The following is a 57,671-nucleotide window of genomic DNA, read 5'->3' on the forward strand; positions in this document are numbered from 1 at the left end:
TAGGACGTGCCATGCCTAAGCTTGAAAAGCCAGAAAATATCTTAGGTATGCAAGGGCAAGTGTGGAGCGAAACCATTCGAACTGAAGAGCAGGTATTAGCGATGATTTTCCCGCGTATTTTATCTGTAGCAGAGCGCGCTTGGCATAAAGCTAAATGGGAAGGGGATGAAATTGCAATTAAACCTTTTTCAAACGATTGGCAAAGTTTTTCCGCAGCATTGGCTATAAAGGAATTGCCTAAGTTGGTTGCGTCTGGTGTAAATGTGAATTTACCAGTACCAGGGGCAGTTAAAAAAGGAGCACTTGTTTATGCCAACAGCGCTTTCCCTTATTTAGATATCGAATATAGCTTAGACCGAGGACAAACTTGGCAGCTTTATTCAGATCCGATCAGTCATAATGACGGTCAAGTCGTTCAACTAAGGACGCGTGTAGGAGATAAAAATACGAGCCGTATCACAGAGTTAAAGTAATATTTTTGATATGTTTGCTAAAAAGGGACTGTAAGGTCCTTTTTTAGTAAATTAACTGGTTAAATTCTAGCTAGTCAAAAGTTAAATTTTAACGTAAAGTTAAATGTCAGCGCTGTCATTTTTGAGTGATAGCCCTAACACTACATCAATACGCTTAAAAATGAGCGTGGGTGTCTAATAATTATACAGAAGTTATTCTGAATTTAGTCCTAGATCTGTGCAATCTACAGATCTTTAGTATATTAATTAGCAACAAGAAGAAACTTATGGAAGCGACAGTGGAAATTGAAGATAATGTAAAGCAGAGTATCTGGCTCCCTATGGTGCTCGCTGGGTCGATGTTTTTTATTTTAGGGTGTATTACTTGGCTCAACGGGGCTATTACACCTTTTTTACAACAAATGCTTGAATTAACGCCGTTGCAAGCGTCGTTCATCATATCCTCGTTTTATATTGCCGTGACAGTCGCAGGAATACCTTCGGCTATGCTAATTAAGCGTGTTGGCTATAAGAATGGCATGGCATTAGGGTGTGTCGTGATGGCAGCATCTGCGTTAATGTATATTCCCGCTGCAAAAATGCAGATGATTGAGATATTTTTGTTTGCGCAGCTAATGATAGGCGTTGGTCAAACGATATTACAAACAGCGGTTAACCCGTATGTTGTTAAAATGGGATCTGAAAAGTCAGCAGCGGTCCGTGTGTGTATTATGGGACTATTGAATAAGTCTGCGGGTGTGATTGTACCAATCATATTTGCAGCCGTCGTCGTCAGTGGTGTTGTAGAGCCTGGGTCACAATTATCACAAGAACAAAAAGATGCGATGGCGAATAGTCTAATTATGCCTTACATTGGGGTAGCTGGCCTTATTTTCTTGTTTGCTGTTTTCGCAAAAATCGCACCATTACCAGATCTGGTTTTTGAAGAGTCAGGTGGTAACGGTAAGGGTGAATTAAAAGAAGCATTGAGCCATCCTCATTTGGTACTTGGTGTTATTGGTATTGCATTGTATGTTGCCGTCGAGGTTATTGCAGCTGATACTATTGGTTCTTATGCATTACAGCTAGGCATAGCGGATTATTCCGTGATGACGTCTTACACTATGGCGTGTATGCTGATTGGCTATGCTATTGGTATTGCGTTGATCCCGCGTTTTATGTCTCAGCAAAACGCATTAGTGATGTCTGGTATTGCTGGTATCATTACAGTTTTAGCGGTTGTAATGGGTAGTAACGACTCATTTACGATATCTAACATTTTACTTGTTCCATTTGGTGGACCTCAATTACCAGATCCGCTATTGTGTATAGCATTGCTTGGTTTTGCTAACGCTATGGTATGGCCAGCTATTTGGCCATTGGCATTAAATGGCCTCGGTCGCTTGACTGGCACTGCTTCGGGACTACTTATTATGGGTATTGCGGGCGGTGCGTTGGGGCCCTTACTGATTGGCCTTGGAAATGTAGCTGGCCTTGGTGCTCAAGGGGCGTATAGCTTAATGATACCAAGTTACTTATTTATTTTGTTCTATGCTCTGAAAGGTCACAAGATGACGAGCTGGAAGTAACCGAATTTCTATCTGTAAATAGAAATAATCCCGTGTGTAATGCCACCTTCAAGGTGGCATTTTTTTGCCTGTAATAAAGCTATGAGATTGCGACGTATTGTAAAGTAAGATATTTGCTGAAAGGTATATTGAGATTATTGTAATCTATTTTAATTGAATGCAAGTAAGCGTCACAGTTGAAATTGCATAAGTGTTGTGTTTTTGTTGCGTGCAGCTGTATCAATATTGTGAATGCATTTATTGTTGATTAGTAGGCATTGCGCTTTGCTGTTGTTTATATTTGCTGTATTAAGTGTCACTTAACCTAGCTTATTTAGACCCGCTAGGCATAGCTAAACCTTTATTGCTAATTTGAGTGTAATAGCAGGGCTATAAATACTGAGTTACATAAAATAGCAAACTGATTACAGCACCGTTATATTTCAAGGATCTGCAAGTTTCCGTATAGGTGTGACAATATAAGTATGGGAAATAGATTAGTATAGAAGTTGGATATAAAATACTTTATTGAGAGAATGTTTTAGTATTAATAGCAACGTATCAAAATAAATCACATATGAGTATTTAGAATATGTATATAGGAAGAAAAGATGGGGCGACTGATGGGGCTCGAACCCACGACAACCGGAATCACAATCCAGGGCTCTACCAACTGAGCTACAGCCGCCACAACACACCTCGTTTGGTGTGGCGCGGATAATACATAATAATTCGCGTCTTGCAAAGTAAAAAATGCAATTTTTTCTAAAAAAGGAAAAAAGTAAAAAAGTCATCCCATACAGCAAATATTCATATAACCTATGTAAGATCCGACAAAACTATTATAAGCGCTCAATAGGAGGCTCTATGGAAACCATCATCAATTGGGTAAACGATAATTCAGATATGTTACTGCGTTATGGGATTCAAGTTATTCTGGCAGTTGTAATTCTGTTGTTAGGAATTAAGGTTGCTAAACTCTGTAGTGGATTGACCGAAAAAGCATTCTCAAAGCGAAAAATTGACAAAGCGGTTGGTGGGTTTGTTGCAAATATTATTTATGCACTTGTGTTTGCTGCAACGGTATTGATGGCGCTGTCACAAGTGGGTATTGAAACAACATCGTTCATCGCTATTCTCGGTGCAGCAGGTTTAGCTGTGGGATTAGCCTTACAGGGGTCATTATCAAACTTTGCATCAGGCGTGTTGATTATTATGCTAAGGCCTTTCAAGTCGGGTGATTTCATTGAAGCTGGCGGGAAGTCAGGTAGTGTTGAGAAGATAGAGATATTTTCTACAGAGTTACGTACGCCTGATAACAAAGTTATTATTATGCCTAATTCGGCTATTATGTCTGGTGCAATCGTCAATTACTCAAGAGAGAAAACCCGCCGTATCGATTTGGTGATTGGTGTAAGTTATGACGCAGATTTAAAGCAAGCGAAGCAAGTATTACAAAATGTATTAGACAAAGAAACACGACTTTTAACAGATCCAGCTTACACCGTTGCCGTATCTGAACTTGCTGACTCAAGTGTTAATTTTGTCGTGAGACCTTGGGTAAACACATCCGATTATTGGCCAACTTACTTTAGTTTGGTAGAAAATATAAAGATTTCTCTTGATGAAGCAGGAATTGGTATTCCATTTCCTCAAATGGATGTCCACCTTCATAAAGACTCTTAACAGAAAGGTTATAAAAGTAATGAAAGTTAAATTGTTATCTATGTGTGTATGTGCTGCTGTGATGTCAAATGCCTATGCTGAGGATATAAAAAGTGAACAAACATGGGAAGTGACCAGTGAAGTGGGTGCTATCATTACCAGCGGTAATACAGAAACAACGACTCTAAAAGGTAATTTGAAAGCAAAGCATCGGCTAGAAAATTGGCACAATGAATATAAAGTGAGTGGCATTTTCAAAGAAGATGAAATTGAAAATGACGATGGAAATAAAGTAAAAGAGCGTACTAACGAAAAATATTCTTTATCGATGCAAGGTAATTATAAGCTTGATAGCGATAGCAGTCATTTATTCGTGCTTGGTTCATATGTATCAGACTCTTTTGGCGCTTATCGTTCCGAAGCGGTTGCATCGGTTGGTTATGGTTTAAGGTTACTAGACCGTGATGATATGGAACTGAGTTTTGAAGTGGGTCCAGGTGTTAAGCGTTTTGAGTATCAAGATGACAGTACTGAATTAGATAATGGCACACCATTAGCGGGTACTTCTGAAAACGAATTTATCGGCGTTGCAAAAATGGATTACAGTTGGCAAATATCTGAAAATGCCAAGTTCACACAACTTTTTTCTGTCGAAACTGGTAGTACAAATACTAAGAGTACTTCAGAGTCTGCGTTGTTAACTAAAATTAACGGTTCTCTACAAATGAAAGTGGCTTATAACATCATAAACAACTCGGAAGTAGATGATGGAAAAGAAAGTACAGATACTGAAACGTCACTGACGTTAGTGTATAGCTTTTAGTTATTACAATTTTCAACAAAAATGGGGCTTTTAGTCCCATTTTTTTTATGTTGAAAATGCGATATAATACGCCGGTTAACTCACGCACTTAATTGATAAGGGTATATTTGTGAAGTTCAGTAAATTGGCTGTCATTGCGGCTTTATTATGTTTATTTTTCAGTGTGTTTATGGAAAGTGCTGTTGCAGCCTCCCCATCAGCTCAGCAGATGGAGCAATTCAAAAAGCTGCCGAAAGCTCAACAAGAAGCGCTTGCAAAAAAATATGGGTTGGACTTAGGTAGCTTAAAAACAAATTCAACTACGAGTAATGAACCAGAACTTCCAAAAGAAACGATTCAACCGCGAATACTTGATGAGGCCGATGAGATTGAAGAGAAGTTCAAGCCTCAATTAGAGAAATTAAAGCCCTTTGGGTACGAGTTGTTTGCGGGTAATCCAACCACATTTATGCCGACTGAGCTTGCAGCCATCCCGGACACTTATCTAGTCGGAGTCGGTGATGTAATCAAAATTAACTTTTACGGTAAAATGAATCAGGAACATGAGCTTAAGATTGACCGTGAAGGACGTTTATTAATACCTGAATTATCTCCGATAGGGGTTGTTGGGCTACAGTTTCAAGAGCTCAAAGAATTAGTGAAAGCTAAAGTCTCCAAAGAAATGATAGGTGTGCAAGCATTTATTAGCATGGGTACGTTAAACCCAATGCGTATTATGATTGTTGGTGAAGCATATAAACCAGGAAGCTATACGGTCTCACCATTAGCTACAGTGACACATGCATTGTTTGTAGCGGGTGGCGTAAATGAAACGGGGTCACTTCGAAGCATTCAAGTTAAACGCGCTGGAAAACTAGTTACTAAATTCGATTTATACGATTTGCTGCTGTTTGGTGATAGCTCTAATGACGTAGTACTCAAGCCTGGTGATGTTGTATTTATTCCTCCAGCGGCGAAAAGAATCACAGTAAAAGGTGAGGTGAATAGGCAAGCTATTTTTGAGTTGAAAGAGACCGACTCTATCGACAGCGTGATTGCTATGTCTGGTGGGTTTAAAGCAAGTGCGCAAACTTCAAAAGTGGCTGTTTCGCGCTATAACGGGGATGGAAAGCGCATTACGTTAAATTATGATTTTGCAAATAACACGAACTATAAGCCTAATAATGGTGATGAGATTAAAGTTAATGCGACGTCAAGCCGATTACAAAACACAATAACACTTGTTGGTGCTGTAACTAGCCCAGGTCACTATCAATGGCAGCCAAATAAGACCGTTAGGGATGTATTTTCTAGCCCAAGAGAGGATCTACTTTCTCTTGCTGATTACTCTTACTCTTTAGTTGTTAGGGAAGCTAATTTAGAAGGAGACATAGAGGTTATTCAGTTTTCTTTGGAAGATGTTGTTATAAAAAAGAATCACAATGTTGAGTTACGTAGTAATGACATTATCGTGGTTTTTAGCCGTTATGCTCTGATAGAAGATGAACAGTCATTACTATCGGACTTAGCCTACAATGAGGAGCAGTTGAAACTGCGAGAAAATATTCGATTATGGAAGAAGTATGAGAAAGACGAGTTCTTGAATTATATTGGCTTACAGGTAGAAGAAGATCTAGAAGAAAAAGAATCAATTAACAGTATATCTGCACTTTTTGAAGTAAATGATGAAATCAAAGATAACGAGCATGCTGTATTTAGTCGTCATAACTTATTGTCTCCGATTATTGCAAAATTGCAGAAACAATCATCTGCAACTGAACCTGCCAAATTGTTTGCCGTTAATGGCAAGGTGAAATTCCCTGGAGTTTATCCGCTCCCTAAATTAGCTAACTTTGAGAAAGTGGTAAATGCTTCAGGTGGTTTATTAGAATCAGCTTATCTTGAAAATGTAGAATTAACCCGTATTGATTTTGAGGGAAGTGATAAAGTTCAACACTTACAATTTAATGCGGTAGATGAGTTAGAAGCGCCAACACATGAAATTGTCAGTAAAGATACAATTAATATTTTTCCAAAGCCACATTGGCAAGAGCGGTTAGAAGTTGAAGTAATTGGAGAGGTTTCATTTCCAGGTACATATACCATTCGACGCGGAGAAACATTAGAAAGCTTACTTGAGCGAGCAGGAGGATTTAGTAAATTTGCCCATAAAAACGGTGCCATATTCACTAGAGAGTCGATTAAAATAAAGGAAGCATCACAATTACAAAAGCTTACGCAAGATCTGAGAAGAGATATAGTAACCAACAGTTTTCAAAAAAACTCAGCTACGAGCGCAAATTTATCATATAGTGACATGGATAAAATATTGAAAGACCTTTCAAAAGTAGAGGCGTTAGGTAGGTTACTTATAGATTTAGACAATGTATCTACACAAACTTTGCAGTTAGAAGATGGAGATGCACTATATGTTCCGCCAATGCAGGATTCAGTCAGTGTGATTGGAGAGGTGAATGTTGTTTCTACACATATTTATGATGCGAATAAAGATGTGAAAAGTTATTTAGCCGCAAGTGGTGGGTTAAAACAGAAGGCAGATGATGACCGCATTTATATTATTAAAGCGAATGGTTCAGTGGTCATCCCTCATGGTCATAATTCTTGGTTTGCAGTGAACAGTAAAAGTAACTTATTGTCCCCAGGAGATACCATTGTTGTTCCATTAGATACTCAACACCTTGATAGCCTAACACTATGGAGCACCGCAACTCAGATTATCTATCAACTCGGCTTAGCGGCGGCGTCGCTTAATTCATTAAGCAGTAAATAAGGCATTTTTGTGGAAATTAAAGAGTCGGATATAATTAAAAGTCATGAAATTGATTTGTCAGAAATCTTACGAGCGTTGTACCAAGGTAAAATAGTTATTATCCTCTGCTCGTTAGTTTTCTCTGTCTGTGGTGTTTATTACGCATTGTCTTTGCCCAATGTGTACAAAGCCACAGCGTTGCTATCTCCCGTTGAAGAAGCTCAAGGCGGAATGTTGAATGGATTAAAGTCGGATTTAGGCGGATTAGCATCTATAGCAGGGGTTAATTTAGGTGGAAGTGGTGGAAATAAATCAGCATTGGCATTGCAAATTTTACAAAGCCGAGGCTTTTTAAATCAATTTGTTGATAAATATGACTTGAAACCAATATTAATGGCTACGAATGGCTGGGAGCTTTCTGCTAATAAATTAACGTATAATTCTAATGTATATGATCTCAATACTGAGCAATGGATACGTGACGTTAGCCCTCCACGGAACTCTGTGCCAGGTATTCAAGAGGTTTATGAACATATTTTATCTCAGAATTTGACTGTGGTTGAGGATAAGAAAAAAGATCTTGTGTGGCTTTCCATTACACATTTTTCTCCTGTAGTTGCGAAAGATTTAGTGGACAAACTAGTGATTGAAATTAATGCTCGCATGCAAGATGATGATATAAAGCAAGCAACGACGAAGATCAACTACTTGAAAAAAACACTTAACGAAACATCAATAGCTGATATGCAGAAAATATTTTATCAATTAATAGAACAGCAAGAGCAAACAAAAATGTTGGCTCTAACGCAATCTCAATATGTATTCAGAACAATTGATCCAGCAATACTTCCTGACATAAAAGACGGACCGAAACGAGCACTGATTTGTATCGGCTTTTTTTTCTTAGGGTTTGTGCTGTCGTTGATGATTGTTTTATTCAGGTATTTTGTTATTTCTAAAAAGTCTTAGGACTAAACTGTTATTAAGTGTTATCGGCAATTTTTTTTATGTCGTAAATGCTATATAATACCGCGTTAATATTGATTAGTTGATGGAATTATGTGGATTTGTATGGTCATCTTTTTTGCTTTTTTAGCATCTTATTGCTCTATTTTTATGATCAAACCAGTGGCCGAAAAAGTAGGCCTCGTGGATACCCCATGTAATAGAAAGCGTCATGTTGGAGCTATCCCTCTTATAGGGGGGGTTTCAATCTTTTTCGCTGTGTTAATTTCCATTATTGTATTTTTACCAATGGAACGTCGTTTAGTTGTATATTTAATATGTGCGGCAGCCATTGTTCTCCTCGGTGTTATAGATGATTACCGACAATTAGGTGTTAAAGTTCGGTTGTGTGTTCAATCGATAGTTGCTCTTTTAATGATGTGGGGGTCAGAGACCTATATTCATAATTTGGGTAATGTATTTGGTTTTGGTGGTATTGAACTTGGCTATTGGGGCATACCTTTTACTGTTGTAGCAGTTATAGCGGCAATAAACGCATTTAATATGATCGATGGTATTGATGGTTTAGCGGGCGCTATGAGTATTATTACATTTGCGGCCATTTTGGTTTTAATGATTATCAATGGTGGTGAGCTGAGTGTGTTACCACTGATTATTATAGCCACAATAGTACCTTATTTAGCGTTTAATCTAGGTGTCTTGGGTCACAAAAATAGAAAGATATTTATGGGCGACGCTGGGTCAATGTTTATTGGGCTAAGTGTCATTTGGCTACTAATGATAGCAACTCAATCTAGTACAAGTAATGCGTTTAGTCCAGTCACGGCCTTATGGATAATCTCAATCCCTTTGATGGATATGATGGCCATAATTATTCGGCGCATAAAGAAACGACAATCTCCTTTTATGGCCGATAGAGATCATTTACATCATGTTTTTATGCGTATCGGTTTTAGTTCACGAAAGGCACTGGCCAGTATTAGTTTTTTTGCGATAATTTTTGCTGCTATCGGTGTTTTAGGGGAGCTAATAGGCGTTCCGGAATATCTGATGCTGGCGTTGTTTATTATTGTCTTTATTAGTTATTCGGCATGTATTCAACATGCTTGGAAAGTTGCTCGATTTCTTAGAAAATATATTTTTAAAAAACAGGTTGCTAGGATTAGGAAATATGAATAATAAAAAAAATGCCTATGGTAAGTATCATTCAGGTTTTACCATGATGGAATTGTTAATTGTTATTGTCATTTTAGGTCTATTGGCATCGCTGGTTGCTCCTAAGTTTTTTGATAAGTTGGGTACCGCTGAGAGAGGAGTTGCAGGAACTCAAATGGTTGCATTTGAGACTGCACTTGATACATATAGACTAGATGTTGGGAAATACCCAGACACGCTTTCTCAATTACGGCAAGACGATCATGTCCGCTGGGATGGTCCATATTTACCAAAGAATATTCCATTAGATCCATGGGGAAATGAATATAGTTACTCAAAACCAGGTAATGACGGGAACCCATACACATTGCGTTCATTTGGCGCGGATGGAAAAGTAGGTGGTACAGACAGTAATGCAGATATTGTTCACCTATGAATACCATAGAAAGCTTACTTATTGACTCATTTAATATTGCTCCATCTGAACTCAGTAAAGCAAAGGAATACCAAAAGAAGTATGGTGGTAAAGTAGAGCAAATATTGGTTAATATGGGGGCTTTACCTGATGATCAAGTTATTCATTTACAGTCAAAGTACTTAGAGCTACCAATATTAGATATCGAGCAATTTTTAGATTCAGAGCTGGTTGATTGTTCACAAGTTGAGATTAATTTATGGCATGCTAATAGGTGTGTTGTGTTACTCAGCTCAGAAAAAGAATTGACGGTGGCATGTGTTGAACCGCTAAACTCAGACTTTAATCATTGGGCATTTTCCACAGGCAAAACGGTTAATTGCTATTTAGCATCCGATTACGATGTAAAACAGCTATTAGCGAGATATAACCGCGATGAAATCAGTGATACTCACGCTAACTTAACTGGTGATGAAGAAGAGAAACTTAGAGAGTTAGCCTCCGAAGCTCCTACGGTAAATTTACTTAATTCACTTATATCTAAAGCATTGAGGCAAGGTGCTTCAGATATGCATTTGGAACCATTTGATAGTTTTTATCGAGTAAGGTACAGAATTGATGGTGTTTTGCATGAAGTCGAAAAGCTTCCAAAGAGTATGCAAATGCCACTTACAACCCGTCTTAAGATTCTTTCCGGTATGGATATTGCTGAAAAGCGCAGACCCCAAGATGGGAAGATCGAACTTAAAATCTCCAATCAAGAAGTTGATATAAGGGTATCGGCATTACCCCTTAATGATGGAGAGTCGATTGTAATGCGTTTTCTTAGAAAAGATAACGTGAAGTATGAGCTGTCTGTATTGGGGTTATCAGCAGATATAGAGCAGAAAATCAGGCAAGATATAAAAACAACTGCAGGAGTTGTTTTATTAACAGGGCCAACGGGATCCGGTAAAACAACGACTTTATACACATTCTTAAATGCGCTTAATAATAATGATGTAAAAATTATAACCCTAGAGGATCCAGTTGAATATCAACTCAGCGGAGTCAATCAAGTTCAAGTGCAAAGTGATATAGGTTTCGACTTTGCTGCGGGTTTGCGTTCAATCGTTAGACAAGATCCTGATGTAATAATGCTTGGTGAGATTCGAGATAAAGAAACAGCCCAAATTGCGTTACAATCAGCTTTAACAGGGCATTTAGTCTTTAGCACAGTACATACCAATGACGCTGCGAGTGCCTATACTCGATTACTTGATTTAGGTGTTGAAGAGTTTCTGCTTAATGCCGCTTTAGTCTCCATTGTGGCACAGAGGTTAGCGCGAAAGATATGCTCAAATTGCAGCGAGCCTGTAGAAAACCAGCCTGAGTTGATACAGCAATATGGACTTGACGAGTTTTGTCAAAAGTTTGAAATTGAGCAGTTGAATTTGAGGCATGGCAAAGGGTGTGAAAAATGTTCACATACAGGCTATAAAGGACGAATGGCTGTGACCGAATATTTAGCTTGTGATAACGAAATAAAAGCATTACCTAAAGATGCGAACTTTATTGGTTTAGCAAAAGCACATAATGCGAGTTTGCAGCGTCGAACGTTAATAGAGGATGGGCTATTTAAAGCAGTGCAAGGGTTAACCACATTGGAAGAAGTTATGAGAGTAGCTGGTTAATGCCAAATTATACTTACAAGGCTTATGATAAAACAGGTGGTAAAGTCGAAGGGATGATCGAAGCGCTGACATCAAATGAAGCGTTGATGCAGCTGGAGCAAGAAGGGCTATTGTCATTTGAGTTAAAAGAAGAAAAGAAGTCAATCGCGCTATTTAGTTCTAGAAGTGTTTCATTGGCGGATCTAGAATTTTTAACCGCTGAGCTTAGTCTTTTGTTAGAGTCCGGTGTTAAGATTGATAAAGGGCTAGATATAATAAGAAAAACGAAAGCCAAAGCAGCCCTTTCTGATTTACTAAATGATATAAGTAAACAAATTAAAGCTGGGGTCAGTTTGTCTACGGCGTTTAAGTCACATCCGGATGCTTTTGATAATTTATATTGTAATTTAATTGAATTGGGTGAAGCTTCAGGTAACCTGTCAGAAGTTTTTTCTGATCTGGCAAAAGATTTAAAATTTAAAAGAAGCTTACGTAGTAAAATTATAGGCTCATTGACTTACCCTGCTGTTATTTTTTCTGTTTGTCTTCTCAGTATTTTTTTCATATTTAACTTCATTATACCCAAAATGGCTACGATGTTTAATGAAGCAGAAAACTTACCCTGGTATACACAAATGATGCTGTCTATAAGTGAATGGATGGTTCAATACCAATCCTTTCTGTTTATCGGTATCGTGCTGTTCATTGTAAGTATCGTCGGGTTATTAAAAAATGAGCGCTTTTCGAATGGATTAGAGCGCTTGTATCTTAAGCTACCTCTGGTTTCGTTTATGGTACTTGCAGTGGAACGTATTCGCTTTAATAGTGGTTTAGCTATGATGTTACGCTCTGGTGTAGCGATTGACTCTGCTTTAAAACTTTCTACCGGAAACATTAAAAACCATGTACTGCGACATCAGTTAGAAGTTGCACAACAAAAAATTAGTCGGGGTAGTTTGTTGAGCCCCGCACTTAAGCAAACCGATCTTTACCCTGATTTCTTTGTGTCACTACTGGAGGTTGGTGAAGAGTCAGGTAATTTAGAGCGAGTGTTTAGTGAAATATCCTCGCGCTCAAGGCAAGATTTTGAGGATTGGACGCAAAAAATAACAACGTTAATTGAACCTTTAATGATTTTGTTCATGGGAGGGTTTGTTGGTGGCGTTGTTGTTGTAATGTTGATGAGCATGGTTTCACTAAATGATATTGGTATGTAAGTTAAGATGCAAAAGAGTTTCGGCTACACGCTAATAGAAATAATGATCGTAATGACGGTTGTCTCATTATTGATAGGCTTTGTGGGTCCATTTACTATTGATGCAATCGAAAGAACAGAGCGAAAGTCAGAGACGCTTCAGTTTAAAAGCCTCTTAAAGAAAGCAGGGTATGATGCATATATTCGTCAAATTGAATTGATTGTCACACTCACAGGAAGCAGTATCACCGTTGCAAGCCCTAATAATGAGACTCGGCTTTACCAGCATACGTTTGAGCACTTAAACTTTCCTGCGCAATCTCTGTATATTAATTCTAATGGTTTTATTTCCCCTGATAATGTCGATTTACAGTCTGGTGAAAAACAAGTGAAGGTTGAGTTAGGTGAGGCAGTCAATGGGGTTCATGAGGTGAGCAATGAGGAACCTTAAGCCGGCATCTAAAGGCTTTACGCTTATAGAGGTGCTTGTGGCGAGTATGATTTTGTTTGCAACCATTGCCTCAATAAGCTTATTGTACAGTGGCAGCCTGTTAGCTAGCGAAAAATCCAACCGTCATATAGAAATTAGCAATATATTACCCATTGCAATTAAACAGATTCGATATAATGTTAGGTCAAGGACGCAGGGGAATATTACTGATTTATCGGGGAAAAACTACTTCTGGGGTGTAGAAGTAAATTGGCAGGCAGTGAGAGTAAGCTATAAGCCCCCACCACCTCTCTATAGCTTTGATTTGGGAAAACATGAAAAGCAAAATAATAAGTACTTTTTGTGGAATATAACGGCTGTGTTCAAACTTGATAATTATTCTCGTGAATATCAATTTAAAGAAGTCAGTTGGAATGAAAATTAAACCCCAAGGTTTTACTTTAATTGAGCTGCTAATCGCCATTAGTATTTTGTCAGGTATTTTGTTGGTTGGTAACTATAGTTATCAGCTGTTGGCACAAAGGTGGCAAAATGAAATTGGTCAATTTAATAGCAATAGACACTTTGGGCGTCAGTTGACATTATTCGAAAATACGTTGACAGGTATTCAGCCTTTTATTGTGGTTAATGAGGCTCAGGGAAGGAAGCCGGGTTTTATATTTGAAGGCAGCGAGACTTCACTATTGAGTATTTCTAAAGTCGGGCTAATGCAACAAAGTTACCCTGAAATATTTAAACTCTCGGTTGAAAAGCAAAGCAATGGGTTATTACAACTAGTTTACCAAAGTAAGTCGACAGAGGCATTTTTACTTAAGTTTACCGAACAGGAAATTAGATTTGACAAAGAGTATGTAATATTTCGGGACTTGAGCGATATCAAGTTTAACTATTTAGGCTGGGATAGCATCTTACAAAAATCGGAAGAAAGACCGCGTGGTAAGTCTGCGAGTTGGCGCAGCTCATACTCGGGAATTGACACACAACAGTTACCTGAAGAGATAGCGGTATTAATGAAAAAAGAAGGTAAGGATCTGTTATTTACAATCGCGTTAGATAAAAATACATTGCGTTACCTAACGCCGTATTTGGATAACTCTCAGTGAAATATCGGGGTATCGCACTGATCCAGGTGCTGGTTTTGTGTGCAATACTCAGTACATTTGCACTCTATGTATCAAAAAGTACTCGTGACCAAGTTGAGATGGCATCGTGGGCTAATGACAAAGCGCAAGCAGAGTTACTATTACATAGTGGATATAGCGAATTGCTCTTTACATTGTTTACCTATGAGCGAGCTCGGCTTAGTGTAAGTGATGGTGGTAATGCTATTACAGCTCAGTGGAATTTCTTTGGTCACCCTTTTCAACTGTCTGAAAATATAACAGTGAAAATTCAAGATTTGGCTGGAAAAATTGGACTTCATTATTTAGATTCATCCAGATTAGAGCGGCTATTGCTTGCACAGGGGATTAGTTACCAGCGAGTTAGCTTAATTATAGCGCGCTTGTTAGACTGGCAGGATATTGATAATATCCCTCGTCCTAATGGCTTTGAGGGTAATGGCGTAATAAATGTTAGAAATGGATATATCACTGACCTGACAGATTTAGAAATGCTCATTGACTTAACGCCTATAGAAAAGGCAGTTTTGTATCGTAATTTGACTATCTATTACAACGGTTCTTTTAACCCGCTAACGGCAAGTAAGGAGTTACTTATTGCAGAGGTTGGCGAGGCAAGTACACAACAATTATTAGAATTACGATTAAGGCGAGATATCTCCCCCTTAGAGTATAGAAAAATTACAGGAACGAAAATTGATATTGACACACACCTTTACCCAAGCACCTCATTAAAAATTGAGTTAACCGCAAACGTAGGGCAATCCACAGTAACTAAGAGTTATATTATTAGTTTAAAGAGGTATGTCAAAGAACGCTTAGAGCCAATAAATACACTTTTTGAAAAAGGTTAAGTAGTGTGATTTCAAGAATTAAACTTTTTATCAAAGAAAAAATTGCATCTCATGTGCATTATTTTAATGGGCGCTTATACAAATTTAAAGTCGATAATGTTGGGAACGTAGTACTTGAACCCGCAGAATCCACTAAAGTAAAACTGCTGATTGTATCGCCTGATTTTGTTTTAAGTGAGTTACAGTCATATCCAATAGTGAATAAAAAAGAACTGAAAGGGCTCCTTGCATTAAAAAAAATGCCGTCTGATCACTATATGATCAATAGCATTACAAAAAAAGGTGCTGAAGTAACGCACTATCGCTTTCAAGCGGGTGTGCCTGAAGCTTGGTTTATGTTGCCAGAGCTTTTGATGTTAGATAAGTTTGTGGGTGAAGACAGCATTTTGACTGTTGAACACAAAAAAGACAGCCACTACTTTTACCTGACTAAGCTGGCTAAGCGACTTTATTATGCACCAAAGGTTGGTTTGATCAATTCGGTCGAGCGGTTTCAAGTGGCAATAGGGACTAGTGCTCCTAATGAACGGTCTTTATCATGGAGCAACAAAGCCAACGCAATATTACCATGTGTTAACCTTGAGCTTGTGAAATGGTTGATTTTATTTACCCCAAAACAAAAAGCTTTTAATTTAAAGGCCTTGCTTCAAAACGGCTTACTGCCTATTAGTTTAGTATTGGTGGTGTATATGTCCGTTGTATCAGGGATGTTATTATTTCAGGAACATTCTTTGAAACAACAATTAAGCCAGCAATCTGGCACAATAAAAAATACCTTTGCACTTCAAAGTGAGCTAAATGAGCAAGTAGCGCTTTATGGTTCATTAAAATCATTTGTCGAACAACGATACTCGATAGATAATTTATGGGAAGTTATGGCGCCATTTTTTGCAACGCTTGATGTTGATAGCATTAATCTCAACGGCAAGAGGTTTACCTTCAGAGCTGAGGCTAAGAGTGCGACACAAACACTTGAAAAGTTTAGTGCGTTGGCATTTGTAAGCGATGCAAAGTTTGATACACCTATCTCTAAGTCTCGCACGGGAGAGAGGTTTACAATCAGCTTTGTGCTTAGAGAAGGAAATAACGAAGAGGTACAAGTGCCATGAATGAATTACAAAAGCACAAATTACCTTTGTTATTTATTGCCTTACTGGTATTAATTAAGTTTGTATTGTTACCTTGGTATAGCTGGCAAGAGAGCTTATATGCAAGCAATACACTACTGGCAAATAAAGTCACAAAGTCAGCTTTATTATTAGATAATGAGTCTCCACTCGAAGAGTCAAGACAGCTTTATAATGATGCTATTAATCGCATCAAAACACATTTCTTCCAAGAGTCTACAAGTGAGAAATTAAAGTTAGAATTACAAAAAAAATTAGAATTGCTATTAAAAGAGCGGACGTTGAGTAGCAATAGTATAGGCTGGCAAAATTCTTATACTTTTCCAAACTCGCAAATAACTAAACATCAGTTGTCTTTACATTTTAGTGGTGATACGCAAAATGCGGTGGCATTCTTTTTAGATTTAGCCCAACTTCCTCAGGTATTGGAGTATGAAGCGTTTAACTTTAATTTAATGCGTCAGCGAGCAGGTGGTCTTGGCCGAGTCAGTGTATCAGTTCGAATTGCATTTTTTGAATTTAAGGAGCGTTCACAGTGATAAATTGGCGTTCACCCGTTGTTGTTTTGAGCGTTTCTGTCATGTCTTTGCTGTGTGTTATCGATGGCGTGTTAAGATTTTCGCATGAAGGCAAACAACAACATTTTAAAATGATTAGTGAGCCTGATCTGAATTACCGAGCTAGCGCTATTAGTGACGCGCACCGTCAGGCGGTTTATGCAAAGTATGATGCATATCTTGAAAGTGAAGCTGTCGAAGAAACTGATACAGTGAAATCGCTAAGTCAAGAAGAGCAAAGCGCGCAATCTGGGGTATTACAAGAGGTTTTTGTCGATGATAAGCGACTTACTTTAAAAGCGGTTATTAATAGGCAGGTTGCATCTCACCAACAAGTTTCCTTGTTAATAAACGTGCTAGATTTAAAAAATAATAATGAGGAAATTTTTAGGTTCAATGAATCGGATAAAATTTTTGGATATATCTGGACTTATATATCTAATACTCAAATTGAAATAAAAAAAGGTGATTCTCAGCAAAAGGTCGTGTTGACCATGTATAAGCCAGCGAATCGTGAAAAAGGTAAATAATTGTGCAGATGAAACTACATAACCGAACATTATTGATCAGTAGTGCGTTGACACTATTTTTAGTGGGATGTTCGAGTACTCAAAAAATTGACAGCAATTTTGAATCACCTTCGTCTTACCTTCGGAATACTTCTGAGCAGGTTGATGTGGTGAACGCTGAGCTTATCGCGACTGAAAGTCCAGAAGAAGAGCACGCTGTAAAGTATAAGTATATACCGCCTTTTAAGTTGAACCAGACGAACCTGAAGACAGCTGAGGATATTTTACACTCATTTGATGCTTCAAATTCTCTGACAATTTCGGCGGACGAATTACCTTTAGCTGACTATTTACATCAAGTTATGGGAGAGCAGCTCAAGGTTAGTTATGTTATTGATGATGACGTTAAACAAAGTAGCAACCCTGTCACGTTAAATTTGCAAGAAAAAATTAGCTCAAGAAAGCTATTTACGCTAACAGAAAAACTGTTATCAGAGCGTAATTACGTTATTCGCTACAATGATGGCATTTACTACATTCATAAAAAAGAAGAAGGACAGTCTAAAAACCTAGTTTATGGTTATGGGAAAAAGCCACAAGATGTGCCACAAACATCTTTAGATGTATACCAAATTGTGCCGTTTGATTATGGTTTGCAAGCTTCTTTGGCCAATACGTTACGTGTTTTAATGGGGATCAGTGCACAAGCGGATGTAGCGCGGGGTGTAATGACCATACAAGGAAAAAGGCAAGACATTCTAAGGGCGTTGGACCTCGTTGCATTGATGGATAGGCCTTCATTGTACGAAAGAGAGGTTGGTGCGTACAAGAGCTCTTTCATTGATACTAAGTCAGCGGTGAGTAAACTGAAAGACTTATTGGCTGAAGAAGGGATTGTTATTTCAACAAATGGTTCAGGGCGAGGGCGTTCAACCTTATCTGTTGTCGAAATTGAAAATCAAGGTGTATTAATCTTTTTTGCCACCCAACAAACGACGCTTGATAGGGCTATGTTTTGGTTGAGCCAAATAGATAAACCACTGCAAACAACAGAAATGCAGTACTTTTTATATCAGCCGCAATTTAGCCGAGCGGCAGATTTAGGGGTGAGTTTAGAGGCCTTAATTGGCTCCGATAGTGGTCGTAGTAGCGCGACCAGTATTGCCAATGAGAATACAGCAAACAGTCAACCTCGCGGTGTTGGAACGGTCAGGAGTGCATCATCAGATGGCTTGAAAATGGTCGTTGATGAACGCTCTAATACGATTATTTTTCACACCTCAGGAGAGCGCTATCAGCAAATAGTGCCGTTGATAAAAAAACTCGACGTCTTACCAAAACAAATAATGTTGGAAGTGATCATTGCTGAAGTAACATTGACAGACGAGTTTAAAAAGGGCGTCGAGTTTGCGCTTAATAATGGCAATTACGGACTTGGCACTTCAGGCGCATTTATGGGTGAAGGATTTGGCGGGTTGTCGTATTTAGTCAATGGCGCAGATGGCAATATTCAAGCGAACTTATTTAAGTCGAATAGTTTGGTCAATATACTTTCAAGACCAACCTTGGTGGTTCGTGATGGCGTTGCCGCATCTATCAGTGTCGGTACCGATATTCCGATCGTTGGTAAAACAACGTCAGATCCGTTAGGCACTGATAAGCAAACCACCGAAGTTGAGTATCGAAAAACAGGTGTTGAGCTTGGCGTAACACCAACAGTAAATGCTCAGGGGGTTGTGCTCATGGCGATTAATCAAAAAATATCTAACCAGGTTGAAGTCGGGACCACCAGCGCAATTAATCCAAGTGTATTTGAGCGAACGATCAATACCGAAGTCGTTGCGGAAAGTGGCCAAACCATCATATTGGGCGGGCTGATTAGTGATAATCGAACCAAGAAGGAAACTAAGGTGCCAATTTTGGGTGATTTGCCAATTTTAGGACACCTTTTCCGCGCGAACACTGACAGTGGAGATAAAACCGAGCTCGTGGTGTTGGTGACTCCCAGAGTGATCCATAATCAAAGTGAGTGGTCGGGATTAAAGCAACAATTTCAAAAAAGTCTTGAAAACTTAAGTTTTAACGAAAGCGAAAACTAACCGTGTTTTTCACTAAACTTTACTTATATAATCATTGAATTATTTAAGTAATCGAATTAGAATCGATATGTTTAGTGTTCGCTTGAAAGCTAATCAGCAATCACTAGACAAATCTAGATAAATGGTTGTTTAATGAACGGTTAGGTGCTTGGCAGGGTTGACTTTAGTAGTATGCTCTGCTTAAACTTGACTTGTTTGGTTGTTACTTAGGTGACGGCCTAAGTAAAAAAACAATGAAAAAAGACCGAAATAGAAATCTATTTCAGTTTCATGAAACTTGGAGAATGGAAAACATGTTTAAGAAAACTCTACTAGCGCTAGCTGTAGCGGGTACTTCACTAACTGCAACAGCAGGTATTTTATCTGTTGATGTTAAAGAAGCGGGTGCAACGGCTGCCGGTACAACTATTGGTGCTCTAGCAGCTGTAAATGGTTGTGCGACTGCTGCAACTACTTTAAGTGTGACTGCCGTAACTGGTGCATTCACTCCTAATAATGCTGCGGTAAACGATACAATTACTATCACAGGCGCTGATGGTGCGAACACTACAGCTAGCTCAGTAACGTACACTGGTACAGACGCATGTACAGTAGTAATTAAAGATGAACTAGTATCTTCTTCAACAGCTAAGTACTCTGCTGAATCTGCAGCGGCTAAAGGTGTTGTACTTTCAGCAACTCAGATTGCAGGTATTGGTGGTTTCACAGCAGAAGATACAATTACGTTCACGGTAACTGGTGGTACAGTTAATGCTCAATCGAGCTTAGGTGCGACACTTAAAAGCTACGGCCCAGATGGTAATATCGCAACTGATGGTGACCGTTTAGGTACATTTACTCTGTTGGGTGTAGTAGGTAACACAATTTTGTTCACTGTTGATACTGGTTACAATGGTAAAGCAAATGAATTCCTACGTTTAGAAGGTGTTAATGTAACGCCATCTGCTGGTGCAACTGAAATTTCAGTGTCTTCTGAAGTTCAAAATACAGCAAACGTTAAGTATGATGTAACACCTGCTGCTAAACTTGCAAACCTTGCAAAACAGTACAGTGCAAAAGTACATGTTAAAGGTGATGGTATTGTTGACGTTCAACAGCAACGTTTCCAGTTTGCTGCTAACACAAATGACTCTGCAAACACGTTCCTTGCGACTGACGATTCGTTAACGCAAGACACATTTGTTGTTGAAGCATCTGAAGATACAACGCTTGGTAACCTAACGCCAAAGTCAGGTACAATCTTAGTTAAAGGTAACTTCTCTTGGTTATCTGATTACGCAGGTACTGACGGTAAGCTTTCTTCAGCAGAAATTGCAACTGCACTAACATATGCACCATTTGACAGCATCAACACTGTTGCGCCAATTGGTCAGCATAACGCAGCTGGTGATGATACAATCGATGCAACAAAGCTTGCACTTAACACTGCAATGACTGAGTTAACGATTCCACTTAACAGTACTGGTGCGGATAACGACCTTGATAAGTATCACCAGATTTCATTCAAAGTGAAAGGTGCTTCTGCTACTCCAGCTGCAACTGTAGCGCTTGCTGAAACTACTTATACAGCAAGCATCAACCTTATCAATGATAAAACTGCTGATGCAACAACGGCTGACACAGCACTTAACGTTGTAACTGATGCAGCGGTTGCTGAGTGGACTCTAAACGGTTCAGTTGTAAACGTTCCTTACATCCCATTCGGTCCTAACACACAGCCTATCATCCGTCACACTAACAAAGGTGTTCAAACAGGTGATATCTCTGTACGTTATATGGTTGAAGGTAGTGCAGGTAACACTGAAACTAACACTTGGAAGTCTCTAGGTGTGGTTATTGAAAATGCTAAGCCAGGTGTACGTAACCTACTTGACGTTATCACTCAGAAGCTAACTGCTGAACTAGGTAAAGACCAGTTCAAAGTTGCACTTGAAATCACAACTAATGTACCAAAAGAAGACGTAACTGTATTCGCTGCTGCTAAAATCACAGCTGAAGGTCAAGACCGTCTAACTATCGGTGCTTTCTCTAGCAAGTAATTTTTAATTACACAGCTATAAAAAAGCGAGCTTATGCTCGCTTTTTTTATATCAATACGTTTATAGCAATGTCATCGCTAAACGATACTTTTGCATGTACACATATTAGCTAAAAATAATGTCATCACTTTGAAGAGGCTTAAGGAAACTCTTTATATTGAGAAGAGGCTATTCAAAACGAGTGACACAAATCTACAATCAAACCCACAGCCAGCCACAAGTTAACGATCTATTTTCACGGTGCTTAAAATGGTGGGCATTACTTCAGAAGGAATTGCGAGGTAGACTGCACAAAGCGGTAGGAGTAATTTATTACAAGGGGAGTGAATACGCTCTAGTCGCGTTTTAATCCTTAAGCGAGTGTTCACTAATAGATTAGAACACGCGGAAATAGCATTAAGAGATGCTTTTATTTTTGACATTAAGATACCCGTATTTTTAATAAGAAAAATTATGCTTGTATCAGCCGTTTAACCTCAGGTTTGGATAGGGGTTTTGGAATAGAAAATGTTTTGCAAACAAGCTTACGTACAATCCAATGATGATATTTGTTCAATATCACGGCGCTTTTATGCAGTAATAGCGGGCTATTACAAATGAAAGCAACGCCGAGAGTGAGAAAAATAGCTTAATTGGACAAATTCGCTTATTTAGAGCTGAGGTTGCTTACTTTATTTAAATTACTTTTTTGTTGCGAACGTATTGCTCAGTAGGTCCTTATAGGGTTCTGTTTGATCAATCATCAAAGTGATAGTTAAATTCTTTGATATCTTTTTCATAAAATTGTTCTACAAAATGGCGTGTCTCACGGGTGTAATAAGTTTGAAAAGGTTTTGCTGTATCTCGGTTAAATAGCTTGCTAATTAGGCTGCGGTTTTTGGTTTTATTCCGATACGGAAGAGCAATGGATTTACCGAATACTTTTTTTGATACTATATTAAAGTCGTGTTGAATATTTTCGAATTTCCCAATGAAATCAACTTGGCAGGTGCCACCGCCGTAAATAAAGTCAACCTGTGGCATAAGGTGTCGATGAATACCATTGTGCTGTTTATAATCATCATGTCGGCACTTAGGAAGAAAGTTGAGCGCAAACTGATCAAAGCTCATTTCAGGCTGTTTGTAATTATATTCAGAAACTAGCCGACTCCAAGGGTTACGAACGAATGAAAACTTAAAGTATGTATCGTAATCACGTTGAGTTATGTAGTTTAAGTTCAAGTATTCATCGCTAGTAAGGTGCGCCAAACGGGGCGGGCCTTTTTCTGGGTCGGAATTCTTTTTTAAGAGTAAACACTCTCTATCTTCCCAGTTTAGCTGTAATTCTGACAGAAAAGCGCTTTCAATGCTTTGCCCTGCGACTTTGGGGATATGGATAAAAAGACATTTATGTTGATGTGAAATCATGTTTAATATTTAAAACTCTTGTTTTTACGTATAAATAACTGAAGGTGTTTTGCAGGGTCATTGCTAAAGCTGTGGTAATTGCAGCCCCCAGTGGCCCATATTGAGTTACAAGCACAGCCCCTATAATAACAGTTAATAGGCCGGAAAGTATCGAAATGTTACGATGAATACGTTCATTTCCACTCATTGCTAAGAGTGTAATTGCGGGCCCTGTTATTAAATTAACCGATTGGCCGATAAGAATAATACAGAGCCATTCATAGCCTTCTCTAAAGTGTTCACCAAACAAGGCAAGAATATGTGAGCCAATACCATAACACAGTATATTCATTATTATTGCGATAATAATGAGTACACGCTGTGATTGTTCAAAGTGCTTTTGTAGCAAGGTATGCTGGTTGTTGTTATAAAAAGCTGCAAATTTTGGGGCTAGCACACTATTGAGTGCAAAGAGAAAAATACTTGGAAGAGAGGCTAATTTAATGACAATAATAAAAACCCCAAGTTGTTGCAAATTTGCATGCAGGCTTAGTAACAGACTGCCACTTTGTTGGATCACTAAAAAGACAATCGCAGCAACCCAAAATGATAATGTACTATGGGTAAACTCAGTGTATTTACTTACTGGCAATTGCTTATATTGGCTCGGTAGCTTTCTAGCTATAAAGCACAAACTTAAAAAAGCACTCATGCCTAACGAGATAGTGAGTATGGTAAACGTTTCGTGTATTGAACTCACTTTAAATAGTAATAAATATAAGGTAGCGATAGTGAGGCTTACGAAACCGTTGAAGCTTGCGAATAAAGATGCATGTTTTAGCCCTTTTAGAATACCAGCATTAATGGTAGTGACCGATGTTGCAAAGCAGCACAGTAGGAGGAAGTGACTATAAAGATCAAGAAACACAAGGTTATTAGTTAAGTGTGGAAATAGGCCAATCCCATATACGAGCATTTGTATTAGAAATAAAATGCCGAATAAGGTAATGGTGTAACACACAAGCACAAAGTATCTAATATTATAGACATTGCAATTGATCGCACAAAGCTTAACGAAAGCTTGATCTATGCCGAACTTGGATAGTGTGACGATAGCTAAGAGAGTGAGTTGATAAAGCGCCACGATACCAAAGTCAGAGCTTGTGAGCTGTTGAGTAAGTAACCAGTTGAAAACAAAGCCTAGCAAAGCGGTGAAAATCTTAATTAATAAAGGTGCACTCGCATTTTTTATCAGTGATTTATAAGACAATTTTTTTATACTCTTTGATAAGCTGTTCAGCAATGGCTTTTTTACCAAACTTTTGAGTGATGAACATGTGTTTTTGATCTGCAGACATAGCATTGTTATTAGGATCGCTAAGCAGCAACATCATCGTTCTCGCTAAGGCTTGTGAGGAGTTTGATTTACAGATAAGCTCCCCGCAATGCTCCAAACTTTCTTCAGGGCCTTGACAAGCGCTAGAGATAACTCGCAAGCCGCAAGAAATAGCTTCATGAACAGCGACAGAAAAAGTTTCGTATTTTGACCAGTTAATATAGCAATGTGACTCTTGTAGTAAGTTTGCTACGCGGGTTCTTGCAACTGAACCAAAAAATTGCACGTGATTAAGGGCCAGTGAGTGTGCTAGATTTTCAAGGGCTGGTTTATCAGGGCCATCACCTACAATAAATAATGCCGTTTCGGGGTGATCTTTTTGTACATCTGCGAAAGCATACAAAATCTTATTGATTTCTTTAATTGGTCGCAATTGAGCTACCGTAATGAATGTATACCTTGATTGAGAGAGTGGTACAGGTCTAAATAAGTGAGTGTCTATGACATTACCAATGACATGTGGTGCTTGGCTGAGAGCAAGCTTGTTATGCATTAAGAGTGACAGTGACTTGGAGACAGCAAGTACCTGCTGTGCATGAATACTCGCTGCTTTTATTGCTTTAAGTTCCTTAGGCTTTATATTATCCAATAACAAAGCTGACGCATGCTCAGTAACTACATATTTAACATTAAACTGTTGTGCTATTTCGTATGCAGCTAACCCAGCTGCTCCGCCAGGCCCATACATAAAACTGTGCGCATGAATTAAATCTGGTTTACCGTGTTCAGCGACATATTGAGCATAGAGCTTTTTATAATTCCTAATATGTAGACGTAAATTGGTGTCATAACAAAAGGGAATACATAAGTATTTTTTTCTTTTAAGTGTTAAGCAACTGTCTTTTTTATTATCGGTCTCAAAATACCTTGAGAAGCGTTTTATTGAAACAGGCTCAGAATATATAATGCCAATTTGACACCCTTGCTCTTGCAGTGCAATGGCTTGCTCTTTGAAAAACGAACCGAGGGTTTTGTTCTGCGGTGTTTCATACCATGATGGAATAACGAGGATATGCATTTATAGTAAATTAATGGAAGGCCGTTACATGTAATCTGTTATCATACCACCAACCTTTAGAATACGCTTTATAAATTTCATGTTGAAAAAATACCTTTCCCGCATAAAGTTCCATTTACCATTCGCGCACTACCCGTACAAAAAATTCATGATTAAAAATAAATGCTTATTTGTTCATATACCGAAAAATGCGGGAAGCAGCGTACTCAAGTTTTTTGATGATAAGGGCTATCGGTGGCATGCTAAATGGTTTGATTTTTTCGAGTCAAACCCTGTATTCTTTGAATCTTTTCATAAATTTGCAATTGTACGAGAACCATTACAACGGGTTTTTTCAGCGTACAACTATATTATAAATGGCGGTAATCATTCCCCATCAGACTTAGAGCTAAAGGCTTATATTGAAAATGGTTCCGAGAATTTTGAGCAGTTTGTGGAAAATGTTCTAGATCATGATTTTTTATTATTTCAGACATTGTTTCAGCCTCAGGTCTTTTATATTTATGATCGCCATTATAAATGTAGAGTTGATACTATTTTGCACTATGAGAATTTAGATAGTGAATGGTTGGCTTTTTCGAAATCTCAAAATTGGCATGCTCAACTGCCATGGGAAAATAAGGGGCACATAACTAAAGTAGCTGACATCTCGGCTAGTGCACAAGCCAAGATCAAAGCTTTGTATCAAAAAGATTATGAACTTTTAGGGTACCAATAATGTCAGGAAAACGGGTCGGCTCAATCATATTGTTAAGTAATGCATATTATCCAAATATAGGGGGGATAGAGAACTCACTCTACCACTTAGCTAAGTCTTATCAAAAAGATGGTTATCATGTTGACATTCTTGTTGGTGATATAAATTTAGTTAATGATAGGAGCCTTCCCTCATTTGAAGTTCTTGATGGTATTAATGTACATAGATTTGGGGTAAGGCAGTGGTGGTGCAGGTTCCCTATTTTGCGAAGTTTTGCACGTTACATTGATATGAGAAAGAAGCTTAAAACCTTGATTCATTGTGATACGTTAGGAATAGTTAGTCGTTATCATGATACTACTGTGATAGCCAAAATTGTTTGTAAACTACCGGTAGTCTATTTAGTACCTGGTGTTGTACAAGAACAAGATAAGCCAATCAATACATCGATTGAACTGGGATATTTTTCGTATATAAAAAAGGTTGGCCGTTTATATGTACATAGTATGGTTCAACAACTTGCGTTTCGCATGGCTAATCAATTAGTTGTATTTAGTGAGAATATGAAAAAGCAGGTTGAACATAGTTTAAAGTGGTCCCCCCCCAAAATAACAATTACCAAACCAGGGGTTGACTGTCGGCGTTTTCAGCCTTTAGAGGTTATACAAAAGCACAATTTAAAATCAGAACTGGGCCTACCTTTAACGGGGACGTTGTTGCTAGGTGTCGGCCGATTAGTTAAAGCGAAAGGGTTTAATCTGTTAATTGAAGCTTTGTTACATTCTGATAGCTGTTACGCAATTATTATAGGGGACGGCCCGGAAAAAAACGCACTGACAGAGTTGGCTAAAGAGCTTCATGTGGAAGCTAGAGTGATGTTTATCGGAGCTACTAGTGAGCCGAGCATTTATTATCAAGCAGCTGATATATTTATGATGACCTCTACGTATGAGCCATTAGGGCAAATTGTATTAGAAGCATTAGCATCCGGTTTACCTATTGTTGCATTTTCAAATAAAGCAGCGCCACAAACTGCAACATCAGAATTAATAACGAATAGAGAGTGTTTGTTTGTTGATATGATCTGTGCAGCTGAGCTTGGCAATGCAATTGGTCGATTGGTAAGCAACCCAGTCTTAATTGACCAGTTAAGCGTAGCAGGGCGCAACCTGGCATTAGATATGTATGATTGGAGGAGTTTGGCCATGACACTCAAAGTCCAATTGCAAAGTCATCAATAACCAGTAAGATTGTTTGTTTTGTGAACTCGTGGTGTTTTTTGTGTTAACTTAAAGTGGAGAGGAGGCTATATTTGGTAGAGCATTCAAAAATAATAATTTTCAGTGGTTTCTGTTGCTACTAACAGGTAAAATGCTGACCGCTTATTTTTGAGCTTAGATTTGTTTTGACTAAACTGGTTTAGTTCAATTTTGTTGCTGTTCCTAGTTTAATATAGTTATGTATTTAAAAGGCTCATAGATGCATGTGATTTTACAAAAAGTAAAAAACTCTCCCGATATTTTCGAACAATTTAGTAAATTAAGATGTCAAACTGAGTGTCATAATACAGAGGTTATTACTTTTGTTAACCCGTTTTCGTATTTACAACTGAGGGAAGAATTACAAACAGTTGAACAGGTTGATGCAATTTATAGTGACGCAATTTCCTCAGCGAAGCTCTTTTCACGCTTTTTCAATAAAGAAGTCCCACGACTAAGCTTTGATCTAGGATCATTTGCGCGGCACTTTCTTGAAGAAGCTAATAAGCATGGCTTCCCTCTATATATTATCGGGGCTAAACCTGAGGAAATAGAGAAAACAGTCCATATTTTCCAAGAAAATTACCCTGGGATCAATATTGTTGGTTACAGAGATGGCTATTTTTCGAATGATAATGAGGTGGTTGATAGCATTTTAAGGTCAGGTGCCGAGTTTGTTATTTGTGGTTTAGGGAGCCCTAGACAAGATCAATTTTCCGTTTTATTAAAAGAAAAAGCGAAAGGTCAAATTAAGCAAATTTATACGTGTGGCGGGTTTTTACATCAAAGTAGTGAAAAGGTTCAGTATTACCCAACCTTTATTAATAAATATAACTTAAGGTGGTTATATCGAATTTTTGATAATGGATACGTATTGAAGCGTTTACTTAAAGATTACCCGATTTTTTTCTTCTTGATTTTCAAGGATTTAAAGGTTTTCAAAGAACATGAGTTCAGACGGTGATTGCAATAACTAGCGCCTGGCTGGCTCGTCTACGTAGTAATAGGTATGTGTACTCAATTGTGATGCTGGTTAGTGGTACGGGGTTAGGGCATTTACTAACCTTTTTATCATTGCCAATTTTAACAAGGCATTTCTCGCCTAATGATTTTGAGGTACTAGGTGTTTTTGTTGCAATTGTCGCTTTGCTGAGTAGTGCTGCGTGCTGCCGTTTTGAAATAGCGATTCCTTTGCCAAAAAGAGATAAAAATGCGTTAACTTTATTTCTCCTATCTTTAATATGTACGACAATTATCTCTTTATTAAGTTTGATATTGATTCTAATTTTTGAGAGTAAAATCCTTGAAGCGTCCTCTGTACCTGTGTTTATTTTATACCTTGTTCCTATCGGCGTGTTTTGTGCAGCGACATTTAATGCCTTACAATTTTGGGCAACTCGAGAAAAAGCATTTGATTTAGTCGCGAAAACGCGTGTATCTCAAGCAGTTGCGGGCAATGGAACTCAATTATTAGCCGCTTTTTTAAGTATCCCTTCCGGATTGGTTTTTGGGCAGCTGCTTAATTATGTATCAGGTATTTTCTCTACCTCTAAGTATTTATTAACTCACCATGGGCAGGTGTTAAAAACTATTAAGAAGAAACACCTGTACTTTATTGCTCGACGCTATCGTCAATACCCACAATTGTCTACATTTGAAGTTTTGGCAAATAATGGTGGCATCCAATTACCGATCGTTTTGATTGCATACTTTGTGGTTGGGCCTGAAGCAGGGTATTTGTTCTTGGCTTTAAAAATACTTCAAGTTCCTATGGCGTTGATAGGAGGCTCAATAGCACAAGTTTTTTACGCAGAAGTAGCTAAAGCCTCCAAAGATCAAGTTGCAATGATTACTGAAAAGAACCTTTTGTCATTACTGAAGCTAGGTGTAGGGCCTCTCATTTTCATAGGATGTACAGCCGAGGTTTTTTCTGGTTACATTTTTGGAGATGGTTGGCGTAGGACGGGAGAGATAATGATGATACTCACCCCTTGGTTTGCATTACAATTTCTTGCCTCACCAATCTCAATGATCATGCATGTAAACAATGCTCAGAAACAAATGTTGTGCCTAACCCTATTTGGGTTTGCTATCCGAATTGGAAGCCTCATTTTTGCGTACTTTGTATTTTCTGATCACTATACTGAATTTTTAGGCTTAGCGTGTGCGGTTTTTTATCTTATATGCTTAATTACATTTAGCTATAAATCAAACGTGAGCTATTACCGATTACTAGGTCAAGCGGCTATACCAATAGGTATCGTATTTTTGTGGGCCGTTTTGGCTGTGGCTGTTCGAGGAGTGTTTTTGTAAAAATGAAAATGTTGATAGCGAAATATATACTTTTGCCATTCCTTAAGTTGTTTTTTGATAAAAAATATCTAAAAGGTCGTTGGTTTGACAATAATATACAAGGGTATCGTTTTGCCTTTAGAGCTTTGGTTGCTAGAAATATTTTAAGGTTAAGTCACCCTTTACGGTGCCCTGTGAGTTTGCATTGCAACATATCAAATATGGAGAATATTACCTTCGACCCAGAGGACATAAATAATTTTAACTCGTCAGGCACCTACTTTCAAAATTTCAATGGGCACATTACTTTGGGGAAAGGTACTTATATCGCTCCTAATGTTGGTATAATCACCTCAAATCATGATCTAAAAGATTTATCGGTTCATTTACCGGGTGAAAATGTTGTTTTGGGTGAAAGTTGTTGGGTTGGAATGAATAGCGTTATTTTACCTGGAGTCACACTCGGTGCAAATACTGTAGTTGCGGCCGGAAGTGTCGTGACAAAGAGTTTTCCTGATGGTGGGGTTATTATAGGTGGTTCCCCTGCAAAAGTTATTAAACAGTTACCGCACTAAATACGACTCTCAGAAATGAAAGTGTATATTTTAACCATTTTAATTGATTTGTTATTGGAGATTGTTGTTTCGTGAAAGTGGCTTACTTACTTATTTTGAAAGGTGCAAAGTATCGAAGTGTATTTGATAAAGTGATTGCGCAAGTTGATAAGTGGAACGTGATAGGTGCAGATACTCGACTTTTTTTAGTGACGGATCAGCAGTATGATTTTCATCGCTCAGTAACTACGATTATTGAAGGCAGCAAGTTACAAGAAATAACAAAGCTTAACAAAGCAATAGATGAGTTTTCACCAGATATTGTTTATCATCGATTATGGGTTTTATCGCCTTTTCTAATCGGGCTGCTAAATAAATACAAGCTTGTTTCAGAAATAAATACAGACATAGATGAAGAGTTACTGATAGATAAATATAGCTCTAAGAAAGGCTTTATAACATACCTCTATAATGCAATAACTCGCCGTTATTATTACAAACGTATACATGGTTCTGTGGCTGTAACAAAAGAATTAGTCAATTATCGAGGTTTAGAAAATTGTCTTGTTCTACCTAATTCAATCGATGTTGAGTCTTTTGCATATCGAAAAAGAGAAATGGAACGGCAAATACCGAGCATATTATTTATTGGGACTCCAGGACTTAACTGGCATGGGGTTGATTTATTGGTTAAGTTTGCTAAATATGCAAAAAACCGAATACATTTTCATGTTGTTGGTTTTAATGATACGAGTACCACTGAGTCTTTATCAAATATTACATTTCATGGTTATCTCCCCATGGAAAAGTACTCAGAAATTGCTCGTCAATGCTCTATTGGCTTAGGCACTCTGGCTTTACATCGTAAAAATATGATGGAGGCGTGCCCTTTAAAGGTGAGAGAGTATTTATCAGCTGGATTACCAAGTGTATTACCCTACAAAGACACTGCATTTTTGGATGAACGGCCAGATTGGATATTAAATGTTAGTAGCAGTGAAGATGGGTTGAGTAAAGAAGCAATGGAAAAAGTGATTGAATTTGCTCAAGAGTATAAAGATTATATTATTCCCAAAGAAGACGTTCTAAAATATATTGATAGTAATGCTTTAGAGCAAAAACGAGTCGACTTTTTTAGCTGTATAGCAAAGTGAAAGATATCAAAATGAGTGAATTCAGAGACAGACTAGTTTCCATATTAATACCGGCTTATAATTGCGAGAATACAATTGAAGAGGCATTTAATTCAGCCTATAACCAAACATATCAAAACCTTGAAATTATTGTTCTTGATGATGCGAGTTCGGATGGAACAAATGAAAAACTGATGCAGCTAGCAAAGAATAAAAGCAATGTGTGTATCTATAAAAATGAAAAGAACTTAGGATATCTGAGAACGTTTAATAAGTTGTTTTCATATGCAAAAGGCGATTATATCACTTTTCTTGATTCGGATGATTGGATATCACTAGATAAAATAGAAAAGCAAGTTGAATTTTTAGATAATCAGCATGAATATGGCTTCTGTGGTACGGGTTTTAATCGTACAAATAGTAGAGGAAAAGTGTATCAGAGTGTCGTGCTGCCCCAAGATGACGCAGAAATTAAAGAGCAACTTCGCACGCAAAGTGAAGTGTGTTTTTGTGGTTCATCAGTAATGGTTAGGCGCGAGGTGATTGAAAGTACAGGTGTATATCGTGAGTATTTTAGCGGCTGTCCAGCAGAAGATTATGATTGGATAAGGCGGATGTCGAACAAATACAAAAGTTACAATTTACCAGAGCCATTATATAATTACCGCTTTGCTGTTGGGTCTTTAACAAGAAATGTATCTTATGACGTAAAAGCTCAATCTGCATCTGAAATTGCGTGGTTTTTTGATAAACAACGAGAAAAATATGATGGTGATGATGCATTAAGTCGTTATGAGTTGTTACCTGAATTAGAGCTATTCTTATCAGGGAAGCAGCGGGAACTTGATAGTAACCCCACTAAGCTATTGTTTAGAAAAGTGGTAAATGAAGCTGTTGGTGGGGAATATAAACCCATTTGGTCAACGTGCCAAGAAATATCAAAAATTAGCGTAGTAAAAGCGTTCGCAGCTTTAGTCGTTGCTTGTGGAATATTGATTATTCCAAATGACTTTTTACTGATTGTAAAGTCGAAGTTCAAGCGGTAGCCATTTGATGAATGTTGTTTGAAAAAACAGGTAATAGCACGTTTGGTTTAGAGTAATTACGGCCTTTAGGCTGCAACAATGACATCACTGCGAGAATGAATAGTATAGACATTAATGTGAATGTCAGTGCTCAGTATTAATGAAAGAGAGTAATGAATGTTTAACCCTTTGAAGAACATTAAAATTGGTGTGATAGGTTTAGGATACGTCGGTTTGCCGTTGGCTGTTGAGTTTGGTCAGAAGATTGATGTTATAGGCTTTGATATCAATACGGGGCGTGTTGATGAGTTACGCTCTGGAATTGACGCAACACTAGAAGTGACTACGGAGCAGCTTGCACAGGCAGACAAGTTGAAGTTTACAAGTGATAGTGCTGAATTAGCAGACTGTAATGTATATATCGTAACTGTTCCAACTCCTATCGATGATAATCATGTGCCAGATTTGACACCTTTGCGAAAGGCATCACAGTTACTAGGCAAGTATGTTGCGAAAAATGACATTGTGATTTATGAATCTACGGTATACCCAGGTGCAACGGAAGAAGTATGTATTCCGATCATTGAAAAAGTATCGGGTCTTAAGTTTAATCAAGACTTTTATGCTGGCTATTCACCTGAGCGTATTAATCCGGGTGACAAGGTAAACACACTAACGAAGATTGTAAAAATAACCTCGGGTTCGACTCCTGAAGTGGCGCAATTTGTTGATGACTTATATGGCTCAATTGTGGAAGTGGGTACACATAAAGCGTCATCAATTCGTGTTGCAGAAGCGGCAAAAGTGATTGAAAACACTCAACGAGATTTAAATATTGCAGTTATTAATGAGTTTGCCAAAATCTTCAATCGCTTAGATATTGATACTGAAGAAGTACTTAACGCAGCTGGCACTAAATGGAACTTTTTAAAGTTTAAGCCGGGCTTAGTGGGCGGTCACTGTATTAGTGTTGACCCATATTATTTAACCTATAAAGCTGAAGAGGTGGGCTACCGCCCTGAAGTGATATTAGCAGGCCGACGTATCAACGACGGCATGGGGGAATATGTAGCCACCCAGTTGGTTAAAAAGCTATCAAGCAAAAAAATACACATTGATGAAGCAAAAGTGTTGGTTTTAGGTTTTACCTTTAAAGGTGATTGCCCTGATGTTCGAAATACAAAAATTATTGATATTGTCAAAGAGCTTGCTGATTTTAATATGTCGGTTGATGTGTACGATAGCTGGGCAAGCCCAGAAGAAGTTAAACATGAATATGGCATAGAGTTAATAAACACCATAGAACAAGGTCAATATGATGGTATTGTGTTGGCTGTTGATCATCATGAATTTAAAGAATGGGGGGTTGATAAAATCCGCTCTTATGGAAAAGCACAGCACATTTTATATGATGTAAAGCATGTATTAGACCCAAACCAAGCTGACATTAGACTATAAAACTGAATTGGATTAAAAAATGAAAAACTTTGCACTGATCGGCGCAGCAGGATATATTGCACCACGTCATATGAAAGCCATTAAAGAAACGGGTAACTTGCTTTCTGTAGGGTACGATATAAATGACTCAGTAGGGATCATTGACAGCATTTCACCACAAAGCGAGTTCTTTACCCAATTTGAACGTTTTTATGATCATGCCTATAAACTTAAGCGCAATGAACACACCAAGCTTGATTACGTCTCAGTGTGTTCACCGAACTATTTGCACCACTCACACATCACTGCTGGGTTGCGTTTAGGGTGTGATGTTATTTGCGAAAAACCGCTGGTGCCTACTATTGCTGAGTTAGAAGACCTAATACTCGTTGAGCAAGAAACGGGTAAAAAAGTATTTAACATTCTGCAGTTACGCCACCACCAAGCCATATTAGACTTAAAATCGAAAGTTGAGTCTGCTAATTCAGATGACAAACATGAAGTTGAGCTAACTTATATTACCTCGCGTGGTAATTGGTATATGGAAAGCTGGAAGGGCGACCCACGTAAGTCGTTTGGCGTTGCTACCAACATTGGTGTACATTTTTTTGATATGTTGCACTTCATTTTTGGCAAGCTACAGCGCAATGATCTGCACTTTATGAACAATGATAAAGCGGCGGGTTATTTAGAATATGAAAATGCCCGTGTTAAGTGGTTTTTATCAATAGATGCTAATGACTTGCCTGAAAGTGTGCAAGGCAAGCAGCCAACATATCGCTCCATTACGTGTGATGGGGAAGCGCTTGAGTTTTCAAAAGGCTTTACCGACTTACATACCATTAGTTATCAAGAGATCCTCGCTGGCAGAGGGTATGGGTTAGAAGATGCACGTCATTGTATTGAAACCGTTAATGCAATACGTAATGGTAAAACCCATATTGAAAACGAGAATGAAGTCCACCGTTTTGTAAAAGGCGCTTAATGATGAGCTACCAAAAGCATGACAGTGCCATTATAGATGATGGCGCGGTGATTGGTGAAAATACCCGAGTTTGGCACTTTGCGCATGTTTGCGGTGGCGCTCAAATTGGCGAAGGTTGCTCGTTAGGCCAAAATGTGTTTGTGGGCAATAAAGTGACGGTAGGCGATAACGTTAAGATACAAAATAATGTCTCGGTTTACGATAACGTGCACCTTGAAAGTGATGTGTTTTGCGGACCAAGTATGGTGTTCACCAACGTTTATAATCCGCGCTCTTTTATTGAAAGAAAAACAGAGTACAAAGACACCTTAGTAAAAAAAGGGGCGACGCTTGGAGCCAACTGTACCATTGTATGTGGTGTAACCATTGGTGAATATGCTTTAGTGGGCGCTGGGGCGGTGATCAACAAAGATGTGAAAGCGTTTGCATTGATGGTTGGGGTGCCTGCAAGGCAAATAGGGTGGATCAGTAAATATGGCGAGCAGTTAGATATACCACTCACTGGTAATGCGACTACTTTATGCCCAAATACCAATGAACAATACCATCTTAATAATGATGTTTTAACATTAGAAAAAGCTTAAATGGAAAAAATATGCAATTTATTGACTTAGCAGCTCAGTATCAACACTTAAAAACAAAAATAGACAAGCGAATTCAAACTGTGTTGGAGCATGGTCAGTATATTATGGGGCCTGAAGTAAAAGAGCTTGAACAAAAGCTGGCAGACTTTGTTGGTGTGAAACACGCTATAACTTGTGCAAATGGTACAGATGCTTTAACGCTATCTTTAATGGCGTTAAATATTCAAGAAGGAGACGCTGTTTTTTGTCCAACTTTTACATTCTTTGCAACAGCCGAAGCGATTGCATATGAAAAGGCGACACCTATTTTTGTTGATTCAAACCCGGATACATTTAATATTTGTTCTAATGATTTAGAGCAACGAATTTTGGCTGTCCTTGATGAGGGAAAGTTAAAACCAAAAGCTATCATAGCCGTTGATTTATTTGGTTTGCCTGCTGACTATGAAAAACTTGAAGCATTATCCAAGAAGTATAATTTACATTTAATTGAGGATGCCGCTCAGGGATTTGGCGGATCGATTACGGACACCCGAGGTAATACTCGTAAAGCAGGTGCATTTGGAGACATAGCGACAACGAGTTTCTTCCCCGCAAAACCTTTGGGGTGCTATGGAGATGGGGGGGCTATTTTTACGGATAATGATGAATATGCAGAGCTTATTCGTTCATATCGAGTTCACGGTAAAGGAAAAGATAAATATGACAATGTTCGCATTGGCATGAATAGTCGGCTTGATACAATTCAAGCGGCTATATTACTTGAGAAATTGGCTGAATTCCCCGTTGAACTGGATAGCCGAAATCATGCAGCAAAGCAGTATACAGACACTTTGCAAGAACAATATAAAGTTCCCGTTGTGCCTAATGGCTATACTAGCTCGTGGGCGCAATATACTTTGCAATGTGATGATCGTGACAAAGCGATCGCAGAATACAAAGAAAAAGGCGTTCCGACAGTTATTTATTATGGAACTTGTATGCATGAACAAACTGCATTTGCGAGTTTAGGTTATAAATTAGGTGATTTTCCCATCGCAGAAAAGTTAGCTCGAAGTGTATTTAGTTTACCGATGCATGGCTATTTATAATGAGTAAATCTTGTTTCATAAGATGGGTCAGTAAAGTATAAAATGGATATTTCTGTTGTTATCCCCTTATTTAATAAAGCCGCTTTTATAGAAAGAGCAATTCACTCCGTACTAAATCAAACAGTATCAGTTAAAGAAATAATAGTTGTTGATGATGGGTCTAGTGATGGCGGAGCTGAATTAGTTAAATCTTTAACAAGCAGTAAGGTTGTTCTTCACTCACAGAGCAATCAAGGAGTGTCGTGTGCGCGTAATGTTGGAGTATCCCTATGCACATCACAATATATTGCGTTTCTTGATGCTGATGATTACTGGTATGATTGCTTTGTAGAAGAGATCATGAGTCTGCAGCGTGAATACCCTAGTGCAAAGTTGTTTTTTACAGGCTATGAATTCGGCTTTGAAGATACGAAAGAGCTCGCGCGTAATTCTTTTATATTAAGAAATAAAGGACTTTTAGGCGACTACTTTCAAGCTTGTTGTCATGAAGATTTACCTATTACCGCCTCATCTCTGTGTTTAGATAAAGAGGCATTACTTTCCGTAGGAGGGTTTCCTGAGTCTCTTTCTTTAGGTGAAGATCAGGTTGTCTGGGGGGCTATGGCATGCTTTTGGCCCATAGCTTACTCGGCTAGAACATGTGTTGTTTATGACTTGTCAGCTTCTAATACAACTGTGAAACAGCCGGAATTAATCGTCCCTTCTCCACATATATATGCATTTGATAAGTTGCTTGAACAAGGTTTTGTACCGCATGAAATGAAACGTAGTTTGTCATATTTAAAGCACTTAACAGTAATGAGCTGTGTAAAAAGTAATCTTATGCAGGGCCATAAAATTCAGGCATTTAAACTACTTTATAAGCATCCAATGTTATGGTGGGATAAGTATCGGATGTTTGCATACTTATTATTATTGCTTCCAAAGTCTATAAACGTTTTGATACTTAAATCAACGATTACTCGTAAATTTAGACGCGATAAATATTAGGGTGTGGTCGTTATATGGTTAGGCAACAATACCTATTACTTTTTTTAGTTCTTTCTTTGCTCAGCTTTTTATCGTTTGGGAGTTACCATGTATTGCCCGTTAATATTATTTTCGAACTGCTAGTTTTATTTGCTCTTTTTTGTGTAGTAAAAAGAATGGATTTAGTTGTTTGGGGGATTTTTTCTTTATCAGCAGGTTACTTTATTGTTTCATTTCTTTTAGGCCAGATTAGAGGTGTGCATCCGTCTGATTTTCTTTTGGCATATAAAGCTTTTTTCTACTTATCAATTCTATGCTTTTTTTCATCTAAAGTGCTATTCACTAGTGATATATTGAAAAAATTTTGGTATCTAATGTTGTCTTTATTTTTTCTTAAATATGTAGTTTGGATTGCTATTGGTGCAGGTTTTAGGCCAGGCATATTTACAGAGAATAATTTTGAAGTTATGTTCTTGCTTTTTGTTGGTGTAGCGGTTTGGGGACTGAGGAACTCTCTGTCCGCCAGTGAGTGGATATTGCTTGGAGTCATCATTTTCCTGTCAGGTTCGAGGTCTGGAATAATTTGTTTTTTGGCTATGTTTGTACTGTTGACGATTAAGGAGATGAACTGGAAAGTCATTTTTCAAATATTTGTTGCAGGCCTTATAGGTATTGGTGTTATTGCTATTTTTATTAGCCGACTATCTGGAGGGAGCGCTGAAGATATTGATAGAGTGGTGTTTTTTCAAGGGTTTTTAGTTGCGATATCTGACTGGGGGTGGTGGCAATTTTTATTTGGTTCACAGGTGTTGACACCTTTACCTGATGAAGTTTGTAACCGTTTGGTGTTTTATCAAACACTCTTCAGTGCAAAGTCTCCAGATATTTGCTATTCGGTGATATTACACTCTTATATTACAAGAACTATTTTTGATCACGGTTTTTTTGGTTTTTTCTTTATATTTTTTGTGATCAACGGTTTAATGAAATTAAGTCAAGTGACGCTAAAAGCTAGGCTCACAGTAATTGTAATCTTGTTTCTGAACGGCGCATCGGTGAGCTCTGTAAATAGTGTATATGCTGTAATGGGGATAATTTTAATTATGACAGCATTGTACCCGCATAGGTATGAATATGAAAAAAAGAAATTAAATTTGCGAAGAGAAGTGAGTAATGAACATGGGTAGCTGCGTTTTATTCGGGGAGTTTATAGGGCTACAAATGTTATGGTAAAGGTGGCAGTTGTTGGTACGGGCTACGTAGGTTTATCAAATGCATTGCTCTTATCGCAAAATAATGCAGTTGTTGCTTACGATATTGATAATGTGAAAATAGATCAATTGAATAAACGAATGTCGCCTATTGCTGATCCGAAAGTTTTCGAGTTTTTAGAGAACAAATTATTGAATTTTAAGGTGACTAAAGATAAGAGGGAAGCTTATGTAGATTGTGCTTTTATAGTCATTGCGACGCCTACAGACTATGATCACAAAAAAAATAATTTTAATACGACTTCTGTAGAAGCGGTATTACATGATATTCAAAATATATCCCCTAATAGCGTCGTAATTATTAAATCGACAGTGCCAGTTGGTTATACAGTTAATATACGAACTTACTTCCCTAAATTAACTATTTATTTTTCACCAGAATTCCTAAGAGAGGGGCGGGCGTTATACGATAGTTTATACCCGTCACGTATTGTGGTTGGTGGTACAACGGAAAAAGCAAAACAGTTTGCAAGTTTATTAGAGCAAGGTGCTAAAAAGGAAAGCATTCAAATACAGTTAACGGGGTCAACAGAAGCTGAAGCAATTAAGTTATTTTCAAATACTTACTTAGCAATGCGTGTTGCGTATTTTAATGAATTAGATAGTTATGCACAAACTCACAACCTTGATAGTCGGGAAATCATAGAGGGGGTAGGGTTAGATCAAAGAATAGGCAATCATTACAACAACCCTTCATTTGGCTATGGAGGGTACTGTCTGCCTAAAGATACAAAACAGCTACTAGCAAATTATCAAAATGTGCCAAATGACTTAATCAAAGCTATAGTGAATGCAAATAAGACTCGTAAAGATTTTATTGCTAGTTCAATTTTAGCAAGAAAACCAAAAGTGGTTGGTATTTACCGATTAGTCATGAAATCGGGCTCTGATAATTTTAGATCATCTGCAATTCAAGGGATCATGAAACGCTTAAGAGCGGAGGGCGTAACGTTACTTATTTATGAGCCAACTTTTAACGGTGTGTTTTTTTTAAACTCCAAGGTTGTGAAGTGCTTAAATGAACTAAAAGCGTATAGTGATATTATAATATCAAATAGGATGGTTGATGAGCTTATTGATGTGCAAGAAAAAGTATATACTCGGGATATATTTGGTAGTGATTGAGTTCATACCCACTGTCATTAGTCTGAAATAAGTCGTTTTATTATGCATCATGATGAAAAAATTCTACCAGTTATAATGGCGGGCGGCTCTGGTAAGCGATTGTGGCCATTATCTAGGGAAAACTATCCGAAGCAGTTTTTGTCGCTCGACAATAGCCAGAATTCAATGCTGCAACAAACTATATGCAGATTAAACGGCATTGCCCATGAACCGCCGCTAATTATATGCAATGAGGAACATCGCTTTATTGCAGCAGAACAGCTGCGTCAGTTGGATAAGAAGTTAGGAGGGATTTTTTTAGAACCTGAGGGGCGTAATACAGCACCTGCGATTGCATTAGCCGCATTTCAAGCCATAGAAAATAGTAACGATCCACTCCTTCTTATACTTGCAGCCGACCATGTTATTGGCGATATTGATGCGTTTCAGCACTCAATTCACGCTGGCATTGAGCATGCAGCATTAGGAAAACTTGTGGTTTTCGGAGTTGATGCCAATACGCCTGAAACGGGGTATGGATATATTAAAAGAGGTGCTCAATGTGGTAGTGGTTACATTGTTGAGCATTTTGTTGAAAAGCCAAGTAGAGAAGTCGCAGAGCAATACTTACTGTCAGGGGAATATTGCTGGAATAGTGGCATGTTTTTGTTTCGAGCTAGCCGTTACCTTGATGCGCTTAATGAATATAGACCGGATATATTTGAAGCATGCAAAAAGGCCACTGAAGTACAAGAGCTAGATTTGGATTTTATTCGCATCAATAAAAGCGCCTTTATGGCGTGTCCTAATGAATCTATAGACTATGCTGTTATGGAGCATACACCAGATGCCGTTATGGTACCAATGAATGCGAAATGGAATGATGTAGGCGGGTTTGAAGCGCTTTGGAAAATATCCGAAAAGGACAATAGTGGCAATGTATTTGCTGGCGATGTCTATCATGTAGACTGCGAAAACTCATTTATTCATACCGATAGTAAGCTTGTTGTGGCTGCCGGTGTTAAAGATCTAATAATTGTGTCAACAAAAGACTCGATTCTTGTTACCAATAAATCTTGCGTTCAAGAGATCGGGTCGATTGTGCAAGCATTGAAAAAAAATGCAAGAGAAGAGGTTAAATACCACCGAGAAGTATACCGGCCTTGGGGTAAATACGATTTAATCGATGTAGGTGAGCGCTTTCAAGTGAAGCGAATAACTGTAAAACCAGGTGCTAAGCTGAGCAAGCAAATGCATCATCATCGTGCGGAACATTGGATTGTTGTTTCAGGAACCGCAAAGGTAACTATTGATGGAAAAGAACGGTTTTTGACCGAAAATGAGTCGGTCTATATTCCAATTACCGCAGTCCATGTTTTAGAAAACCCGGGGAAAGTAGGCTTGGAGCTAATTGAAGTCCAATCTGGAAGTTATCTAAAAGAAGATGATATTGTGCGTTTTGAAGACAAATATGGCCGTAAGTAAACTAATATATTTACTGAAGGTTTAAAATATATGTTGGTTAGTTCTGATGTTATCAAACGAAGTGAAGTTTCGTTTGGCACAAGCGGTGTAAGAGGCTTAGTTACAAGGCTATCCAAAGATGTATGTGCCGCTTTTACGGTAAACTTTATCAATGCAATGCAAGCGTCTTTTGATTTTGATGAAGTTGCGATTGCAATTGATAACCGGCCAAGTAGCGTCAAAATGGCCCAAGCTTGCGCTGCGTCATTATCACAACTGAATATTAAAGTAATATACTTTGGTGTAGTTCCCACGCCAGCATTAGCATATAGCGCTATGTGTGATCGCATTCCAGCAATAATGGTTACAGGAAGTCATATTCCTTTTGATCGTAACGGCTTGAAGTTTTATCGTCCTGATGGGGAAATCACGAAAGACGATGAAGCCAGCATATTAAATGCGAGTGTTGAATTCAAATCAGTGTTCCTCCAAGATGAATTATTTATAAGTAAAGTTGCAGAAGAGCGCTACATAGAACGATATACTTCATTGTTTGATAAAAATATTTTTAAGGGATTGCGTGTTGGTGTTTATGAGCACTCAAGTGCTGGAAGGGATTTATATGCAAAAATATTTACTCGACTAGGTGCTCACGTTATACCTCTAGGAAGAAGTGACGAATTTGTTCCAATTGATACTGAAGCTGTATCCTCAGAAGATAAACAACGAGCACTCGTATGGGTAAAAAAGTATCAACTTGATATGTTATTTTCAACGGATGGAGATGGTGATAGACCTTTAGTTGCGGATGAAAAAGGTGATTGGTTTAGAGGTGATATATTGGGGCTATTATGCGCAAAAGCTCTAGGTATTGACGTACTCGCAGTTCCTGTTAGTTGTAACAGTGCAATAGAGTTGAGCCAAGCTTTTAAACAAGTTGTTCGTACTAAAATTGGTTCACCATATGTAATAAGTGCATTTGCTTCCCATTGTTATACAAAAATAAAAGAGGGCATTAATGATAAAAGAGCTCATGAATTAACGACAGTGTATTCTATTGCTGGTTTTGAAGCCAACGGCGGGTTTTTACTCGGCTCTGATATGCTATTTAACGGCGCAAAGCTTAATGCACTGGTAACCCGTGATGCACTATTACCTGCTTTAATTGTTTTTGCTGATGTTGTGTCAAAGAAAGAGGTATTATCATCAAGTTTGAAAGATCTACCAGAGCGTTTTACTGACAGCGATCGTGTTCAGAATACTCCACCTGCTAAAAGTCAATTATTATTAGAAAAAGCAGAGCAAACACCTGAAGCATTGTTAAAACAGTTGGGGGTTAATTCGAAGGGGGGCATAGCTATTAACAATATTGATGGAGTAAAGATGACATTCGACGGGCTGTCAGTGCATCTTAGGTCTTCAGGTAATGCGCCGGAGTTACGGTGTTATGTTGAAAGTAGCTCCAGTAAACATGCTACTGTTTTGTTAAACACAATCATGAACAACATAAAAGTGGTGTTATCAAAGTTGTCTTATCGTTCCATATGAATACAATAAAGAAGCAGGGATACGCATTATTACATGAATTTCTTTGTTGTTTTACAGGAGTAATCATATCAGGAAAGCTCCATTATCATTGTGAGGGTGTATCATTAGATTTTTGTAATTAATTTACGCTTTGCTGCTTTACAAAGAGAAATTTAAAACTATAATGTGCGTTGAATATTATAGACCCTTTTGGCAGGCTATGGATTGCTGTGACTTCAGAACTATTTATGATTGTAAATAGAACAGGGACATGCCCATTTAAGCGAGGTTGCTTTAAATTCCATATTTCTTCCATATTGTATTGTTTAAATTTACTGAATAAAAAGCGGCGTATAATCTAAAGCTTTTTTAATGCTCTGTTAACAATTAAGTGCATTGCACTTGCGGTCTTACTGTGCTCGTGTTCTAATTCGATAGATAACTGTCTTTAAAAAGCTATATGGAATAAAAATGGCTAAATGTTGTATTAAACTTCTTTCATCCCTTGCTCTTATTTCACTTTCTGGTTGTAATATTATTCCTGGTAGCCACTTTGAAGGGCTGAACGGTGGGCAAGATTATAATAATGCCCAACAAGAATTAGAGCACGTCAATGTTAAAATGATTGACTCTTATCTTATACGCGCACAAAAAGAAAACTTACAGCAGAGTGCGTTAGCAACTCAAAAGTTGCCTTCTCAAGGTGTTGATGTCACTGATTATGAATACAAACTAGGCATTGGCGATGTACTGAGTGTGGGGGTGTGGGATCATCCAGAACTAACCATTCCAGCAGCAGTACAAAGAACCGCAGAGTTTGATGGCTTTAGAGTTCAAGCCGATGGTAGCCTGAACTTTGCCTATGCGCCCGGTATTAAGGCAGCCGGTCAAACTGTTAATCAAGTACGTGCAGAATTAGTTAAGCGCCTAAGTCGCGTAATAGAAGACCCACAAGTTGATGTAAAAGTAGTTGGCTTTAAAAGTCAGCGTACGTATGTGACAGGCGAAGTAAATAAACCAGGTGTATATGCCATTACAGAGACACCGTTAACACTTATCGATGCGGTAAGTCAGGCTGGTGGCTTGACAGATAACGCTGATTGGCAACAAATTAGTTTCACGCGTGGTGATGTAACCGAAAATATAGAACTAAACGCGTTTTACGCATCGGGCGACATTTCACAAAACCGCTTATTACAACATGGTGATATTATTCATATATCGCGAAATGATAAACAAAATGTATTTGTATTAGGCGATGTAAAACGTGCGGGTACAGTACAAGTTACCCGTTATGGTTTGAATTTGGCACAAGCGCTCAGTGAAACTGGTGGTTTAAATGAAACTACCGCAAATGCCAGCGGCGTGTTTGTATTACGCAAGCGTGACTTTGAGCGCGATGGCGTGCTTGCCGATGTATATCAGCTAAATGCTAAAAGTATTGCAGCGCTTGTCATGGCAGAACAGTTTGAATTACAGCCGAGCGATATAGTGTATGTAACCAGTGCACCACTTGCTCGTTGGAACCGTGTCATTAGCTTATTACTACCATCACTTTCTACCGTCGATGCATTACAAGATATCGAAAACCAGTAAGGGCCCAATATGTTTGATAGTATTTTAGTGGTCTGCGCTGGTAACATCTGCCGTAGTCCCACAGCAGAGTATATTTTAAAAGACAAGCTACAAGGTAAATTTATTCGCGTTTCATCAGCAGGCTTAACCGCGCTTGAAGGAAAAGGTGCCGATGCAACCGCGGTTGAACTAGCACAGCAGCAACATATCGATATGTCAGCCCATAAAGGTCGGCAGTTAAATTCATCACTGGTTGCTGAAAATAGTGTAATTTTAGTGATGGAACAGCGGCATTTATCTGACTTATGTAATCGTTACCCGCAAGCGCGAGGTAAAACTTTTTTATTGGGTAAATGGCTTGATGACAAAGAAATACCCGATCCATACCGTCAATCGCGAGAAGCGTTTGAGCATGTTTACGAGTTAATTGAGAGCGCTTGTGGCGCTTGGCAAAAGTATTTATAAGGAAAAGGTGCGTTTATGAATGCTCAGCCTAATTTTGTTGCAAACCAACAGGCAAAGCCTGTTCGAGAACAATCTCAGCAAGACCCACAAGAAATAGACTTAATGGCGCTGTTTGGTGCGCTACTTGATAGAAAGTTTTTTATTATTTCAGTTACCACGCTATTTATGCTGGTAGGTATTGCTTATGCACTTTTAAGCACGCCAATATATCAAGCAACGGCTATGATCCAAGTAGAAGAAAAGGGCGGTTCAGTCCCTGGTTTTGATGATATGGCAGGCATGTTTGAAAGCACCTCTGCCGCAGTGACTGAAATAGAACTCCTTAAATCACGTAGTATTATTGGTGAAGCAGTTGATGCCTTAAAACTCGATGTTGCTGTTGAATATAAACAGTTTCCGCTTATTGGCGGGAAGATATTTCGCTCGTTTTCCCCCAGCCAACCTGGCGAGCTGGCAGCACCAAGCTTTGGTGCTGAAAGTTATGCTTGGGGCGGTGAACAGCTAGATATTTTTAGATTTGACGTACCAGCCAATGCGATTGGCCAGCAATTTACGCTAGTAGCAAAAGGGCAAAATCAAATTGAGCTACTTGATGCGAATAGCAATGTAATTCTAAGTGGTGCAGTAGGTAGCGAGCTAACTACTGGCATGTTTACGTTAACAGTTAAAACGTTAGTGGCTAGGGCTAATACAGAGTTCTTTATTGCCAAAAGGGATAGGTTAAACACGGTGCTTGATTTACAAGCAGAGATTGGCGCAAGTGAAAAAGGCAAAGACTCAGGCATTATAAATTTAAGCTTACAGCATGCAGATTCAGCTTACGCTGAGCAAGTACTTGATAAAGTAGCCAGTGTTTACGTACGCAGAAACGTTGAGCGTAATAGTGCTGAAGCACAAAAGTCATTAGAATTTTTAAACGTACAATTGCCAGAAGTTAAAAAGCAACTTGAAGAAGCTGAACAGTTATTCAATGAATATCAAGTAAAACGTGAATCAGTTAATATTTCATTAGAAACTCAAGCAGTACTTGAGCAAATAGTAAAATTAGATACAAAGCTCCAAGAGCTTGACTTAAAACGTTTAGAGCTTAGTCGCAAATTTAAAAGAGAACACCCATCGTACCTAGGGGTTATTGAGCAAATTGATGTAGTTAAAGAGCAAAAACTTAAGCTGGCAGGCGAAGTACAAGTTTTGCCTGAAACGCAACAAGAGCTATTACGCCTGACGCGCGACGTAGAAGTCAATAACGAAATTTACACATTATTACTCGCCAAAACCCAAGAGCTTGACATAGTACGTGCAGGCACTGTGGGTAACGTGCGTATCATAGATTACGCAGAAGTTAACAGTTCAAAGCCAGTTAAACCTAAAAAAGCATTAATTGTGGTATTGGCAACTTTATTGGGCGGCATGTTTGCTGTTGCGATTGTACTGGTGCAAAAAGCAATGCATAAAGGTATTGAAGACCCAAGCGAAATTGAAGCGTTAGGTTTACCTGTATATGCAAGCGTACCTTATTCAGAATACCAGGTTAAACTGACTGGTTTTGCAAAAGCGCGTAAAGGTAAAACCCAAAAAGCCAAGTCAATACTCGCGGTAGATAACCCTGCGGACCTCTCGATTGAAGCACTGCGAAGCCTTAGAACGAGCCTGCATTTTGCGATGATGGAAGCTAAAAATAACATCATTGCTATTTCAGGCCCAAGCCCGGGTGTGGGTAAATCATTTATTTCAGTGAACCTAGCAACAGTGCTAGCGCAAAGTGATAAAAAGGTGCTGATCATTGATGCTGATATGCGTAAAGGTTACCTGCAAACTCAGTTTGGTATGAATTGGGATAACGGCTTGAGTGACTACTTATCAGGCAGGCTAAATTTGATTGATGTCACTAAATCCAGCCAAGTCGCTAATTTAGATGTAATTACCAGAGGCCAAATACCGCCAAACCCTTCAGAGCTTTTAATGCATAGCAACTTTAGCAAGTTAGTTGAAAAGGTAAGCAGTAAATATGATTTGGTTATTATAGATACCCCCCCGATTCTTGCTGTGACGGATCCTGCCATTGTGAGTGCTCATGCAGGTAGTACGTTACTAGTAACGCGATTTGGCCAGAACCATGTAAAAGAACTGGAAGTAACGCGTAATCGCTTTGAGCAAAATGGTATTGATATAAGAGGTGTTGTATTTAATGGTGTGCTTAAAAAAGCGAGTAATGCTTATGGATATTATGGTTACTACAATTACGAATACAAGTCTGACAAATAGTAATTCATCAGGATGTCATAGCTCTTCATTCAGGTTTATAAACGAAGAGTTATTTTCAAGCCTCATTAGTAGCTACAAGTGATTATTTAATGTAAGTCGTCATTTATGGCGAAAAATACATTTAACATGTTGTAGTAAAAGTATAGTCCTGAACTAGTTTCAAGGATAAACGAAATAATGACAAATATAGGAAAACCTGTGAAAGTTCTAACAGTATTCGGCACAAGGCCAGAAGCAATAAAAATGGCACCGCTTGTTCATACGCTTGCAGTAGACGATCGTTTCGACGCGAAAGTATGTGTAACTGCACAGCATCGAGAAATGCTTGATCAGGTGTTAGAACTTTTCAAAATCATCCCTGACTATGACTTAAATTTAATGAAAGCGGGTCAAACGTTACCTGAAGTTACAGGACGTATTTTGTTAGAACTAACGCCTGTTTTAAGAGAATTTAAACCTGATGTAGTGCTAGTGCATGGTGATACAGCAACCACATTTGCGGCAAGCTTAGCAGCATATTATGAGCAAATAGCTGTTGGCCACGTTGAAGCCGGTTTACGTACTGGCAATATATATTCACCTTGGCCTGAAGAAGCAAATCGAAAACTAACCGGCGCATTAACTAAGTATCATTTTGCTCCAACTGAAACATCTAAGAAAAACCTATTAACTGAAAACTACAGTGAAGAAAATGTTTTTATTACTGGCAATACAGTTATTGACGCTCTATTAATGGTCAAATCGCAAATAGAACAAGATAGTGATTTATCTTCGACGCTAGCAGCGCAATTTCCATTTTTAGATGAAACAAAAAAACTTATTTTGGTTACAGGTCATAGGCGTGAAAGTTTTGGCGGAGGCTTTGAACGTATTTGTGAAGCATTAGCGCGCACAGCTAAAAATCACCCAGAGACTCAAATTCTCTATCCAGTACATTTAAACCCGAACGTGCAAGAGCCAGTAAAGCGTATTCTTGCGGACGTTGATAACGTTCATTTAATTGAACCTCAGCAATACTTACCATTCGTATACCTAATGAACCAAGCTCATATTATTCTAACGGATTCTGGTGGTATTCAAGAAGAAGCGCCTAGCTTAGGTAAACCTGTATTAGTTATGCGCGATACAACGGAGCGACCTGAAGCGGTTGAAGCCGGTACAGTTAAACTCGTTGGTACAGACGTTGATTTGATAGCAGCTTCTTTAACTGAACTACTGACAAACGAAAATAGTTATGCAGAAATGAGCCGAGCTCATAACCCTTATGGTGATGGTAATGCATGCATTCGAATTTGTGATATTTTAGCTAACTAAACAAATTTATTAATAATTAAATTTTGCTTACAGCTTACAGCTTACAGCTTTAAAAAAAGGGATACCATGTCTTTTAATACTATTTCAGTTATAGGCCTTGGGTATATAGGGTTACCAACGGCAGCAATGTTTGCATCTCGCAAGAAAAAAGTAATAGGTGTAGATGTAAATCAAAATGCAGTTGATACTATAAATCGTGGTGAAATTCATATCGTAGAACCTGAGCTTGATATGATTGTGCGCGCAGCTGTAACTGAAGGTTATTTAAAAGCAACAACTACACCAGAGCCTGCTGACGCATTCTTGATAGCAGTACCTACCCCCTTCAAAAATAATGACTTGGAGATACCTGAGCCAGATTTGTCTTATATTGAGGCGGCAAGTAAAGCAATCGCACCAGTATTAAAAAAAGGTGACCTAGTAATCTTAGAGTCAACTTCACCAGTCGGTGCAACAGAAAAAATGGCTGAGTGGCTAGCAGCAGCACGAACAGATTTAAGCTTTCCGCAAACGCAATGTGAAAGTTCAGACATCCGCATTGCACATTGCCCCGAACGAGTATTGCCCGGCCATGTTGTTCGCGAGTTAGTAGAAAATGATCGTGTAATCGGTGGTATGACAGCAAAATGTTCTGAAGCAGCTATTGAACTCTACAAAACTTTTGTAGAAGGTGAGTGTGTTACTACTAATGCTCGTACTGCTGAAATGGCAAAGCTCACAGAAAACTCTTGTCGAGATGTTCAAATTGCATTCGCTAATGAGCTTTCAATTATCTGCGATAAGCTAGATATTGATGTGTGGGAGCTGATATCTCTTGCTAACCGCCACCCTAGGATAAATATTTTGCAGCCTGGTCCTGGTGTAGGTGGGCACTGTATTGCAGTTGACCCGTGGTTTATCGTAAGTAAAACACCTGAAGAAGCGCAAATAATTCATACCGCCCGTAAAGTGAATGATTCAAAACCGCATTGGGTGATCAATAAAGTTAAACTAGCAATTGCAGACTTTTTGCAAGCAAACCCAACTAAAACAGCAAAAGACGTGACTATTGCGTGTTATGGCATAGCATTTAAGCCTGACATAGATGACTTACGCGAAAGCCCTGCTTTAAATATTTCTCAACAGATAGCTGAATTACATTCTGGAGTTGTTATTGCTGTTGAGCCTAATGTTGAAAAATTATCAAAGAATATAAACTCGCTTCAGTTATCTACATTTGAAGTTGCAAAGAATAGTGCAGATATTCATTTGCTACTAGTAGATCATAAAGAGTTTAGAGCTGAAAAACCGTCTGTAAGCTATCTTATAGATACTAAAGGTATTTGGTTATAATAAATGTTAAACCGATTATTTGGGTTCAGTTTATTAAGTTTAACAGCTAATGTCTTAACAAAATCAGGCGTTTTCATTGTACTAATCTATCTTTCTCACTTTTTGACAATTGAAGATTTTGCGACCTATTCTTTAATTTATAATTTGACCATGGTTTTAGGTACGGTGAGTGCGGCGAGCTTTGGTATTTTAATAACTAATCTAGTTTCAAAATTAAATATATCTATTATTGCTTTAATAAAAAATCGGTTACCAGTATCAATAATTCTAAGTTTTTTAAGTTCGTTAGTAGCATGTTTTTTTATTGATTTGAATGGTATAAGTGCTCCTTATTTGTTTGTGTTTATATTTATTTGTTCACTTTCATATTCAATAGAGTCAATGTCTCATGGTGGTTTAAATGCGAAGCTGCTTTATAAGAAAATTTTATTTAATGGTTTTATTAAAGTTTCAGCGTTGATTTTAGGGTCGGTGATATTAACTCAGATTTTTGGTTTTATAGGTTCTATATTGGCCCTTGCATTATATGTCTTTTTGGGTTCTGTATTAAACTTTTTCTCATTACTTGTAGATAATAATATCAAGGATAAATATTTTGAAACTAAGAGAGAGGTTATAAGTGAAGCTTTACCTTTGCTACTAACAAACATAATGGTTACTGGCTCTATGTGGTGCCTAAACTATTATGCTTATGATAATTTAGGTGCTGCTGAAAGTAGTCTTTTGTCTGTCTTATTACAGATAACGCAGTTGATATTATTTGCTACTACAGCTTTTACAGCACCTTTATTACCCTTCTTAAATCGGCTAGAAAATAAAAATATAGAACTTGTTAACTTGTATGTGCCTACGCTTATAGTTGGTGTTATCTGTTTGTTTCTATATGAAATAGGTTTTTTCGAAGTGATATATGGCAATGGAATAATAAATAGTTCTAATGTTGAATTGCTAGCATACATGATGATGATTTCAATATTGTCTGTATTCAAGTTGTCGCTTTTTAGAAAAAATATACAAGCAGGTAAACTTCATTTGTCTCTTATTAATAACTCGATTTGGTTGCTTTTAGTTTTTTTAGGAATCGTATATTTTGGATTTGAAATAGCTGTGTTAGTTCAGTCTATGCTTTTTGCTCATTTTATTACATTGTTTACCTCTTTATATATGTATCATACTAGTGGTGTAGTAAGAGCGGAAATGTTTGTAAATATTAAAGGTTTAATGTTTATGTTTTTTATAATGTTTTGTGGGTGGGTTTTGTTGTGAATATAGTTGTTAAAGGAGCATACGGTACTAGGAATTTCGGCGATGATCTACTAATGCTTACAATGTTTAACTTGTTGGAAAATATTAATTGTGATGCAGATTTTTTATGTCCAGACCATAATTATATAAAGAAGTTAAACCCAGATATTAAGATAAATGCAAATAATTCTAATAAAAATTATGATGTTTGCATATATGGTGGCGGCACTCAGTTTTTTCATTTTAAGTCAAATAAGTTTGGGTTAGCAAATATTCTTAGTAAGGTCGCTGGTAATCTGATTAATCCAAGAAGAATGTATAACACTTTAACAAGGCGCCTCAGTAAAGAAGTTAGCTCTAAATCTGTTTCATATATTGGTATAGGCTTAGGTCCATTTGAAGATGTAACAATTAAGGAACGTGTTATAAAAAGTTTATCTAAAGCTGATTTTATTTCGCTTAGAGATGCGAAGTCTATTCGTTATATGGAAGGTTATGCTGATAGTATTAACTTTGGATCAGACTTGTGTTTTTGCCCAGAGTTCGAACCATATCTTCAAGGTGTTAAAAGACTTGGCATACAGGATAAGGCTAAAGTGGGTATTGTTTTAAGGGACTGGGTGAATACCGAAGAAGGTGTAATCCCTGAAAAAGTGATTATGAAAGTGGTAGAAAAGCTATCTGAGCAAGGTAAAGACCATATTTTCATTTTCTTTAGCTCTGTACATGATAAAAAGTGGATTAAGTTTTGTAAGTCATATTCTTTAAAATATATTGTTTGGAACCCTGATGAGCAAACAATTTTAGATTTTTTAAATATAATAGCCTGTTGTGATGTAATTATTTCTTCAAGGTTTCATGGTTTAGTTGTCAGCTCATTGTTGTCTATACCTTTTGTAAGCTTGGAAATTGAGCCCAAACTATCAATTTTCTCAAGAAAGTTCAGTAATTTCGAAACAGTAACTTACCCATTTAACCATGTAGACATTTTACAAGGTATAGAAAAGGCTAAATGGCTTGAAGAAAATGATAATGTTGTTAAGGGGGAGAAAGAAAGAGCGAGGGTTATGGCTGGTAAATTTAATAAATATCTAAGGAGTATTGTAAGTGAGTCATAAAGTGATAGTTGTTACAGGTCATAGTAGGCTCGATAGTGGCGGTGTAGGCACTCATTTAAAGCTATTAATTAATGAATTAGATAAAAAGAATAAACTTTTAGATGTTGTGTTGGGGTCAACAACTGATGGTAAGTTGTTCCATTATTTTGTGCGCCTATTCTCAAAAATTTTTAATTTTCCTCATTTATCAAATAGTTTATATCCTATTGCGAACATATATTTTATAAAGAAAAAGTTAAAAAAATCAATATGCAAAAATGTTAATGATAAACAGTGTGTAATTATTCATACTCATGATCGTAGTTCAACAATAGCTGCATTTATGTTGAAAGATGAATTCAATTTGAGGATAGTGCAAACTATCCATGCTCCTTTTTATCAGCAATATGAAATTCACCCAGAAATATCAAAGTCACTTGTGCCTCAATATATTAGGGGGTTAGATTCTAAAACTGTTGATTTTGCTGATTTGTATATTGCTGTTGATAACTTACAAAGAGAATTAATAATAAGAGATTTTAAACATGAACTTGGTAATAAAAGGGTAGAGGTAATACCAAATGCTGTTGAAAGTGATTTACTGAGCTATAAAATTGAAGAGTCTAATAGCGAATGTGGTAAATATTTTCTTGTTTCAAGACACTTGCATGAAAAAAACGGTGTAGAGTATGCGATCAAGGCATTTGATTTATTTTTAAGAAATAATCCCGTTATAAATGTTAAATTATATATATTAGGCCAAGGCCCTCTTGAGTCAGAGTTAAGAGAGTTAGTGAATTCTCTAAATTTAGAAAATGAGGTAATTTTCATGGGGGCTAAGAAACGTACAGATTGTATACGAATCACCGCTAACGCATTGGGTTCAATAGTTCCCTCAGTGCCTGTTGGTGATTATATTGAAGCCACATCATTATCTATGCTAGAAGCTTTAGCTTTGAAGGTACCTTTGATTGCTTCTAATATAGGCGGTATTCGTCAGGTTTTGGATGGGAAAAATGCAGCTTTCTTGGTTGAACCTGGTAAACCTGAGTTGATAGCTTCTGCAATGAATGAAATATTTAGTGGTACAAGTGTGTGTAAAATGCGATCAGAAAATGGTTATTCATTAGTTAGAGAAAATTACACTACAGACGTATGGTCAGATAAAATTATAGGCTGTTATGAGTAATCATCTAAACTTAATACATTTAAGGAATGTAATGTTCATTTGCATTACATTCCTCTTAAATTTATTGGTCGGTTATGAGGTCTTATATTTTTTAGTTTACTATTACTTTTCTGAATTTTTATGTCTAAGGTTTAATGTTTTTAGGAGTTATAAAGAAAGGTGGATTTATTTTTTTAGTTACATTTTTCTTTTTTCATTGTCCTGTATTTTAATCGAGCACCATTATTTTTACTATGACATCCCTTTTGATGCATATGGTGATGATAAAAGGTTTTCTGATTGGGGGGTAAGTTTAAAGGAGGATTTGTTTGTAAGTTCCTATTCTATTTATGAGAAATTTATTGCTATTATTTTTTTGTTTTACGATGTTTTAGGTCTAGGCAATTCATTATTTCAAGTTTTACCCTTTAATATAATTTTTGCTGCGTTTACTATAGTTATTTCACATAGGCTTGCTTTGCACGTTATTGGTGTGGATGTTTCTTATTTTGTATTGTTAGTCACAATTTTGCTTAATTATACTTATTCTCAAAATGTTGTGCATTTATATCGTGATGTATATATCAGTTTCTTTTCAGTTGTTTTTTTGTTAGACGTTCTAGAAAAAAGGAAAAGAGCTTTGTTGTGGGTATTCTTAGTAATGCCATTTAGGTTGCCTAATGGACTGATCTTATTGTTTTTGTACATTTTAAGTTATACTCTTTATTTGAATAGAAATAGACTCCTCAAATTACTCACCATTTCTGGTTTAAGTTTTACCTTTATATTGGCAATGATTTTTACCAATGTTTCTATTTCTAAATATCAGCTTGGTAATGTGGATAAAATAGTTTCCGAAAGAGTTACAAAGTTTTCTGATAGTGCTTCTGAAGCGGGTGGAGGAATGGCAAAAGTTAATAGTATGCCATTGCCTATTAGGTTTGTTATTAATAACTATGCCCAAGTTATAAGACCTATTTCTGTTAATGGCATTTATCACCCCGTTAGAGAAAGCTTAATGCATGAGAAAATTCTTAATCATCGAAGTATAGGTTGGGCAATAACTACGATTACTCTTTTGTTCCTTGTTGGTCCATATGTACTAGGTGTTACAAATGTAGTTCTTATGCGAAATGGTTTAAATAAAGAGTTCTGCTTTTACTTTATTGTAATGGCTATTACTGTAGGCTTTTTCTCTTTTCTAGATAGGCATAGGGTTCTGCTTATACCATTATTACCCACAATATATGCAATCGGTTGTTCATTTTCACCAGGTTTTTCTATTGGTTTTAAGCGAAACCAAATATTTTTATTGTTATCAGTTTTACTCAGCGGAGTTGTTATTTATGGAGCTATATAATGAAGTTGCTTATTGATTTTTCACCTATAAAATCTGGTGGTGGCGCACAATTGGCTATTAACTTCTTAAAGTTATTTAAGGCTGACTGTAACTTTGACGTTCTTATCTCTGATGCTTTTCCTTATAATTTGAATGAGCTGAATTTACAATGCAATGTTATAGTAAATAGCGCGAAAACAATTTCACGATTAAAGTTTGAATATTTTCATTATAAAAAAATTGTCAAAAAGAATAATTACACCCATGTCTATACTTTTTTCGGCTCAGGACTACCAAAGATAAAGGGAGTGAAACAAATTTCTGGTGTAGCCTACCCTATTATTTGTAATGATGATTCTCCATACTGGAAATTTTTGCCTACTACATTTAAGTTTAAGAAAAAAATAGTTAACTACATTAGAAAAAGTCGCCTAAAAACAGCAGACCATATCATTTTTGAAACGGAAGTTATGCAGTCAAGATGCTGCGATGTTCTTAATTTTAATGCCACAAATTCTACTGTTTTAGCTCCAACACCTTCTTTTTTCATAAAAAAAGCCAAAGTTAGTGAAAGTCGAAATATAACTAAATTTCTGATCTTATCGGGGCTTGATTATCATAAAAATATCTGGAGGGTGGTCCAGCTACTTCCTAAGTTAAGAGAAAACAATATCATAGTTAAATTTGTATTGTCATCTACTAAAAATCAGCTTGTATCTTTTTATAGAAATTTAATTGATGGTATCAGCGAAGAATTAATTGATGAGTTTTTTGAGTTCAAAGGCCATATCAAGGCAGATCTAATACAACAAGTATATGATGATATCGATGTGGTTATGAATATAGCTGATCTCGAGAGCTTTAGTAATAACTATATGGAAGCATGGGTTGCAGGCAAACCGATTTTGGCGAGTGATCGTGACTTTGCAAGATATATTTGCAAAGGTTCAGCTTATTATGTAGAACCTCACGATAGTAAGAGCTTGTATAATGGTATGGTTAAGTTTGTTAATAAAGAAATAGATAAGGATGAAATGGTAATGCAAGGGGAGGCAAATTTATCTATCTTACCTTCTTTCGAAGAGCGAGTTGAAAAGATCTTAGAGGTGATTAAGAGATGAAATATTTCTTAGTTGTTAGTTATGAACTTCTGATGCGCCTCATTTTTTCTTTGCCTAGGTATAGAACATTTAACTTTTTGAAGTCCATCTTTATACGATTATGTGGTGGTGAAACTGGAAATCGGGTCGTTTATTATCCAGGGGTTTGGATTTGCCCAGCTAAGAATATTCAAATCGGTAATGATGTTGATTTAGCATTGGATGTGCTCATCACTACAAGCGGTGGTGTATCAATTGGTGATAGAACTTTAGTCGGGTATCGCACACAAATACTCTCCTCAAATCACAACGTCCCATGTAATAAAAGTAGGATCTTCGATGCTGGCCACACTTCAGCTCAAGTTGTAATTGGGTCAGATGTATGGATTGGTGCATCTTGTGTAATTTTGCCTGGTGTTACCATTGGTGAGGGGGCCGTTGTCGCAGCTGGTAGTGTTGTGACTAAAAATGTTCCACCTTTTACTTATGTAGCAGGTATACCTGCACAAGTTATTAAGGAAAGAAAATGAAGCAAATTTTACAAGATATGGCGAAAGGTGGTTCGTCAATTGTTGAAGCCCCAGCTCCAAAAGCAACTAAGCACCATGTTCTCATTAATACCACCACAACGCTAATCTCTGCAGGCACAGAAAGGATGCTGGTGGATTTCGGTAAAGCGAATTTAATCGATAAAGCACGTTCACAACCAGACAAAGTAAAAATGGTGCTCGAGAAAGTTCAAACCGATGGACTGATGACCACAGTTGATGCCGTGAAATCCAAGTTGGCCCAACCCTTGCCTTTAGGGTACTGTAATGTAGGTGTTGTTGAGCAAGCTGGTAGCGGAGTTGATGCGTTTAAAGTTGGAGACCGTGTTGTTTCAAATGGACCTCATGCTGATGTGGTGCGCGTGTCTAAAAATCTTGTTGCGAAGATCCCTGAGAATGTTTCTGACGAAGAGGCTGCGTTTACTGTTGTAGCAAGTATAGGCTTACAGGGTATACGTCTTGCCAACCCTACTATGGGTGAATCATTCGTTGTTACTGGTGTTGGGCTTATAGGTTTGTTAACTGTGCAAATGCTTCGAGCTCAAGGTTGTAGGGTACTGGCCATTGATTTTGATCAGTCTAAGCTAGATATGGCAAAAGAGTTCGGGGCAGAAATTTGTAACCCAGGGTTGGGAGAAGACCCTGTATCCGCTGGTATGGCATTTAGCCGTGGCAATGGTATTGATGGCGTCATTATTACTGCATCCACCAAATCGAATGACCCAGTTACGCAAGCCGCTCGTATGAGCCGCAAACGTGGTCGTATTATTTTAGTGGGTGTAACAGGCTTAGAGCTGAGTCGTGCGGATTTTTATGAAAAAGAGCTGACTTTCCAGGTATCGTGTTCTTATGGGCCTGGTCGTTATGATCATAACTATGAAGAGAAAGGAAATGACTACCCACTACCTTTTGTTAGGTGGACGGAGCAGAGAAACTTTGAAGCTATTCTAGACATGATGGCTGGTGGCCAACTTAACGTAAAACAGCTTATCACGCACCGTATTTTGTTTGAAAATGCGACAGAAGCCTATGATTTATTGACGAGTGACAAGTCTGCACTGGGCATTCTTTTACAGTATGGTTCGCCTTCAGAGTCTCGACACACTTCAAAAGTAACGCTTAATTCTGAAGTCGTATATAAACAGGGAGAACCTGTTATAGGGTTCGTAGGGGCTGGCAACTATGCATCACGGGTATTAATCCCTGCGTTCAAAAATGCGGGTGCACAGCTTCATAGCATTTCCACTTCGGGCGGTATAAACGGTGTTATCCATGGTAATCAAGCGGGTTTCAAAGAAGCTACCACGGATACAGACGCACTGATCGAAAGTGATGAAGTAAATACGGTGGCTATCGTAACCCGTCACAATAGTCATGCACATTTTGTGAAACAGTCCTTGAATGCCGGAAAGAATGTCTTCGTAGAAAAACCGCTGGCGATCACTCACGAAGAGCTTGAGGAAGTTAAGTCTGCTTATGAAGAAGCGTCTCAATCAGACAATCCTCCTAAGTTAATGGTTGGTTTTAACCGCCGTTTCGCTCCTCAAATACAAAAAATGAAGTCATTGATTGACCCTGTAAAAGGGCCTAAGTCATTCATTATGACGATGAATGCAGGTAGTATTCCTGCAGAT

At 37.8% G+C, this 57,671-nt stretch carries 50 protein-coding genes and 1 tRNA gene (2 of these 51 cut by a window edge); 47 read left to right on the forward strand and 4 right to left on the reverse strand.

What is annotated here, in order from left to right; genetic code table 11:
• Positions 1–473: the 3' end of a family 20 glycosylhydrolase gene (locus J8M01_RS02280; RefSeq protein ID WP_211056857.1), read on the forward strand. The gene continues 2,107 nt to the left of window position 1, outside the view; only the last 473 of its 2,580 coding nucleotides appear in the window; the start codon falls outside the window, past its left edge; it ends in the stop codon at positions 471–473.
• 266 nt (positions 474–739) lie between these two features.
• On the forward strand, positions 740–2,041 hold the full coding sequence (locus tag J8M01_RS02285) for an MFS transporter (protein ID WP_192508457.1): 1,302 nt from the start codon (positions 740–742) through the stop codon (positions 2,039–2,041).
• A gap of 591 nt (positions 2,042–2,632) precedes the next feature.
• On the opposite strand, the gene J8M01_RS02290 is transcribed toward J8M01_RS02285, so the two are convergent.
• A tRNA-His gene (locus J8M01_RS02290) sits at positions 2,633–2,708 on the reverse strand.
• Positions 2,709–2,887: 179 nt separating this feature from the next.
• Here J8M01_RS02290 and J8M01_RS02295 point away from each other — a divergent pair.
• The 17 genes from J8M01_RS02295 (at position 2,888) to J8M01_RS02375 (ending at position 21,397) form a co-directional block, all read left to right on the forward strand.
• The gene (locus tag J8M01_RS02295; protein ID WP_192508456.1) at positions 2,888–3,706 is read left to right on the forward strand and encodes a mechanosensitive ion channel domain-containing protein; all 819 of its coding nucleotides are present in this window, start codon (positions 2,888–2,890) and stop codon (positions 3,704–3,706) included.
• Positions 3,707–3,725: 19 nt separating this feature from the next.
• Positions 3,726–4,508: a DUF481 domain-containing protein gene (locus tag J8M01_RS02300; protein WP_211056858.1), complete on the forward strand. Its 783-nt coding sequence runs from the start codon at positions 3,726–3,728 to the stop codon at positions 4,506–4,508.
• Between the two features lie 169 nt (positions 4,509–4,677).
• Positions 4,678–7,278 (forward strand): SLBB domain-containing protein, encoded by a 2,601-nt coding sequence (locus J8M01_RS02305; RefSeq protein ID WP_211057012.1) that lies wholly within the window; start codon positions 4,678–4,680, stop codon positions 7,276–7,278.
• A gap of 9 nt (positions 7,279–7,287) precedes the next feature.
• Positions 7,288–8,226 carry a Wzz/FepE/Etk N-terminal domain-containing protein gene (locus tag J8M01_RS02310; RefSeq protein WP_211056859.1) on the forward strand — a complete coding sequence of 313 codons (939 nt, stop codon included), beginning with the start codon at positions 7,288–7,290 and terminating at the stop codon, positions 8,224–8,226.
• Between the two features lie 90 nt (positions 8,227–8,316).
• A complete protein-coding gene (gene wecA / locus J8M01_RS02315; protein WP_211056860.1) occupies positions 8,317–9,402 on the forward strand; it encodes a UDP-N-acetylglucosamine--undecaprenyl-phosphate N-acetylglucosaminephosphotransferase in 1,086 nt (361 codons plus the stop codon).
• Complete coding sequence (gene gspG / locus J8M01_RS02320) at positions 9,395–9,814, forward strand: type II secretion system major pseudopilin GspG (RefSeq protein ID WP_211056861.1); 420 nt, start codon at positions 9,395–9,397, stop codon at positions 9,812–9,814. Before wecA ends, gspG begins: the two co-directional genes overlap by 8 nt.
• The gene (locus J8M01_RS02325; RefSeq protein ID WP_211056862.1) at positions 9,811–11,466 is read left to right on the forward strand and encodes a GspE/PulE family protein; all 1,656 of its coding nucleotides are present in this window, start codon (positions 9,811–9,813) and stop codon (positions 11,464–11,466) included. The genes gspG and J8M01_RS02325 overlap by 4 nt, the downstream gene beginning before the upstream one ends.
• Positions 11,466–12,662 carry a type II secretion system F family protein gene (locus J8M01_RS02330; RefSeq protein ID WP_211056863.1) on the forward strand — a complete coding sequence of 399 codons (1,197 nt, stop codon included), beginning with the start codon at positions 11,466–11,468 and terminating at the stop codon, positions 12,660–12,662. Before J8M01_RS02325 ends, J8M01_RS02330 begins: the two co-directional genes overlap by 1 nt.
• A gap of 6 nt (positions 12,663–12,668) precedes the next feature.
• Complete coding sequence (locus tag J8M01_RS02335) at positions 12,669–13,091, forward strand: type II secretion system protein (RefSeq protein WP_211056864.1); 423 nt, start codon at positions 12,669–12,671, stop codon at positions 13,089–13,091.
• Positions 13,078–13,515 carry a prepilin-type N-terminal cleavage/methylation domain-containing protein gene (locus tag J8M01_RS02340; protein ID WP_211056865.1) on the forward strand — a complete coding sequence of 146 codons (438 nt, stop codon included), beginning with the start codon at positions 13,078–13,080 and terminating at the stop codon, positions 13,513–13,515. Before J8M01_RS02335 ends, J8M01_RS02340 begins: the two co-directional genes overlap by 14 nt.
• A complete protein-coding gene (locus J8M01_RS02345) occupies positions 13,505–14,194 on the forward strand; it encodes a prepilin-type N-terminal cleavage/methylation domain-containing protein (RefSeq protein ID WP_192508447.1) in 690 nt (229 codons plus the stop codon). Before J8M01_RS02340 ends, J8M01_RS02345 begins: the two co-directional genes overlap by 11 nt.
• On the forward strand, positions 14,191–15,066 hold the full coding sequence (locus tag J8M01_RS02350) for a type II secretion system protein GspK (protein ID WP_211056866.1): 876 nt from the start codon (positions 14,191–14,193) through the stop codon (positions 15,064–15,066). Before J8M01_RS02345 ends, J8M01_RS02350 begins: the two co-directional genes overlap by 4 nt.
• A gap of 5 nt (positions 15,067–15,071) precedes the next feature.
• Positions 15,072–16,175: a hypothetical protein gene (locus J8M01_RS02355; protein ID WP_211056867.1), complete on the forward strand. Its 1,104-nt coding sequence runs from the start codon at positions 15,072–15,074 to the stop codon at positions 16,173–16,175.
• A complete protein-coding gene (locus J8M01_RS02360) occupies positions 16,172–16,732 on the forward strand; it encodes a hypothetical protein (protein WP_192508444.1) in 561 nt (186 codons plus the stop codon). Before J8M01_RS02355 ends, J8M01_RS02360 begins: the two co-directional genes overlap by 4 nt.
• On the forward strand, positions 16,729–17,280 hold the full coding sequence (locus tag J8M01_RS02365; protein ID WP_192508443.1) for a hypothetical protein: 552 nt from the start codon (positions 16,729–16,731) through the stop codon (positions 17,278–17,280). The genes J8M01_RS02360 and J8M01_RS02365 overlap by 4 nt, the downstream gene beginning before the upstream one ends.
• Positions 17,281–17,288: 8 nt before the next feature.
• Positions 17,289–19,358, forward strand: coding sequence for a secretin N-terminal domain-containing protein (locus J8M01_RS02370; protein WP_211057013.1), 2,070 nt, complete (start codon positions 17,289–17,291; stop codon positions 19,356–19,358).
• Positions 19,359–19,651: 293 nt separating this feature from the next.
• Positions 19,652–21,397 (forward strand): hypothetical protein, encoded by a 1,746-nt coding sequence (locus J8M01_RS02375; RefSeq protein WP_211056868.1) that lies wholly within the window; start codon positions 19,652–19,654, stop codon positions 21,395–21,397.
• Between the two features lie 735 nt (positions 21,398–22,132).
• Here J8M01_RS02375 and J8M01_RS02380 read toward each other — a convergent pair.
• From J8M01_RS02380 to J8M01_RS02390, 3 genes are read right to left on the reverse strand one after another with little or no spacing between them, the layout of a single operon-like run.
• On the reverse strand, positions 22,133–22,804 hold the full coding sequence (locus tag J8M01_RS02380; protein WP_211056869.1) for a sulfotransferase family protein: 672 nt from the start codon (positions 22,802–22,804) through the stop codon (positions 22,133–22,135).
• Positions 22,785–24,053, reverse strand: coding sequence for an oligosaccharide flippase family protein (locus tag J8M01_RS02385; RefSeq protein ID WP_211056870.1), 1,269 nt, complete (start codon positions 24,051–24,053; stop codon positions 22,785–22,787). Before J8M01_RS02385 ends, J8M01_RS02380 begins: the two co-directional genes overlap by 20 nt.
• Positions 24,043–25,197 (reverse strand): glycosyltransferase, encoded by a 1,155-nt coding sequence (locus J8M01_RS02390; protein ID WP_211056871.1) that lies wholly within the window; start codon positions 25,195–25,197, stop codon positions 24,043–24,045. The genes J8M01_RS02385 and J8M01_RS02390 overlap by 11 nt, the downstream gene beginning before the upstream one ends.
• A gap of 148 nt (positions 25,198–25,345) precedes the next feature.
• On the opposite strand from J8M01_RS02390, the gene J8M01_RS02395 reads away from it, so the two are divergent.
• The 28 genes from J8M01_RS02395 to J8M01_RS02530 form a co-directional block, all read left to right on the forward strand.
• The gene (locus tag J8M01_RS02395; protein ID WP_211056872.1) at positions 25,346–25,915 is read left to right on the forward strand and encodes a sulfotransferase family 2 domain-containing protein; all 570 of its coding nucleotides are present in this window, start codon (positions 25,346–25,348) and stop codon (positions 25,913–25,915) included.
• Complete coding sequence (locus J8M01_RS02400; protein WP_211056873.1) at positions 25,915–27,135, forward strand: glycosyltransferase family 4 protein; 1,221 nt, start codon at positions 25,915–25,917, stop codon at positions 27,133–27,135. The genes J8M01_RS02395 and J8M01_RS02400 overlap by 1 nt, the downstream gene beginning before the upstream one ends.
• A 238-nt stretch (positions 27,136–27,373) precedes the next feature.
• Positions 27,374–28,117, forward strand: a complete 744-nt coding sequence (locus J8M01_RS02405; protein ID WP_211047906.1) for a WecB/TagA/CpsF family glycosyltransferase — start codon at positions 27,374–27,376, stop codon at positions 28,115–28,117.
• Between the two features lie 47 nt (positions 28,118–28,164).
• Positions 28,165–29,466, forward strand: coding sequence for an oligosaccharide flippase family protein (locus J8M01_RS02410; protein ID WP_211056874.1), 1,302 nt, complete (start codon positions 28,165–28,167; stop codon positions 29,464–29,466).
• 2 nt (positions 29,467–29,468) lie between these two features.
• A complete protein-coding gene (locus J8M01_RS02415) occupies positions 29,469–30,020 on the forward strand; it encodes an acyltransferase (RefSeq protein WP_247670955.1) in 552 nt (183 codons plus the stop codon).
• A gap of 71 nt (positions 30,021–30,091) precedes the next feature.
• Positions 30,092–31,153, forward strand: a complete 1,062-nt coding sequence (locus J8M01_RS24300; RefSeq protein ID WP_211047904.1) for a glycosyltransferase — start codon at positions 30,092–30,094, stop codon at positions 31,151–31,153.
• An 11-nt stretch (positions 31,154–31,164) separates the two neighbouring features.
• Positions 31,165–32,178, forward strand: coding sequence for a glycosyltransferase family 2 protein (locus J8M01_RS02425; RefSeq protein ID WP_211047903.1), 1,014 nt, complete (start codon positions 31,165–31,167; stop codon positions 32,176–32,178).
• A 156-nt stretch (positions 32,179–32,334) separates the two neighbouring features.
• Positions 32,335–33,615, forward strand: a complete 1,281-nt coding sequence (gene tviB / locus J8M01_RS02430; protein ID WP_211056875.1) for a Vi polysaccharide biosynthesis UDP-N-acetylglucosamine C-6 dehydrogenase TviB — start codon at positions 32,335–32,337, stop codon at positions 33,613–33,615.
• 19 nt (positions 33,616–33,634) lie between these two features.
• Positions 33,635–34,579 carry a Gfo/Idh/MocA family oxidoreductase gene (locus J8M01_RS02435; RefSeq protein ID WP_211056876.1) on the forward strand — a complete coding sequence of 315 codons (945 nt, stop codon included), beginning with the start codon at positions 33,635–33,637 and terminating at the stop codon, positions 34,577–34,579.
• Between the two features lie 2 nt (positions 34,580–34,581).
• Positions 34,582–35,163: an acyltransferase gene (locus J8M01_RS02440; RefSeq protein ID WP_211057015.1), complete on the forward strand. Its 582-nt coding sequence runs from the start codon at positions 34,582–34,584 to the stop codon at positions 35,161–35,163.
• An 11-nt stretch (positions 35,164–35,174) separates the two neighbouring features.
• On the forward strand, positions 35,175–36,254 hold the full coding sequence (locus J8M01_RS02445; protein ID WP_211056877.1) for a DegT/DnrJ/EryC1/StrS family aminotransferase: 1,080 nt from the start codon (positions 35,175–35,177) through the stop codon (positions 36,252–36,254).
• Positions 36,255–36,296: 42 nt separating this feature from the next.
• On the forward strand, positions 36,297–37,244 hold the full coding sequence (locus J8M01_RS02450) for a glycosyltransferase family 2 protein (RefSeq protein WP_211056878.1): 948 nt from the start codon (positions 36,297–36,299) through the stop codon (positions 37,242–37,244).
• 14 nt (positions 37,245–37,258) lie between these two features.
• Positions 37,259–38,410 carry a hypothetical protein gene (locus J8M01_RS02455; RefSeq protein WP_211056879.1) on the forward strand — a complete coding sequence of 384 codons (1,152 nt, stop codon included), beginning with the start codon at positions 37,259–37,261 and terminating at the stop codon, positions 38,408–38,410.
• Between the two features lie 39 nt (positions 38,411–38,449).
• The gene (locus J8M01_RS02460) at positions 38,450–39,619 is read left to right on the forward strand and encodes a nucleotide sugar dehydrogenase (protein ID WP_211056880.1); all 1,170 of its coding nucleotides are present in this window, start codon (positions 38,450–38,452) and stop codon (positions 39,617–39,619) included.
• A 42-nt stretch (positions 39,620–39,661) separates the two neighbouring features.
• A complete protein-coding gene (locus J8M01_RS02465) occupies positions 39,662–41,083 on the forward strand; it encodes a mannose-1-phosphate guanylyltransferase/mannose-6-phosphate isomerase (protein WP_211056881.1) in 1,422 nt (473 codons plus the stop codon).
• A 30-nt stretch (positions 41,084–41,113) separates the two neighbouring features.
• A complete protein-coding gene (locus J8M01_RS02470; protein WP_211056882.1) occupies positions 41,114–42,610 on the forward strand; it encodes a phosphomannomutase in 1,497 nt (498 codons plus the stop codon).
• Positions 42,611–43,060: 450 nt separating this feature from the next.
• Positions 43,061–44,185: a polysaccharide export protein gene (locus J8M01_RS02475; protein ID WP_211056883.1), complete on the forward strand. Its 1,125-nt coding sequence runs from the start codon at positions 43,061–43,063 to the stop codon at positions 44,183–44,185.
• Between the two features lie 9 nt (positions 44,186–44,194).
• Positions 44,195–44,629, forward strand: coding sequence for a low molecular weight protein-tyrosine-phosphatase (locus tag J8M01_RS02480; protein ID WP_211056884.1), 435 nt, complete (start codon positions 44,195–44,197; stop codon positions 44,627–44,629).
• Between the two features lie 15 nt (positions 44,630–44,644).
• Entirely contained in the window at positions 44,645–46,894 is a 2,250-nt protein-coding gene (locus J8M01_RS02485) for a polysaccharide biosynthesis tyrosine autokinase (protein WP_211056885.1), read from the forward strand.
• A gap of 198 nt (positions 46,895–47,092) precedes the next feature.
• Positions 47,093–48,208, forward strand: a complete 1,116-nt coding sequence (gene wecB, locus J8M01_RS02490) for a UDP-N-acetylglucosamine 2-epimerase (non-hydrolyzing) (protein ID WP_348772706.1) — start codon at positions 47,093–47,095, stop codon at positions 48,206–48,208.
• A 66-nt stretch (positions 48,209–48,274) separates the two neighbouring features.
• On the forward strand, positions 48,275–49,540 hold the full coding sequence (gene wecC / locus J8M01_RS02495) for a UDP-N-acetyl-D-mannosamine dehydrogenase (protein WP_211056887.1): 1,266 nt from the start codon (positions 48,275–48,277) through the stop codon (positions 49,538–49,540).
• Positions 49,541–49,543: 3 nt separating this feature from the next.
• Positions 49,544–50,806: a hypothetical protein gene (locus tag J8M01_RS02500; protein WP_211056888.1), complete on the forward strand. Its 1,263-nt coding sequence runs from the start codon at positions 49,544–49,546 to the stop codon at positions 50,804–50,806.
• The gene (locus J8M01_RS02505) at positions 50,803–51,903 is read left to right on the forward strand and encodes a polysaccharide pyruvyl transferase family protein (protein WP_211056889.1); all 1,101 of its coding nucleotides are present in this window, start codon (positions 50,803–50,805) and stop codon (positions 51,901–51,903) included. Before J8M01_RS02500 ends, J8M01_RS02505 begins: the two co-directional genes overlap by 4 nt.
• Entirely contained in the window at positions 51,893–53,071 is a 1,179-nt protein-coding gene (locus tag J8M01_RS24305) for a glycosyltransferase family 4 protein (protein WP_211056890.1), read from the forward strand. The genes J8M01_RS02505 and J8M01_RS24305 overlap by 11 nt, the downstream gene beginning before the upstream one ends.
• A gap of 304 nt (positions 53,072–53,375) precedes the next feature.
• On the forward strand, positions 53,376–54,410 hold the full coding sequence (locus tag J8M01_RS02515) for a hypothetical protein (protein WP_211056891.1): 1,035 nt from the start codon (positions 53,376–53,378) through the stop codon (positions 54,408–54,410).
• Positions 54,410–55,510 carry a glycosyltransferase gene (locus J8M01_RS02520; protein ID WP_211056892.1) on the forward strand — a complete coding sequence of 367 codons (1,101 nt, stop codon included), beginning with the start codon at positions 54,410–54,412 and terminating at the stop codon, positions 55,508–55,510. Before J8M01_RS02515 ends, J8M01_RS02520 begins: the two co-directional genes overlap by 1 nt.
• The gene (locus J8M01_RS02525) at positions 55,507–56,019 is read left to right on the forward strand and encodes an acyltransferase (RefSeq protein WP_211056893.1); all 513 of its coding nucleotides are present in this window, start codon (positions 55,507–55,509) and stop codon (positions 56,017–56,019) included. The genes J8M01_RS02520 and J8M01_RS02525 overlap by 4 nt, the downstream gene beginning before the upstream one ends.
• Positions 56,016–57,671 carry the 5' portion of a bi-domain-containing oxidoreductase gene (locus tag J8M01_RS02530; RefSeq protein ID WP_211056894.1) on the forward strand. It continues 483 nt past the right edge of the window, so only the first 1,656 of its 2,139 coding nucleotides appear in the window; the start codon lies at positions 56,016–56,018; its stop codon lies off the right edge, out of view. Before J8M01_RS02525 ends, J8M01_RS02530 begins: the two co-directional genes overlap by 4 nt.

Origin of the sequence: Pseudoalteromonas sp. MMG005, from assembly GCF_018101015.1 — a bacterium.
Classification (GTDB): Bacteria; Pseudomonadota; Gammaproteobacteria; order Enterobacterales; family Alteromonadaceae; genus Pseudoalteromonas; species Pseudoalteromonas aurantia.

Bases quoted from the DNA above. Each gene is read 5' to 3' on its own strand.
- J8M01_RS02285 (WP_192508457.1), top strand. From the start codon at position 740: ATGGAAGCGACAGTGGAAATTGAAGATAATGTAAAGCAGAGTATCTGG.
- J8M01_RS02295 (WP_192508456.1), top strand. From the start codon at position 2,888: ATGGAAACCATCATCAATTGGGTAAACGATAATTCAGATATGTTACTG.
- J8M01_RS02300 (WP_211056858.1), top strand. From the start codon at position 3,726: ATGAAAGTTAAATTGTTATCTATGTGTGTATGTGCTGCTGTGATGTCA.
- J8M01_RS02305 (WP_211057012.1), top strand. From the start codon at position 4,678: ATGGAAAGTGCTGTTGCAGCCTCCCCATCAGCTCAGCAGATGGAGCAA.
- wecA (WP_211056860.1), top strand. From the start codon at position 8,317: ATGTGGATTTGTATGGTCATCTTTTTTGCTTTTTTAGCATCTTATTGC.
- gspG (WP_211056861.1), top strand. From the start codon at position 9,395: ATGAATAATAAAAAAAATGCCTATGGTAAGTATCATTCAGGTTTTACC.
- J8M01_RS02325 (WP_211056862.1), top strand. From the start codon at position 9,811: ATGAATACCATAGAAAGCTTACTTATTGACTCATTTAATATTGCTCCA.
- J8M01_RS02330 (WP_211056863.1), top strand. From the start codon at position 11,466: ATGCCAAATTATACTTACAAGGCTTATGATAAAACAGGTGGTAAAGTC.
- J8M01_RS02335 (WP_211056864.1), top strand. From the start codon at position 12,669: ATGCAAAAGAGTTTCGGCTACACGCTAATAGAAATAATGATCGTAATG.
- J8M01_RS02340 (WP_211056865.1), top strand. From the start codon at position 13,078: ATGAGGAACCTTAAGCCGGCATCTAAAGGCTTTACGCTTATAGAGGTG.
- J8M01_RS02345 (WP_192508447.1), top strand. From the start codon at position 13,505: ATGAAAATTAAACCCCAAGGTTTTACTTTAATTGAGCTGCTAATCGCC.
- J8M01_RS02360 (WP_192508444.1), top strand. From the start codon at position 16,172: ATGAATGAATTACAAAAGCACAAATTACCTTTGTTATTTATTGCCTTA.
- J8M01_RS02370 (WP_211057013.1), top strand. From the start codon at position 17,289: ATGAAACTACATAACCGAACATTATTGATCAGTAGTGCGTTGACACTA.
- J8M01_RS02375 (WP_211056868.1), top strand. From the start codon at position 19,652: ATGTTTAAGAAAACTCTACTAGCGCTAGCTGTAGCGGGTACTTCACTA.
- J8M01_RS02380 (WP_211056869.1), bottom strand. From the start codon at position 22,804: ATGATTTCACATCAACATAAATGTCTTTTTATCCATATCCCCAAAGTC.
- J8M01_RS02390 (WP_211056871.1), bottom strand. From the start codon at position 25,197: ATGCATATCCTCGTTATTCCATCATGGTATGAAACACCGCAGAACAAA.
- J8M01_RS02395 (WP_211056872.1), top strand. From the start codon at position 25,346: ATGATTAAAAATAAATGCTTATTTGTTCATATACCGAAAAATGCGGGA.
- J8M01_RS02400 (WP_211056873.1), top strand. From the start codon at position 25,915: ATGTCAGGAAAACGGGTCGGCTCAATCATATTGTTAAGTAATGCATAT.
- J8M01_RS02405 (WP_211047906.1), top strand. From the start codon at position 27,374: ATGCATGTGATTTTACAAAAAGTAAAAAACTCTCCCGATATTTTCGAA.
- J8M01_RS02415 (WP_247670955.1), top strand. From the start codon at position 29,469: ATGAAAATGTTGATAGCGAAATATATACTTTTGCCATTCCTTAAGTTG.
- J8M01_RS02425 (WP_211047903.1), top strand. From the start codon at position 31,165: ATGAGTGAATTCAGAGACAGACTAGTTTCCATATTAATACCGGCTTAT.
- tviB (WP_211056875.1), top strand. From the start codon at position 32,335: ATGTTTAACCCTTTGAAGAACATTAAAATTGGTGTGATAGGTTTAGGA.
- J8M01_RS02435 (WP_211056876.1), top strand. From the start codon at position 33,635: ATGAAAAACTTTGCACTGATCGGCGCAGCAGGATATATTGCACCACGT.
- J8M01_RS02440 (WP_211057015.1), top strand. From the start codon at position 34,582: ATGAGCTACCAAAAGCATGACAGTGCCATTATAGATGATGGCGCGGTG.
- J8M01_RS02445 (WP_211056877.1), top strand. From the start codon at position 35,175: ATGCAATTTATTGACTTAGCAGCTCAGTATCAACACTTAAAAACAAAA.
- J8M01_RS02450 (WP_211056878.1), top strand. From the start codon at position 36,297: ATGGATATTTCTGTTGTTATCCCCTTATTTAATAAAGCCGCTTTTATA.
- J8M01_RS02455 (WP_211056879.1), top strand. From the start codon at position 37,259: ATGGTTAGGCAACAATACCTATTACTTTTTTTAGTTCTTTCTTTGCTC.
- J8M01_RS02460 (WP_211056880.1), top strand. From the start codon at position 38,450: ATGGTAAAGGTGGCAGTTGTTGGTACGGGCTACGTAGGTTTATCAAAT.
- J8M01_RS02465 (WP_211056881.1), top strand. From the start codon at position 39,662: ATGCATCATGATGAAAAAATTCTACCAGTTATAATGGCGGGCGGCTCT.
- J8M01_RS02470 (WP_211056882.1), top strand. From the start codon at position 41,114: ATGTTGGTTAGTTCTGATGTTATCAAACGAAGTGAAGTTTCGTTTGGC.
- J8M01_RS02475 (WP_211056883.1), top strand. From the start codon at position 43,061: ATGGCTAAATGTTGTATTAAACTTCTTTCATCCCTTGCTCTTATTTCA.
- J8M01_RS02480 (WP_211056884.1), top strand. From the start codon at position 44,195: ATGTTTGATAGTATTTTAGTGGTCTGCGCTGGTAACATCTGCCGTAGT.
- J8M01_RS02485 (WP_211056885.1), top strand. From the start codon at position 44,645: ATGAATGCTCAGCCTAATTTTGTTGCAAACCAACAGGCAAAGCCTGTT.
- wecC (WP_211056887.1), top strand. From the start codon at position 48,275: ATGTCTTTTAATACTATTTCAGTTATAGGCCTTGGGTATATAGGGTTA.
- J8M01_RS02500 (WP_211056888.1), top strand. From the start codon at position 49,544: ATGTTAAACCGATTATTTGGGTTCAGTTTATTAAGTTTAACAGCTAAT.
- J8M01_RS02520 (WP_211056892.1), top strand. From the start codon at position 54,410: ATGAAGTTGCTTATTGATTTTTCACCTATAAAATCTGGTGGTGGCGCA.
- J8M01_RS02525 (WP_211056893.1), top strand. From the start codon at position 55,507: ATGAAATATTTCTTAGTTGTTAGTTATGAACTTCTGATGCGCCTCATT.